Source organism: Pseudogemmobacter sp. TB195, assembly GCF_058313095.1.
On sequence record NZ_JBZEGG010000028.1, the window covers coordinates 1 to 54,349 of the forward strand.

A 54,349-nucleotide genomic window follows, 5' to 3' on the forward strand; every position below is an offset into this window, starting at 1 on the left:
AGGATCAGCCGGCTAGCAATCGTGGTCAGGCCACAAGGTGTTCAGCGCTGTATCCTACCCCGTTGCTGGTCCTGGCCGGGACCGGCAACGGGGTCAATGTAGCAGGTCTGAGACACATAAGGTGTTTGATCCCAGGGTTTGATGGTGAGATCCTTTCTCTGGAGTGGCAGGATACCCTATGGGACAAGTTCGTCACGGCAGCGCCACGACCACGCACGCTGTCCGAGCAGCAATACAGCGATCGCAAGCTTCGCTCGCGCAGCTGAGCCGGCTCGGGGAAGGGACGGCAACGAAGCGAAGAATTCGAACCTAAGCGCAGATCATCGGGATCTTGCATGAACATCAGGCAGGCGCGGACTGTGCTGATCTCTGCCGCAAGCTAAATTCTTTGCATGGAAGACGAAGCAATCCGGACAGACGGTGTCGGAGTCCAGGCGGTTGCTGGCCGAGCACATGCCCGACTTGGCCGCGATGAATGAGCTGTTGTTAAATAATGGTGATGCCCGTCGTGAAGCGTGAGGCTGGCGCGCATCTGACGGTCCATACGGGGACGTCAGAATGGCGGATGTGCCAGATTGCCGGGGCGAACCGGAAGGCTGGTGAGATATCAGTCGCAGCATGCGCCTGAAACGCCGCTGCGCGGCTGGCTGAGGGACCTGGCCAATGAACGGCGCAGCTTCGGCTGCCGGCTTTGCAGCCAGGCAGGGTTAAAGGTTCGCTAACGCAAAGCGCGCCGCAAGGTGCCTGGCATTCGGGCGCGGGTCCTGGTAAAGACCGGTTCGCCTGCGGGCGGCAGGTCCGGGTGTTGAACGTGATGGACGAGGCCACACAGGGCTCCCTTGCCGAAATCGCTTACAGCGCTGATCGAACGCCGCGGCAAGCCTGGCATGATTGTCAGTCAAAACGGGACAGAACTGACGTCGAACGCGATCCTGCAGTGGTGTCCGGACACAGGATCGAATGGCACCATATCGCGACGGGCAGGCCGATGCGGAACTGCTTCGTCGCAACCTTACCCATGCCCGTAACCTGATTGCGGCCTGGAGGACCAGCTACAATACCAAATGCCCTTACCCGACCCTCGGATACCAGACCTCTGCAGCATTCGCCCTGCACCTGACCGCCGCAATCGGCGTGAGTGATCACCGGGTTCCGGACTGAGCCGGATGAAAGTCCCACGGCAGGTCACAATGCCCTCGTTTGGGTTGAGCGGCAGATCCGGCGCCAGGTGTTTCGCCTTCAAGCCCCGTGAAAGGACAGAAATAACCGACGGCAGTCAATGCGGGGGCAATGCAGGTTCTTCCTCGACCGTCACTGCCTGAGCGCCCGCCCCTCGTCGTTTTAGGAGACGGGGGCAGAACTGCGGCTGGTATGTGGATCTCAGACCGCACGAGCTTAGTGCGGGCCTCTGGCCAGGATCTGAAATGCAGTTACGGAGATTTCAGAGGCGCTTGCCCGACCGCAACATCCCGGTCAGGGCCTCGTGCCGACTGCGGCAGTCCAGGAAGTCGCTTCGTCCTGGGTTTCGGACAATAAGAAGAAAGCGCCGCGTGGCAGAGAGCCTGCCTGGTCAGAATGCAGGGGATCGGCCCCGCATCGGGTGGCAAGTTTTCTCGCATCAATACGGCTGGCTGCTCCGGCTGAAGCGTTCCACGTCATCAGCTCTCTCGGAGAGTGCCGCCCGCATTGAAAACTGCCGGTGAGAGAACAGATGCGCAGGGATCCCGAAGAGGCGGCGCGCCCCGTTTCGCGAAGCCTGCCTCCGGGCCGGCGCACCAGATGAAAACCCCCGCCAGTGGCGGGGGTTTTGCTTTATTCGGCCGTCAGGAGCGGCGGTTTCGATCCGGTGATCCGGGGTTTGACCGGCTCCTGGATCTGCAGCTCAATGGCGCCGTCTTTCACCACCACTTTCACCACACCGCCTTTTTGCAGATCACCAAACAGCAGCTCTTCCGCCAGCGGCTTCTTGATATGCTCCTGGATCACGCGGCCCAGCGGGCGGGCGCCCATCTTGTCGTCATAGCCCTTTTCGGCAAGCCATGCGGCAGCCTCGGAGGACAATTCGATATGGACGCCGCGGTCGATCAGCTGCGCTTCCAGCTGGAGGACGAATTTCTCGACCACCTGCAGGATCACCTCTTTCGGCAGCGCACCGAAGGCCACGACCGCATCGAGACGGTTGCGGAATTCGGGGGTGAAGGTGCGCTCCACCGCTGCCGTATCTTCACCGGTCCGCTTTTCGCGGCCAAAGCCGATGGCGGCCTTAGCCATGTCCGAGGCACCGGCATTCGAGGTCATGATCAGGATCACATTGCGGAAATCCACCGCCCGCCCGTTATGATCGGTCAGCTTGCCGTGATCCATCACCTGCAACAGGATGTTGAACACATCCGGATGCGCCTTTTCGATCTCATCAAGCAGCAGCACGCAATGCGGGTGCTGGTCGACACCATCCGTCAGCATGCCACCCTGGTCGAAACCGACATAGCCGGGAGGCGCGCCGATCAGACGGGAGACCGCATGTTTCTCCATATATTCCGACATGTCGAAGCGCAGGAGTTCGACCCCCAGCGTATTCGCCAGCTGCTTTGCCACCTCGGTTTTGCCAACGCCGGTCGGGCCGGTGAAGAGGTAATTGCCGATGGGCTTTTCAGGCTCGCGCAGACCGGCGCGGGCGAGTTTGATCGACGCCGACAGGGCCTCGATCGCCTTGTCCTGGCCGAAGACCAGCCGCTTCAGCGTCTTTTCCATATCGCGCAGCACTTCTGCATCGTCTTTCGAGACGTTTTTCGGCGGGATACGGGCGATCTTGGCCACCACGGCTTCGATCTCTTTCGTCCCGATCTGCTTACGGCGTTTCGATTCCGACACGAGATGCTGCGCCGCCCCGGCCTCGTCGATCACATCGATCGCCGAATCCGGCAGTTTGCGGTCGTTGATATAGCGATGCGCCAGCTCGACCGCGGTTTTGATCGCGTCATTGGTATAGCGCAGGTCGTGATGCTCTTCGAAATGCGGCTTCAGCCCCATCAGGATCTTGATCGTGTCGGGCACCGAGGGCTCGTTCACGTCGATTTTCTGGAAGCGCCGGCTCAGCGCGCGGTCTTTCTCGAAATGCTGACGGAACTCCTTATAGGTGGTGGAGCCCATCGTGCGCAGTTTGCCGCCCTGCAATGCAGGTTTCAGCAGGTTCGAGGCATCCATCGCGCCGCCCGAGGTCGCACCGGCACCGATCACCGTATGGATCTCGTCGATAAACAGGATCCCGTCGGGGTGATCCTCCATCTCTTTGACGACCGCCTTCAGACGTTCCTCGAAATCGCCGCGATAGCGGGTTCCAGCCAGCAACGCGCCCATATCGAGCGAGAAGATGGTCGCACCCGACAGAACCTCGGGCACTTCACCGCGCACGATCTTCCAGGCGAGGCCTTCGGCAATCGCGGTTTTGCCCACCCCCGGATCACCCACCAGCAGCGGGTTGTTCTTGCGGCGGCGGCACAGGACCTGGATCGCGCGCTCGACCTCGGCTTCACGGCCGATCAGCGGATCGACCTCGCCCTTGCGCGCTTTGACGTTCAGATCGACGCAATATTTCGACAGCGCCGACTCTTTCGCCTCACCAGCCTCGGCTTTCGGGGTTTCCTGCGGCTCGTCTGCGCCCTGGATCGGGCGGGCCTCGCCAAAGGCGGGGTTCTTGGCCACGCCATGCGCGATGAAATTCACCGCATCATAGCGGGTCATATCCTGTTCCTGCAGGAAATAGGCCGCGTTCGATTCACGTTCGGCAAAGATCGCGACCAGCACATTGGCGCCGGTCACTTCGGTGCGGCCCGAAGACTGCACATGGATCGCCGCGCGCTGGATCACGCGCTGGAAGGCGGCGGTCGGCACGGCTTCCGACCCTTCGACACTGGTGACCAGCGTCGAAAGATCCTCATCGACGAAATCGGTCAGCGTCTTGCGCAATTCATCCAGATCGACCGAGCAGGCTTTCATCACCCGCGCGGCGTCGGGTTCATCAATCAGGGCCAGCAAAAGATGTTCAAGGGTTGCCAGTTCATGACGGCGGGCATTGGCCAGAGCCAGCGCACCATGAATGGCTTGTTCGAGCGTGGACGAGAATGACGGCACTTGCCTGCTCCTGTTCCTCGGGGGCGGGGGGATTAGCAGTTCCTCTCCGACCGTGGCCTCATATAGTTAAAGATCGGTTTTATTCAGCGTACTTCAAGCGCAATCTGATCCCCCCCGCGAATTCTGTCTTTGGATTGCAGGAATGTGATACTTCCCGCTGCAATCGGATCAGAACCTGTCCTTACGCGCCCGGATTTCGGCGAAAACCACGTCATCGGGGGCATCGGGCAGGCCCACCGCCTGTTTCAGCTGCGGCAGATGCGCGCGCAGAAACGGATTGGTTGCCAGCTCGTCGGAAAGGGTGGAGGGCATCGGCAGGCGGCCTTCGCGGCGCAGCCCGGCCAGAGCTTCGATACGGGAGATAAGTGCGGAATTTTCTGGTTCAAGGGTCAGGGCAAAGCGCAGATTGCTGTCGAGGTAATCATGCCCCGATCCTACCAGCGTCCCGGGCGGCAAAGCGGCAAGTTTCGACAGGCTTTGCCACATCATGGGCGCGGTGCCCTCGAAAATGCGGCCGCAGCCCACAGCCATCAGCGTGTCGGCGGTGAAAACAAATCCCGAAACCGGGAAATGATAGCTGACATGTCCCAGAGTATGGCCGGGGGTTTCGATCACGACCGCTTCTTCGCCGCCCACGCGGATATGGTCGCCTTCGGTCAGGGCGCGGTCGAGCGGCGGCAGGCGATGCACATCCTTTGCCGCGCCCAGCACCTTTGCGCCGGTGGCCGCGACAATGCCGGGCACGCCGTCAATATGGTCCCAGTCGTGATGGGTGAGAAGGATCTGGCCAAGGGTCCAGCCGCGTTCCGCCAGCGCGGCCAGAACGGGGCCGGGTTCCGGCGCGTCGATCAAGGCGGTGTCTCCGCTTGCGGCATCATGCAGCAGGAAGGCGAAGTTGTCCTTGAGGCAGGGGATCGTTACCAGTTCGAGAGCCATAGCTTTTCCTTTTCCTGCCGCTAAGATGGGCGGCCTGTACCGCCGCTGGGGCCAATATCTGCTTCAGTTCACCTTTATCCGCTGCAGTTCACCAGAGGGAGCCAGCAACCGCAATGCACCTCGACGTGCAGGATCTGAGAGATTTCTACTACCGCACCCAGCTTGGCCGGGTGGCGCAGCGTGCGATCCGTGATCAGCTGATCCGGATGTGGCCGGCGGGTGCCGGGCAGATGGCGGGACAGACGGTTGCAGGCTTTGGCTTTGCGGTGCCACTGTTGCGCCCGTGGCTGGAGGAGGCGCGCCGGGTGATCGGGCTGATGCCGGGCCAGCAGGGCGTGATGCCCTGGCCTTCGGGAATGCCCAATGTCTCGGTCCTGTGCGAGGAATCCGCCTGGCCCATATCGACCGGATTTGTCGACCGCCTGGTGCTGATGCATGGGCTGGAGACCTCGGACCAGCCGCCATCGGTGCTGGAAGAGGCGCATCGCGTGCTCGGCCCCGGCGGGCGCGCGGTGTTTGTGGTGCCGAACCGTTCCGGTCTCTGGGCGCGGCGCGACGGGACGCCCTTTGGCTATGGCCGCCCCTATTCCGGTGCGCAGCTCGAGGCGCAGCTGCGGTTACATGGCTTCACCCCCGAACGCAGCGCGACCGTGCTGCATGCGCCGCCAAGCCAGGCGCCCTTCTGGCTCAGGACCGCTGATCTGTGGGAACGGATGGGCCGCCGCCTGCCCTGGCTGTCCGGGGGGATCCTGATCGTCGAGGCGACCAAGCAGGTCTATGCGCCGACGCGGGGCGGGCTGAAAGCAGTGGTGACGCGGCCCCTGAAGGTGCTGGAAGGGGTGCGGGGTGGCCCGCCGCCGGAACCTGCGCTGAACAATATCACCACCGGAAGGATCACAACCGGAAGGATAAAGACCGGCAGGACCCCGGCTGCTTCGACCGCTGCGACGGGGTGACGCCGCCTTGCCGCGACTGAATTTGGCGCTGCAGCCGAGTGCTTTGCCAGCCAAGAGAAACCCCGCCTGAGGCCGCCGTAGGGCGCTGATGTGATTCTGCCCGAACGGGTGGGCGAATGGGCGGGGCCGCGTCAATCAGGCGCAGTGACCCGCTACAAAGAGTTGCAGCCCCGTGCCCTGCGCCCGGCTGGCGCAATATCGGGGTCGAAACCCTCACGAAAGCGCGACTGACAAGGTTGCGGGGTTGGTCATGCTCTGTTAATGACGCCCGCGACAGCGGATACAAAGGTCTCCCTTTGTCCATGGCGCACGCACGATGGCGACGCCGGTGGTCGGGCAGGGTGAGACCGGATAGATGGGAAGGACGACCGTGGCGGAATCAGCTTCGATCTCTCAGGGCATTGCCGCGCGATATGCCACCGCGCTTTTCGATCTGGCGAAAGAAGGGGGCGCGCTGAAAGCCGTTGAGGCCGATGCCGCAGCGCTGACCGACGCCCTTGCCGTGTCGCCCGATCTGGGCGCCATGATCGCCTCGCCGGTTGTGTCTCGCGAAGAGCAGGCCAACGCCATTGCCGCAGTGGCAAAGGCGATGAAACTCGACGCGCTGACCGCGAACACGCTGGGCCTGATGGCCGACAAGCGCCGTCTCTTCGTGCTGCCGCAATTCCTGACGGTGCTGCGCGCTCAGATCGCGAAAGAAAAAGGCGAAGTGACCGCCGAGGTGACCTCGGCCGTGGCTCTGACCACCGAGCAGGTCACGAAGCTGACCGCCACGCTGAAAGCTAAGGTCGGCAAGACCGTCAAACTGAACGCAACCGTCGATGAAAGCCTCATCGGCGGTCTTATCGTCAAGCTGGGCTCGACCATGATCGACACGTCGGTCAAGTCGAAGCTCGCTTCCCTGCAGAATGCTATGAAAGAGGTTGGGTGATGGGAATTCAGGCTGCTGAGATCTCTGCGATCCTGAAAGAGCAGATCAAGAACTTTGGCAAAGACGCCGAAGTGACCGAAATCGGTCGTGTGCTTTCCGTCGGTGACGGTATTGCGCGCGTTCACGGGCTGGACAATATCCAGGCTGGCGAGATGGTCGAATTCCCCGGTGGCATCCGTGGCATGGCGCTGAACCTTGAAGTCGACAACGTTGGTGTCGTTATCTTTGGTTCTGACCAGGACATCAAAGAAGGCGATACCGTAAAGCGCACCAAGTCCATCGTGGACGTGCCGGCTGGTAATGCTCTGCTGGGCCGCGTTGTTGACGGTCTTGGCAACCCGATCGACGGCAAAGGCCCGATCGCAGCAACCGAGCGCCGCGTGGCCGACGTCAAAGCCCCGGGCATCATTCCGCGTAAATCGGTTCACGAGCCGATGGCGACCGGCCTCAAGGCCATCGACGCCATGATCCCGGTTGGCCGTGGCCAGCGCGAGCTGATCATCGGCGACCGCCAGACCGGCAAAACCGCTGTGGCGCTCGACACCATTCTGAACCAGAAGTCCTATAATGAGGCTGCTGGCGACGACGAGTCGAAGAAACTCTACTGCATCTATGTGGCTATCGGGCAAAAGCGCTCGACCGTGGCTCAGCTGGTGAAAAAACTCGAAGAGACCGGCGCGCTGGCTTACACCATCGTTGTGGCCGCGACCGCTTCGGACCCGGCACCGCTGCAATACCTGGCGCCTTACTCGGCGACCGCTATGGCAGAATTCTTCCGCGACAATGGCCGTCATGCCCTCATCATTTATGATGACCTTTCCAAACAGGCTGTGGCTTACCGTCAGATGTCGCTGCTGCTCCGCCGCCCGCCGGGCCGCGAAGCTTACCCGGGCGACGTGTTCTACCTGCATTCCCGCCTGCTTGAGCGTTCGTCGAAGCTGAACGAAGATTTCGGTTCGGGCTCGCTGACCGCGCTGCCGGTGATCGAGACCCAGGGCGGCGACGTGTCGGCCTTTATCCCGACGAACGTGATCTCGATCACCGACGGTCAGATCTTCCTTGAGACCGAACTCTTCTACCAGGGCATCCGCCCGGCTGTGAACACCGGTCTGTCGGTGTCGCGTGTGGGCTCCTCGGCTCAGACCAACTCGATGAAAACCGTGGCTGGCCCGGTGAAACTGTCGCTCGCCCAGTATCGCGAGATGGCGGCTTTCGCTCAGTTCGGTTCCGACCTCGACGCTTCGACCCAGCAGCTCCTGGCCCGCGGTGCGCGCCTGACCGAGCTGATGAAACAGCCGCAATATTCGCCGCTGACCAATGCTGAAATCGTCGCCGTGATCTATGCGGGCACCGCCGGTTTCCTCGACAAGGTCGCCGTGAAAGACGTCGGTCGTTTCGAAGCTGGTCTGCTGGCTTATCTGCGCGGCCCGAAGAAAGAGATCCTCGACTGGCTGACCACCGCCGATCCGAAGATCAAAGGCGCAGACGAGACCAAGCTGAAAGACGCTATCGCGGCATTCGCCAAAGACTTCGCATAAGAGCCCTGAAGGAGAAGGCAGATGCCCAGCCTTAAGGACCTTAAAAACCGGATCAACAGCGTTAAGAATACGCGGAAGATCACCAAGGCGATGCAAATGGTCGCCGCTGCCAAACTGCGCCGTGCGCAGGAGGCAGCGGAAGCCGGTCGCCCCTATGCCGAACGGATGAACGCGGTCATGACCTCGCTCGCCGGCGGCGTGGCCGGATCGGAAGGCGCACCGCGCCTTCTGGCCGGCTCTGGCAAAGACCAGACCCACCTTCTGGTGGTGATGACGGCAGAGCGCGGGCTGTGCGGCGGGTTCAACTCGTCCATCGCCAAACTGGCGCGGACCCATGCCCAGGAGCTGACCGCTCAGGGCAAGACGGTGAAGATCCTCACCGTCGGCAAAAAGGGCCGCGAACAGCTGAAGCGCGACTGGGCGCATGCCTTTGTCGGCCATATCGACCTGTCGGATGTCAAACGCGTGGGCTATGCCAATGCGGCGGATATCGCGCGCCAGGCGACGGCTTACTTCGACAATGGCGAAGCCGATGTGGTCACGGTGTTCTTCTCGCGCTTCCAGTCGGTGATCAGCCAGATCCCGACCGCGCAGCAGATCATCCCGGCGAAATTCGAAAGCGCGGAAGGGGCGGCATCGTCGCTCTATGATTACGAGCCTTCGGAAGAGACCATTCTCGCCGACCTGCTGCCGCGCAACATCGCGACCCAGATCTTCACCGCTCTCCTTGAAAACGGCGCCTCCGAGCAGGGCGCGCGGATGTCCGCAATGGACAACGCGACCCGCAACGCCGGCGACATGATCAACAAGCTGACCATCCAGTTCAACCGGAGCCGTCAGGCAGCGATCACCAAGGAACTCATCGAAATCATCTCGGGCGCTGAGGCGCTCTGACGAACCCGGAGTATTTGAACAATGGCTAAAGCACCGAAAGCTGCCGCCACGGGTAAGGTTACCCAGGTCATCGGCGCAGTTGTGGACGTTCAGTTCGAGGGCGCTCTGCCCGCCATTCTGAACGCGATCGAAACCGAGAATAACGGCAAGCCCCTGGTTCTCGAAGTGGCTCAGCACCTTGGCGAGAACACCGTTCGCGCCGTGGCTATGGACGCGACCGAAGGTCTGGTTCGTGGCGCCCCGGTGAAAGACCTCGGCGCGCCGATCTCGGTGCCCGTTGGCACCGCGACGCTCGGCCGCATCCTGAACGTCATCGGCGAGCCGGTGGACGAAAAAGGCCCGGTCAATACCGAGACCCGCCGCGCGATCCACGCCCCGGCCCCGGATTTTGCACAGCAATCCACCGCGACCGAGATCCTCGTGACCGGCATCAAGGTCATCGACCTGCTGGCGCCTTACACCAAAGGCGGCAAGATCGGCCTCTTCGGCGGTGCCGGCGTGGGCAAGACCGTTCTGATCATGGAACTGATCAACAACATCGCGAAAGTGCACTCGGGTGTGTCCGTGTTCGCAGGCGTTGGCGAACGGACCCGTGAAGGCAACGACCTTTATCACGAGATGATCGAATCGGGCGTTATCGTTCCGGACGATCTGGAAAAGTCGAAAATTGCCCTTGTTTACGGCCAGATGAACGAGCCTCCGGGCGCGCGTATGCGGATCGCTCTGTCGGGTCTGACCATTGCGGAACAGTTCCGCGACGAGACCGGCGCAGACGTTCTGTTCTTCGTCGACAACATCTTCCGCTTCACGCAGGCTGGTTCGGAAGTGTCGGCGCTGCTCGGCCGTATCCCGTCGGCCGTGGGCTACCAGCCGACGCTGGCGACCGATATGGGCGCGATGCAGGAACGCATCACCTCGACCAAGAACGGCTCGATCACCTCGGTTCAGGCCGTTTACGTTCCGGCCGATGACCTTACCGACCCGGCCCCTGCAACCTCGTTCGCCCACCTTGACGCGACCACGGTTCTTGACCGTTCGATCTCGGAAAAAGGCATCTACCCGGCTGTGGATCCGCTGGGTTCCACCTCGCGTCTGCTGGATCCGCTGGTCATCGGCGAAGAGCATTACAATGTCGCAACGAGCGTCCAGCGCGTTCTGCAGAAGTACAAGTCGCTGCAGGACATCATCGCCATCCTCGGCATGGACGAACTCAGCGAAGACGACAAGCTGACGGTGGCCCGCGCCCGTAAGATCGAGCGTTTCCTGTCGCAGCCCTTCGACGTGGCAAAGGTCTTCACCGGCGCTGACGGCAAGCAGGTTCCGCTGGAAGACACCATCGCTTCGTTCAAAGCGGTTGTGGCTGGCGAATATGACCACCTGCCGGAAGCGGCCTTCTACATGGTCGGCGGCATCGAAGAAGTGAAAGCCAAGGCTGCCAAACTCGCTGCGGCAGCGGCGTAAGGGGGCGACATGGCAGGCAATCTGCAATTCGACCTTGTAAGCCCCGAGCGGCGTCTCGCCTCGGTCCCGGCGACCGAAGTGCAGATCCCCGGCGCTGACGGCGATATGACGGCGATGGAGGGGCACAGCCCCACCATCACCACTTTGCGCCCCGGCATCCTGCGCGCGGTGACCTCGGAGGGCGTGAAGTCCTACATCGTCACCGGCGGCTTTGCGGATATCTCGCCCTCGGGCGTGACCGTACTGGCCGAGCGGGCGATCCCGGCGGAAGAAGCCAGCAGCACGATCCTCGACGAGATCCTCGCCGAGGCCCGTTCGCTGGCCGATGCCGCGCTGCCCGAAGACAAGGCCCAGGCCGAGAAGAACGTCTCGGATGTGGCAGCCTTGCGCGATGCGGTGCAAAAGCACTGAGACCCCTGCTGTCCCGGGACAGTGGAAAAAGACAGGAAAAGGCTCCTTCTGCGGAAGGAGCCTTTTCTTTTGCACCGGGGTTTCGCTTATAGTCCGGGCAGCTAATTCTACTTTCGGCAGATCATGAAACGCTTCAGCGCACCTATAGGGGTTCAGCAGGGATCAAAGATCCTGTTCTCGGATTTTGCCGATGGCGGACAGATGTGGGTCGGCGAGGGCGAGCGGGACTCACGTCATCATGTGACATTCACTGAGGCCTATCTCTCGCCCCCCGCCGTGATGATCGGCCTGTCGATGTGGGACATGGACAACCGCACCAATCTGCGCGCGCATATCGCAACCGAAAAGGTGACAGAGACCGGCTTTGAGATCGTCTTCCGCACCTGGGGTGACAGTCGTATCGCCAGGGTCAGGGCGGACTGGACCGCGATCGGCCAACTGGCCGATTCCGAAGTCTGGAATGTCGACTGACGTCACCGGAGGATATCAGCGGCCCGGTAGTTTCGGGCGACAGGTCTGACTTCTTTCGCCAGATCATGGCCGGGTTTTGGGCTCGGGCAAAAGTCGGGCGGCAAGCCAAGCACAGGTCAGGAAGACAAAGGAACCGGCAATCAGATCGACCATATGATGTGCGCCATGGGAAAGGGTCGCCGGGATCATCAGGAGGCTCGCAGCCAGCAGAGGCAGGAAGAAAATCGTCCCACGCGTATACCATGCCACCATCCAGGCCATGACGATATGATAAGAGGGGAAGGCGACCATTCCCATGATATCCTGTGCCCGGATCACCGGAGGACCCTCGCGCACGAGGCCCAGCAGCACCTCACCGTAATGTGGGGTATAGATCAGCCCGATCCGCGCGGCGGCCTGGGCCTCCGGCTGGCTCCAGGCCGAGGGGCCAACACTGGGCCAGAGCCACCAGACCGAGATCGCCACAATCATAGTCAGCATCCCAACCAGCAGGAAGCGCTGCAACTGCGTCTCGCGCGCGAGAAAGCTCAGGAGAATGATCACGAAGATGATTTGCCCGAGCGAGCTGACGTAAAGAAGGCCGAGCGCCTGACCAAGCAATGGCCAGCCAGAGAGGGCATTGACGAAGCCCACCCAGTCATAGCCAAGGGCGGCATCAACCGCCATCAGATCGAGGTCGATCATCGGGCGTGGCAGGGGGAACAAGGCATAGATGAACAGCGTGACAAGGGCGGTAAACCCCATGAATAGTCCGACGCCGATGGCAGCCGTGCCAACCCGCTGCGCTCCGCTGCGGATTCGGGCGCAGGCGCCGACCACTATGATGCCGAAAGAGGCAAGGATGCCGGTGATAAAACCGCTCCATTCGACGATCCGACCCATGGCGAGGATCAGCACAAGGCAGCCTGTTCCAAGCGTGAGCACCAGCGTCAGAAGCAACCATTCGGCCGGGCGCAGCGCCTTCTTGGAGCAGGCCGCCACCTGCCAGGGCAGAGCGTAGATTTCCGGTTTCACAGTCACCAGTCAGTTCTCCGGCCTTGTCTCACGCGCAGCTATCGCGCCAGAATAAGGCCGGAGAGGGGCGGAATTCCCTCGAAGAGGGGGCCACCGCCCGGAAATTTAGCCTCAGCTGCGCGGATAAAGGCCCTCATAGATCGGAACCAGGGTCTCGGTCTCGAACAGGGACGAGACCGACATGCCGCCCCAGATGTTCAGCACGGCCTGGGCAAACATCGGCGCGGTCGGCACGATGCGGATATTCGGGCAGTTCAGCACGGCATCGGTCGGTGCGATGGAATCGGTGATCACCAGCGATTTCATCACCGATTTCGTCACCCGCTCGACCGCCGGGCCCGAGAGGACGCCATGGGTGATATAGGCATGAACCTCGGTCGCCCCGGCATTAATCAGCGTCTCGGCCGCTTTGCACAGGGTGCCGGCGGTGTCGCAGATGTCATCAACGATGATACATTTCTTGCCGCTGACATTGCCGATCACCGTCATCTCGGCGACTTCACCGGCCTTTTCCCGGCGCTTATCGACAATGGCGAGCGGTGCATTGATGCGCTTTGCGATCTCACGCGCGCGGGCCACGCCGCCGACATCGGGCGAGATGATCATCACATCATCCAGCTGGCCTTTGAAATGATGCTCGATATCGAGCGAGAAGATCGGGCTGGCATAGAGATTGTCGACGGGGATGTCGAAAAAGCCCTGGATCTGGGCGGCATGCAGATCAAGCGTCAGCACGCGATCGACGCCGGCGGTCTGGATCAGGTTCGAGACCAGCTTGGCCGAGATCGGCGTGCGCGCTTTGGTGCGACGGTCCTGGCGGGCATAGCCGAAATAGGGGATCACGGCAGTGATCCGCGCCGCCGAAGACCGGCGCAGCGCGTCAACCATGATCAGAAGTTCCATCAGGTTGTCATTCGCCGGGTTCGAGGTCGGCTGGATAACATACATATCCTCGCCGCGCACATTGTCGAACACCTCGACAAAGATCTCCTGGTCATTGAAGCGCTCGACCCTGGCGTCTACCAGGCTGATCGACATGCCGCGATGCATAGACATGCGGCGCGCGATGGATTTCGCGAGCGGAAGGTTGGCATTACCGGAAATAAGTTTCGGCTCGTTGATGGCGGCCATGATCTGGGCTCCGTGTGGGCAGCGGAATCGGATGCGGGCGGGATAGCACCGAGGGAGGGCCGGGCAAAGGGGCGCGGCGTGCAATCCGGGGCTGCATATGGCCATGCCGTCACGAAAATGCCAAATGACGCATGTTCGCAACTGCGAACGGCCCATCTGAGACCGCAATGAGGATCCCATGACCCTGTCTGACCGGCGCGCTGACCCCATCCTGCACAGAATCGCTGGCCATGAAACGGCGGTGCGGCAGTTCGGATCTGGCGCACGCCCCCTCCTGGCGCTGCATTGCAGCCTCGCGCATGGCGGGGCCTGGGCGGTGCTGGCACAGCTTTTGCCTGAGGTAACGGTTACGGCGCCCGACCTGCCGGGGCATGGGCAAAGCGCGCCGCCCGGTGCGGATCTGCACGGGCTCGCAACCGCGATCGCGGCAGAGCTTGCGGCAGAGATCGGGGACGGGGCACCGGTCGATCTGATCGGCCATAGTTTCGGGGGCACAGTAGCGCTGCGTCTCACGCTGGAGCGCCCGGACCTCGTGCGCAGTCTGACCCTCGCCGAGCCGGTGCTCTTTGCCGCGGCAAAGGGGACGCAGGCTTTCTCTGAGAATTTTACGGCGCATGGGCGGGTGACTGATCTCGGCGCGCAGGACATTGACGCGGCGGCGGCATTGTTTCACAGGGCCTGGGGCGGTGGCATCCCCTTTGCCGCGCTGCCCGAGCGCCAGCGCCGCTATATGGCTGATCGCATGTATCTGGTGTTCAATCTGAACCCGGTCCTGATGGAGGATGCGGCGGGGATGCTCGCGCCGGGCCGGCTCGAGGCCTTGCAGATTCCGGTCCTGCTCGCCGAAGGCAGCGAGAGCCCGGCCATCGTGCCGGCAATCCTCGATACGCTGGCGGCGCGTATCCCGGGCGCGCGGCGGGTCCGGGTCGAGGGGGCCGGCCATATGCTGCCGCTGACCCATCCAGAGCCGATCGCGCGCGCAATGCAAGAGCTGCTGGCCGGCGGCTGAGGGCCGGCCTGCGTTTCAGATCAGGGCGAGAAACCGGTCCACATCGTCAGGCGTGGTGGACCAGCCTGTGACGAGCCGCGCGCCCTCGTAACCGGCGCCATCCTCAGAGTAATAGCTCGCCCCGGCAGTGCGGAGCCGGTCGTGCAGACCGCTCTCCCAGGTCGTGAACATCAGATTGGCCTCGACGGGGCCCCGCAGTACGACTCCGGGCTTTGCAGTAAGCCCTGCGGCAAGCCGCGCTGCCATGCGATTGGCATGGGCTGCAAGGTCGAGCCAGAGCCCATTCTCAAGCCAGGCCGACATCTGGGCTGCCAGAAAGCGGTGTTTCGACACCAGATGCCCGCTGCGCTTGCGTCTGAGCTGGAATTCCCAGGCGCGCGACGGGTTGAACAGCACCACTGCCTCGACCCCCATACAGCCGTTCTTGGTGCCGCCGAGCGAAAGGATATCAACGCCCGCACGCCAGCTCAGATCGGCCGGTGAGGCGCCTGTCGCCACCACCGCATTGGCAAAGCGCGCGCCATCGAGATGCACCGGCAACCCGAATTCTCGCGCTACCGCACAAAGCGCCGCGGTCTCGGCAGCGGTATAAACCGTACCGGCCTCGGTGACGTTGGTCAGCGAGACCGCGCCGCGCTGAACGGAATGAACGCCGCCGGTGCCATGGGCCATGATCACCGCACGCAGCGCCTCGGGTGACATGCGGCCATGTGACCCCGGCACCGGCACCAGCTTGGCGCCATGGGTGAAAAACTCGGGCGCGCCGCATTCGTCCCGGGTGATATGGGCCAGCTCCTGCGCGAAAATCGCGCTCCAGGGCGCGGTAAGCACCGCCAGGGACAGTGCATTGGCGGCAGTGCCGGTCGGGACCAGGGCGATTTCGGCCTCGGGCGCGTCAAAAATCTCACGGATCTGCGCGGTCAGACGCAATGTCAGCGGGTCCGTCCCGTAGCCGGGCGCCTGGCCCTCATTGGCGCGCATGAGCGCCGCCATGATCTGCGGCGCCACGCCGGAGCAATTGTCAGAGGCGAAATGCATCACTCTTCCTCACCGAGCAGGTAGTCTTCCCAGTCTTCCTCGGGAACCGTCAGCTCGGACACGGTCTGACCCCGGATCGTCGGGCCGAGCCTATGGGTGCTGTCCGGGTCGCCGGTGAGCAGCGGATGCCAGTCGGGAAGCGGCTCGTTGTAGTAAAGGCGCTTATAGGCGCAGGTTTCGGGCATCCAATACGCGGATTTCGCGAGCGTCTTCGGCGTCAGGAAAACGCATTCCGGCACATGTTTCTTGCGGTTGGGGTAATCCGAGCACAGGCAGGTCGCATTGTCGAACAGGCGGCAGGCGACGCGGGTGAAGACCAGCTCGCCCGTATCCTCGAATTCCAGCTTGTTCAGGCAGCATTTGCCGCAGCCATCACAAAGCGCCTCCCATTCGGCAGGCGTCATCTTTTTGAGCGGGACGGTTTCCCAGAAACGGGTGCGCAGGCTGGACATAGGCGCTATTTGATCCCGCGCATCGCGAATGGAAAGGGGGGCGCAAAAATCTTTGCAGATTTTTGGGCCGGTTTCTGTACAGAAACCGCGGCGTCAGCCTGCAGCGAGCACCGCCCGCGCCTGATCGCAGTCCTCATTCATCTGGGTGATCAGGGCCGGCAAGCCGTCGAATTTCAGCTCTGGCCGCAGGAATTCCACGAGCGCCACCGAAAGGTGGCGGCCATAGAGATCCCCCTTGAAATCCAGCAGATAGGTTTCAAGATTCGGTGCCACGCCGTTGAACATCGGCCGTACACCAAGGCTCGCGGCCCCCATATAGCTGCCTTCCTGTGGGCCCGAGAGCACATCGACCCTGACCGCATAGACCCCGAAACGTGGCAGATGCAGCCCGGTCAGATCCATATTCGCGGTCGGGAAGCCCAGCTCGCGGCCCCGTTTCTCGCCATGGATCACCGCGCCTTCGATCCGGTGCAGGTGCCCCAGCATCGCGGCCGCATCACCCGGTCGCCCCTCACTCAGCGCATCGCGGATCGCGGTCGAGGAAATGCCGATCCCGCCTTGTTTCAGCAATGGCGCGATGGTGGTGGCAAAGCCATATTTTTCGCCCAGCCGCTTCATGTCTTCGGCGCGGCCGGCGCGGCCCTTGCCGAAACAGAAATCCTCGCCGATCACCACATGGCTGATGCCAAGGCCCTCGGCCAGAACCTTGCGCGCGAATTCCTCGGGCGTCAGTGCCGCGAGACCCGCATTGAAGGGCAGCTGGAACAGATGTTCGACCCCGAGCTTTGCCAGCCGGTTCGCCCGCGCCTCGGCATTCATCAGCCGGAACGGGTCCGCATCGCGCTGGAAGAACTGGCGGGGATGCGGCTCGAAGGTCACGATCCCCAGAGGCGCCGGCCCGCGCGCCAGGTCGATCACCGCCTGATGCCCAAGATGCACGCCATCGAAATTGCCAAGGGCGCAGGAGGTTCCACGGCCCGCAGCGTCAAGCCAGTGCCAGTCCTGATGAATCTGCATTCTTCCCCGCAGGCGTTTCGGCCACGGCGCAGATCATCTGGCCTCAGATTGTCCTGCGTCAGGCCCGGTCAGTCGAATTTGCGGCTTGGTGCCAGAACGACAGCCTCACCCTTCAGGACCGTTGTTTTACCGACAGATGCGGTGGTTTCAAGGGTAACCCGCCGTTTCGCGTGATCAATCGCAAGAACCGTCACTTCTGCGGTCACCATATCGCCCGGGCGGACGGGGGCCATGAACTTCAGGCTCTGACCCAGATAGACGGTGCCATGGCCGGGAAGCTGTTCGCCGATCACCGCCGAGATGAGACCCGCCGTCAGCATGCCATGCGCGATACGGCCCTGGAAAATCGTGTCCTGGGCATAAGAATCATCCAGATGCACCGGGTTGCGGTCGGTCGAGACCTCGGCAAACAGTTCGATATCGCGGTCGGTGATCTGTTTCGTCAGGCTGCGGCGCATCCCGATTTCGAGATCCTCGATACAGATCGTGCCGCGCGGCTGATTATGGCTGTGGTCGAACATCATGGCTGATCCTGTGGGGACGAATCCTTTCCGTCAGCCACAGGTTTATCAGATGCTGCGGTGCAGAGCAATCCGTGGCGCAAGTAATTTGCGATTGTGCGCCCGGAATCGGAATTAAATTACCACACCAGCTCTTCGCACTGCCTCAGGCCAAAGCGGGAATCGCAAAAAGCGGCGCCTGCTGCTGCGCCGCGAGCCAGGTGTTCAGCCGCGCCGGGTCGGGATGCTGCGCATCTGTGCCGAATTCTTCGGCATGAATGCCGCCGGTGATGAACAGCGCATCCAGATCCTCGGCCCCGGCGCCCCGGATATCGGTCGGCAGGCCGTCGCCGATGCAGAGAATGCGCATGTCATCGCGCCCGGTCAGCGCGGCCAGCCGACGGCGCGCCAGATCATAGATCGGCGGATGCGGCTTGCCGAAATACAGCGTCTCGCCGCCCATTTCTTCATAGGTCTGGGCCAGTGCACCGGCGCAATAGATCCGCCGGTCCCCCCAGTCGACAATGATATCGGGATTGGCGCAGAGCATTTTCAGCCCGTTGGTTTTCGCAAGCAGCAATTCGGCCCGGTAATTGGCCGGGGTCTCGGTCAGGTCATCACGCAGTCCGGTGCAGACGATGCCCTCGGCCTCGGCCAGCGACACGAGGGTAACCGGTGCCTCGGCCGCTGCGAGACCGGCGAGATCGGCGGCAAAAGTGGTGAAGAAGGACATGTCCTTTTCCGCGCCAATATGGAACACGCGCCGCCCGACCGCCCCGGTCAGGAGCCCGAACTGCGCCGCATCGCCCGAGGTGGCAATCTCGTCCCAGGCATCGCGCGGCACGCCGATCCGGTCGAGCTGCGCGATCACCGCCTCTTTCGGGCGCGGCGAATTTGTCATAAGCAGCACCGTCACCCCACTGGCCCGCGCGGCCTGCAGGGCTGCGACTGCGGCCGGGAAGGCCACTTCGCCATTATGGACACAGCCCCAGAGATCGCAGAACAGCGCGTCGTATGTGCCGCTTATCTCGGCAAGGGACGGGATCAGGGTGGTCCGGGGCGGCAGAGACATGGGGCGCATCCTTTCAGCAGGCAGGTCAAGGCATAGGCGAGCCAGACCGGAATGGCAAAGGCCACAGTAAAGCCCATAGTAAAGCCTATAGTGCTGTCCGGGGCATAGTTGCAGGGCCAGGGGGGCGGCTTGCGCTTGCTCCTGTCGGAACATGCGCTATAGGACCGAAAGACACCGGCAAAGGTCCGGTTACCACTGGTTACCACTGGGCCGGCACCCACAGGGCCGGATCCCACAGGGCTTAAACGGGGGCGTCATGCCGGAAGATACCGTAACTGTCGGCATCATCATGGGGTCTCAGTCCGACTGGGCCACGATGAAAGAGGCCGCGCTGATCCTTGATGAGCTGGGGATCCCCTATGAGGCGAAGATCGTCTCGGCCCATCGCACGCCGGACCGGCTCTGGGATTACGGCAAGTCGGCCGTGTCGCGCGGGCTGAAGGTGATCATCGCAGGAGCAGGCGGGGCTGCGCATCTGCCGGGGATGATGGCGTCCAAGACCCGGGTGCCGGTGATCGGCGTGCCGGTACAGACAAAAGCGCTTTCGGGGGTCGACAGTCTTTATTCGATCCTTCAGATGCCGAAGGGCTTTCCGGTCGCGACCATGGCAATAGGTGCAGCAGGCGCGGCCAATGCCGGGCTGATGGCGGCGGGGATCCTTGCCGTGTCAGATGCGGGCATTGCGGCGCGGCTTGACGCCTGGCGGGCGGAGCTTTCCGCCTCTATCCCCGAGGAGCCGAAAGATGACTGACGCGTTGAAGCCGCTGGAGCCCGGCGCGGTGATCGGCATTCTGGGCGGTGGCCAGTTGGGGCGGATGCTTTCGGTTGCGGCGAGCCGGCTGGGCTATGTCACCCATATCTTTGAGCCGGGCGCGGCACCTGCGGGGCATGTGGCGGCCCGCGTCACCACGGCGACCTATGAGGATCTCGATGCGCTGCGGGCTTTCGCCGAAAGCGTCGATGTCGTCACCTATGAATTCGAGAATGTGCCGACCGCCGCGCTGGATGCGATCGAAGAGGTGCGCCCGATCCGCCCCAATCGCCGGACACTGGCGATCAGCCAGGACCGGATCACCGAAAAGCAGTTTCTGACCGGCCTTGGCCTGAAAACCGCGCCTTTCGCGCAGGTCGACAGCCATGCCGATCTGGTTGCGGCCGTCGCGCGCCTTGGTGTGCCTTCGATCCTCAAGACCACACGCTTCGGCTATGACGGCAAGGGTCAGCTGCGGCTGGCGCCGGAAACCGACCTCGCCGCCGCCTGGGCGAGCATGGCGGGGGCGCCGTCGGTGCTGGAAGGGTTCGTGTCCTTCGAGCGCGAGATTTCGGTGATCGCGGCCAGGGGCGCGGATGGACAGGTCGCGGCCTTTGACCCGGGCGAGAATGTGCACAGCGAAGGCATCCTGCGGACCACGACGGTTCCGGCCCGCATCTCTCCGGCCCTGCGCAGCGATGCGGTGCTGATCGCGGCGCGGATCCTCAATGCGCTGGATTATGTCGGCGTAATGGGGGTGGAGCTGTTTGTCACCCGTGAAGGGCTGCTGGTGAACGAGATCGCGCCAAGGGTGCATAATTCCGGCCACTGGACGCAGCAGGGCTGTGTCGTGGACCAATTCGAACAGCATATCCGCGCGGTGGCCGGGCTCCCCCTCGGGGATGGCACCCGCTACAGCGATGTGGTGATGGAGAACCTGATCGGCGCCGATGTCGAACGCGTGCCGGAGCTTTTGCGCGAAAGCGGCGTGGCGGTGCATCTTTACGGAAAGGGCGCCTGGCGCGCGGGGCGCAAGATGGGCCATGTAAACCGGGTCGTGAAGGCCTGACGGATCCGGCCGGGACTCATGGCGGGCCTACGGCGGGCGCATTCACGTCAGGCGGAAGCGGCTCCGTATCGCGCGCGAACCGGCCCTGGGCGAGGAAGTGCAGGGTCTGGCGGATGACGCCTGGCGCGAACATCATCCAGGTATGGCTGACGGGAAGGGTGATATGATCGCTCATGCCCGCGAGCCTGGTGCTGGCGACGCTGACCTTTCCATCATCTTCGCCCGGGATCAGCGATGAGAACCAGGGGCTGACAGAGCGGCTTCCGGCAATGATGCCGAGCGGGTAATCGGCAGGCGGCAGCCGGTTCGGCCAGCTGTCCGGGGCGGTGCCAAGCGAAAGCCCCGCCGGCCCGTTCACCCAGCGAAACGGTGCGAGCGCGCCGAGCCGGTCGACGATTTCCGATCCGTGATTGGGCGGCGCCAGCATCACGACACGGCCGGGCGGCGGCAGCGTGTTGCGGCTGAGCCAGTCGCGCAGCAGGATCCCCCCCATCGAATGCGTCACCGCATGAAGCGGCCGCCCCATCTCCAGCGCCGCGCCCAACTGGCGGTCCAGAAGCGCGGGCAGCGCGGCAACCGCCATTCTGGTCGAAGGATAGCCGATGTTCACCACCTCATATCCGGCGGCCTTCAGCCGCAGCGCGATGGGCAGCAGCGAGCGCTGCGATCTGGCAAGGCCATGGATCAGGGCAACGGTCTCATGGCGCGCGCGGCCGGGGTCAGGCCGCAAAGCGGGCCGGGGCAGGCTGCCTTGCCTCAGCATTCAGGCGACCCCGTATCGCCCTCGCCCCGCGCCTGGCCGTCGCGCGCCGCTCGGGCAAGCGCAATAAAGCGGCGGCGGAATTCGGCGATCTCGCGTTCGTCCAGCTCTTCCAGATCCATCAGCGCGTTATGGGCGCCCTGGGTTGCCCGGATCAGCTCGTCCAGCTTCAGCTGGATGGCGGCTGTGTCATGGTCCTGGCTGTTCTGGATCAGGAAGACCATCAGGAAGGTGATGATGCTGGTGGCGGTATTGGCGACCAGTTGCCAGGTGTCTGACCAGCCGAAAAACGGCCCGGTGATGCCCCAGGTCAGCACGAAACCGGCGGCCATCAGCAGCGTTGCGGGGCGACCACAGGTCCGGGCGCAGCTTCGGGCGATTGTGGCATAGCTCATGACGATCATTCCCCGGGCAACTGGTGATCGCGTCAATCTGGGGCAGAGGACGGCTCTGGACAAGATGCGTATTCCAGACGAGCCTTGCCCGGTTGGTGGGGGGGCAGGATGAGCCGGGCATTTGTAAATGAAGACGCCGGAGCGGACCGGCCCGATCTGCCGGAACTGCCGCTCTCAAAGCATCCGAATTATGTCACCCTGCGCGGGCTGGCGGATCTGGAGGCGCGGCTGACCGCGCGGCTGCGCGACCTTGCGGCCTTGCGGGCGCGGGCAGATCGGCTCGACAAGCTGCCCGAAGCGGCGGCAGAACGCGATATCCGCTGGCTCGAGGCGCGGCTCGCTTCGGCGATCCCGGTCGATCCCGCCGCCCAAAGCACCGAAGAGATGGCCTTCGGTCTCCAGGCGCTGGTGGCGGATGAAACCGGCACTGAGACGCTTTATGAGATCACCGGTGAAGATGAGGCGGACCCGGGCCAGGGCCGTATCGCACCACATTCCCCGCTTGCCCGCGCGCTGATCGGCGCGCGGCCCGGCGATGAGGTGACCTGGAAACGCCCCGCAGGCGATCTGACCCTTGAAATCCTGGCAATCCGCCGCCCGGCCGCGCCCTGACTTCCTCCTGACTTAAATACTCCCCCGCCGGAGGCGCCTGCCGCGACAGCGGCAAAGAAAAAGGGCGGCTCTGATGAGCCGCCCTTTCCAAAAGTCCCATGAGGGATGGATCAGAAATCCATGCCGCCCATGCCGCCGCCCGGCATTGCCGGAGCAGCACCTTTGTCGGCCGGCTTGTCAGCGATCATGGCTTCCGTGGTGATCAGGAGCGATGCGACCGAAGCAGCATTCTCCAGAGCGGTACGGGTCACTTTCGCCGGGTCGATCACGCCGAACGAGAACATGTCGCCATATTCTTCGGTCTGAGCGTTGAAGCCGAACGAGGTCGAGGAGGATTCGCGGATCTTGCCGGCAACAACCGCACCGTCAACGCCCGAGTTTTCCGAGATCTGACGCAGCGGCGCTTCCAGCGCGCGGCGGATGATCTGGATGCCAACGTCCTGGTCGGAATTGCCGCCCTTGAGGCCTTCAAGAACCTTGCCGGCCTGAACCAGAGCCACGCCACCGCCGACGATCACGCCTTCCTGCACCGCAGCGCGGGTTGCGTTCAGAGCGTCATCAACGCGGTCTTTGCGCTCTTTGACTTCGACTTCGGTCATGCCGCCGACGCGGATGACTGCAACGCCGCCAGCCAGTTTGGCCACGCGCTCTTGCAGCTTTTCTTTGTCGTAATCCGAGGTGGTTTCCTCGATCTGGGTGCGGATCTGGGCCACGCGGGCTTCGATCTCGGCTTTCTCGCCAGCACCGTCAACGATGGTGGTGTTGTCTTTGTTGATCGAGACTTTCTTGGCGCGGCCGAGCATGTCGATGCCGACATTCTCGAGTTTCATGCCCAGATCGTCCGAGATCACCTGGCCACCGGTCAGGATCGCGATGTCCTGCAGCATCGCCTTGCGACGATCGCCGAAGCCCGGAGCTTTGACAGCCGCGATTTTCAGGCCGCCGCGCAGTTTGTTGACGACGAGGGTCGCCAGCGCTTCGCCTTCGACGTCTTCCGCGATAATGATCAGCGGCTTTTGCGACTGGATCACAGCCTCCAGCAGCGGGACCATCGGCTGCAGCGACGAGAGTTTTTTCTCGTGCAGAAGGATGTATGCGTCTTCGAGATCCGCAATCATCTTGTCAGCATTGGTGACGAAGTAGGGCGAGAGGTAGCCGCGGTCGAACTGCATGCCTTCGACAACCTCAACCGAGGTTTCCAGGCCCTTGTTCTCTTCAACGGTGATCACGCCTTCGTTGCCGACTTTCTGCATCGCGTCAGCGATGAAGCGGCCGATGGTGGCCTCGCCGTTGGCCGAGATGGTGCCGACCTGTGCAACTTCGTCCGAGTCTTTGACCGGGCGCGACGCCGCGCGGATTGCTTCGACGACCTTGGTGGTCGCGAGGTCGATGCCGCGCTTCAGGTCCATCGGGTTCAGGCCGGCTGCGACCGAGCGCAGGCCTTCCTTGATGATGGCTTGTGCCAGAACGGTAGCGGTGGTGGTGCCGTCGCCTGCTTCGTCATTGGTGCGCTGAGCGACTTCCTTGACGAGCTGAGCGCCCATGTTTTCGAACTTGTCCGAAAGTTCGATCTCTTTGGCAACCGACACGCCGTCCTTGGTGATGCGCGGAGCACCGAACGACTTTTCGATCACGACGTTACGGCCTTTCGGGCCCAGCGTCACTTTGACCGCGTCAGCGAGAACATTGACGCCGCGCAGCATGCGGTCACGAGCGTCGGTGGTGAATTTAACGTCCTTGGCAGCCATTATGCTGTCTCCTTGGATGTAAGTTTCAGGAAAAAGAAAGCGCGGCTCACGGCAAAAGCCGGAGCCAGCCCGTCATCACGAAATGATGCCGAGGATGTCGCTTTCTTTCATGATGAGCAGTTCTTCACCTTCGACGGTGACTTCGGTGCCCGACCATTTGCCGAACAGCACGCGGTCGCCAGCCTTGACGCTCGGAGCGATCAGCTCGCCCGAATCTTTGCGCGCGCCTTCGCCGGTCGAAACGATTTCGCCCTCAGCGGGCTTTTCTTTCGCGGTATCCGGGATGATCAGCCCGCCCTTGGTTTTTTCCTCGGACTGGACGCGGCGGACCAGCACGCGGTCATGCAGCGGTTTGAATGCCATCTGGTAACACTCCCTTAGGTTCCAGGTTGAATGCGATCAGCACTCACCCGGGGGGAGTGCTAACGGGACAACAGGTAGGTAAAGCCCTCTGGCCTGTCAACCGCTTCTTCCGGCTTTTTATCTGCATTCTCGCCGCCGGTTCCGGCGTCAGTTCCGGCGTCTGATCCGGAGGCGCTGGAAAGCACGCGCGGAGACGTCAGCCGAGACATGCATGGGCGGCCTGCGTCTTGCCTTGGTCTTGCCGCGCTGAAATGTCAGTCTGGCCAGGGAACAGTGCCGCGCCGCGCGGCCTGTGCCCGTTTTGCCGCCCATTTTGCCGGAGCCCGTCATGAAACATCTCGCCGTCGCAGCCTTTGTGCTTTTCGGGCTTGTCTCGCAGGCTGCGGCCTATTGTGCCGGGACCAATCTGGTCGACCAGATGCTGCCCGGCGATCTGAAAGAGATTCGCGCCCGCGCCGATGCCGTCCCCTTTGCACGCGGTAATTTCTGGACGGCTGAAAAAGAGGGGCGCGCGATGACCATCGTGGGCACTTATCATATTGATGATCCACGTCATATGTCGGTCATGGCCGCGCTGACCGGGCGTATCGCCGAGGCAACCGGGCTCCTGGTCGAGGCCGGTCCGGAAGAGGAAGACGCGCTGATGCGGGCGATGGGTAAAAACCCGTCGCTCATGTTCATCACCGAAGGGCCGAGCCTGCTGGAACGCCTGCCGCGCGATACCTGGCGGCGGCTTTCCGAGGCGCTGGAGGCACGCGGCATCCCGGGGGTTTTCGCAGCCAAGTTTCAGCCCTGGTATGCCACAGTCGTGCTGGCGATTCCGTCCTGCATGATCGCCGAACCCGATCTGAAAAACGGGCTCGACGCGCAGCTGATCGAGGCGGCCGGCGCGGCCGATGTGCCGGTCCGGGCGCTGGAACCCTATGACACCCTGTTCACGATGTTCGGCGCCCTGAGCGAGGAACAGTCGATTGCCATGGTCGAGGCCTCGCTGGCGATGGAGGGGCAGTCTGAGGATATGGCGGTGACGATGGCCGACCTTTATTTCGAGGCAGATTCGCGGATGATCTGGGAGCTGAACCGGCTCTTCGCCTATAAGCAGCCCGGCTATACCAAAGACCAGGTCGATGCCGAGATGGCGGTGATGGAGGATGTGATGATGATCCGCCGCAACCACGCCTGGATCCCGGTGATCGAGGCGGCGGCGGCAAAGGGGCCGCTGGTCGTGGCCTTTGGCGCGCTGCACCTCTCGGGCGAGGAAGGTGTCCTGAACCTGCTTGCAGAAAATGGCTGGATGATTTCCGAACTCGACCTGGCGGGGGGCGTATCGCCACCCTGATCGGCCGCTACTGTGCCGGCACAGGCAGCAGATAAGGGCAGGTCGTAAAGATATCCTGCTTATACCGGCATTGCCCGGTCGACGCCGGGCAGTCGCGGCGCTATTTCTTGCTCCGGGCCCACTGGCTGCCGCCGGGAGAAAACCGCGCCGCGGTCAGGCCACAGTCCCGGACCGGGCGGGATGATCAGATCCGAAGGATGTCGCCATGACGCGCAATACCGAAACGCTCCTTTTCATCGACGGCCAGTGGCGCGCGGGAACCGGGGGGCGGGTGATTCCCGTGATCAACCCGGCGACCGGCCGCCAGATCGGCACCGTGGCCCATGCCGCGCGCGAAGATCTCGACGCGGCGCTGGCAGCGGCAGAGCGCGGGTTCCGGATCTGGAAAGACACCGCCGCCTTTGAACGTGGCAAGCTCATGCGCAAGGCGGCAAACCTTCTGCGCGACCGCGCCGATGATATCGCCGTGCTGATGACGCTGGAAAACGGCAAGCCGCTGGCGCAGTCAAAGGTCGAGATCGCCGGCGCCGCCGATGTGATCGACTGGTTCGCGGGCGAGGGCCAGCGCAGCTATGGCCAGGTGATTCCGTCGCGCGCCCCCGATGTGCTGCAATTCACGGTGAAACAGCCGGTTGGCCCTGTCGCGGCGTTTACCCCCTGGAACTTTCCGATCAACCAGATCGTGCGCAAACTCTCGGCCGCGCTTGCGGCGGGCTGTTCGTTCATCGTGAAGGCGCCTGAGGAAACTCCGGCCTCGCCGGCTGAACTGATCCGCGTCTTCCAGGATGCCGGTGTGCCGGCGGGGGTGGTGAACCTCGTTTTCGGCATTCCGGCCGAGATTTCCGAATATCTGATCCCGCATCCGGTGATCCGGAAAATCAGCTTCACCGGCTCGACCCCGATCGGCAAGCAGCTGGCGGCCCTGGCCGGGCTGCATATGAAACGGGCGACGATGGAGCTTGGCGGCCATGCGCCGGTGATCGTCGCGGGCGATGCCGATCTCGACCTCGCCGTGTCGCAGATCGCGATGCATAAGTTCAGGAATGCAGGACAGGTCTGCGTCTCGCCGACCCGCTTCCTCGTGCATGATGACCTCCACGCGGCCTTTACCGAAAAATTCACCGATTATGCGGCAAAGCTGAAGGTGGGTGACGGCATGGATCCGGCCTCCGAAATGGGGCCCTTGTCGAATGAACGCCGCATTCCCGCGCTGGAGGCGCTGATCAATGACGCAGTGGAAAAGGGCGCGCGCCTGACCACCGGCGGGCGCCGGATCGGCAATGAGGGCTGGTTTTTTGAGCCGACCGTGCTGGCCGATGCCCCCCTGTCGGCGCGGATCATGAACGAAGAACCCTTCGGCCCAGTGGCGGTGATCAACCGCTTCTCGACCATCGACGAGGCGATTGCCGAGGCGAACCGGCTGCCCTTCGGGCTGGCCTCCTATGCCTATACCTCGGACACAGCGACCGCGACGCGGCTCGGGAATGAGATCGAGGCGGGGATGCTGACGATCAACCATCTCGGCCTCGCGCTGCCGGAAACCCCCTTTGGCGGCATGAAGGACAGCGGCTACGGCACCGAGGGCGGATCAGAGGCGATTGAGGCCTATCTCGAAACCCGTTTCGTGACCCGCAAAGGCTGACGCGGTCGGGGCCGCAGGTGCCGATTTTGTCCGTCATCATCGTGATCTCTGGAGCCTCTCTCAGTCATATGGCAAAGCTGCCTGCGGCGGCGGATGTCGCAGGAGTGAGAGAGGTAATTACAAGTGAAACGGTTTTTGACGATCCTGGTCGTGGCAGTTTTCGCGGCCGTCGCAATGGTTGGCTATAGGTATGTGTCCTGGGTGAAAAACTGGACCGGCGCGGACACGCCTTTCGACGAGGTCGGGATCGATCTGCACAAATACATGCCGGGTTTCGTTCAGGACTGGGGCTGCGCCCGGCTCTTTGACGAATTCGGAGATAAAACCCTGCCGCCACATGGCTGTCGCGGCAAAGGCGGCTGGCCGTCTTAAGAAAGAGCGGGGGCTCTGCCCCCGCACCCCCGGGATATTTAAGGACAGATGAAGAAAGCGCTTTCATCTGTCCTTAAATATCCCCGCCGGAGGCTTCCGCATCCTGTCAGAGACGCGCGGGTTCGATGTCGTCGCAGGAGCAGCGGCCTCAGGTGACAAAAGTCTTCACCTTGCCTATAAGGCGCGGCGAAACTGAGCTCCTCCCGCAAGGAATCTGACATGACGATCAAGGTTTTTGGCCACAAATCTCCCGATACCGATTCCACCGGTTCGCCGATCATCTGGGCCTGGTATCTCTCGGAGATCAAAGGTGCCCCGGCGAAACCGTATCTGCTGGGCGAGCCGAATACCGAAGCCGCTTTCGTGCTGAAGCACTGGGATCTCGCGAAACCCGAGATCATCGCGGATGTGGCGGCGGGTGATGAGGTTGTGATCGTCGACACCAATAACCCGGCCGAGCTGCCGCCTTCGGTCAATGAGGCCTCGATCATCGGCATCATCGACCACCATATGCTGGTCGGCGGGCTGAAGACCAAAGCGCCGATCGACATCACCATCCGCCCGCTCGCCTGCACCGCCACGCTGATGCATGACCTGATCGGTGACGATCTGGCCCGCGCGCCGAAAGCGATCAGGGGCGCGATGCTGTCCTGCATCCTGTCGGACACGCTGGAATTCCGCTCACCGACCACCACGCCGCATGACAGGGCTGTGGCTGAGAAACTCGCCGCCGATCTTGGCATCTCGATCCCCGAATATGCCAGCCAGTTGTTCGAGGCGAAATCGGATGTCTCCGAATTCTCGGATGAGGTTTTGCTGCGGATGGACAGCAAGGAATACAATATCGGCGGCAAAGAGTTGCGGGTCTCGGTGCTGGAAACCACCGCGCCCAAAGTGCTGCTGGACCGTAAAGCCAGCCTGATGGCCTCGATGCCGGCGGTGGCACAGGCCGATGGCGCCGATCAGGTTCTGTTGTTCATCATCGACATTCTGAAAGAGGAAGCCACGCTTCTGGTGCCGAATGATCTGGTGAAGACGATTGCCGAAGCCTCGTTCGGTGCGAAAGTCGAGGGCGACACGGTCGTACTGCCCGGGATCATGAGCCGCAAGAAGCAGATCCTTCCGTCCCTGAAGGTCTGAGACCGCGGGAGCATCGCGGTAAAGAAGGGCGGCCCTTTGGGTCGCCCTTTTCGCATTCACGCGGCGGCGGCCAGGGCGAGGCCATCGACCACCGCGGTAAAGGCCTCGGATCGGTGGATACGGGCCTCGGGCAGGATCTCTGTCGCGAGGTCGCTCACCAGCCGCATCAGGCTTGAGCCGCCGACAAGGATCACCGCGCCGATCTGATCCGCCCCGAGCCCGGACAGGCGCAGCGTCTCGCGGATCGCCTGGTCCAGCGCCATACGGTAATCGCGCAGCGCCAGATCCAGCGAGCCAAAGGAGATCGGTGCCGAAAGGCCCGGCTCGACAAACTCCATCGCGATGCGGGTCTTTGCCTCGCCATTATTGGCCGCGATCTTGCCGCGCTCGACCGCGAAGGCCAGCTCGTGGCCGAGCTCATCGCCCAGCACGGTGGCAAGTCGCTCCAGCCGTTTGCGATCCACCGCAAGGCGCAGCATCGAGGCGACTTCGCGTCTGGTTTCCGGCGTGTAGAGGAAGGGGATCCGCGCCCATGTGGCAAGGTCGGAATAGATCGCATTCGGCACCGGCAAAAGCCCCGGCCCCATTTCGCGCTTCAGCTCGCCCCCCTGGCCAAGGCGCGGCATGACATGGGCGAGCGAGACGGAGTGGTCGAAATCGGTGCCGCCCAGCCGGATACCATGGCTGGCGAGGATATCGACCTTGCCGCCTGCCGCGCGGAAGACGGTGAAATCCGAGGTGCCGCCGCCGATATCAATGATCAGACCGGTCTGATCGCCGATCTCTTGCTGGCAGGCCCAGGCGGCGGCTTCGGGTTCGGCCAGGAAGTCAACATCGGTGAAGCCGGCGGCGAGGTAACAGGCGCGCAGATCGGCAAGGGCCTGGGCGTCGCGACCAGGGTCATTGCTGTGGAAATGCACCGGGCGACCAGACAGAACACGGTCGGGGCAGGCGCCGAGGCTTTGCGTCACCCGGGCGCGCAGTTCGACCAGAAAAGCGGTGATGATGGCCGCGAGGCTTTGCCTTTTGCCGCCGATCATCCTGGTCTCATGCAGCAAGGGGGTTCCGAGCACCGATTTCAGCGCCCGCATATAGCGGCCCTCATCCCCCGCAATCAGCGCCTCGCCTGCCGCACGACCGATTCGCATCGCGCCGCCTCCGGGCGGGAAGAAGACGGCGGTGGGAAGGGTGTCGCTGCCCTCTTCGATGGCAATGCGCTGCACCTGGCCATCGGGTCCGGTTACAGCAACCGCTGTATTTGAGGTGCCGAAATCAACCGCGAGAACCTCTGCCTGCATCATCGCCGCCCGTCATGAAAGGGATTGGGGCGCGCGACCTAGCCTAAACCCCGGACCGCCGCAAGCGTGGGGAAAGCAAACGGCTGGGTGGCTCAGGCGATGATATCCGGGATCAGCCGGTCTTCGATCGTGGCGATCTGGTCCTTCAGCGACAGCTTTTGCTTTTTCAGCCGACGGATCGTCAGGATATCCGGACGCCCGTTCTGTTCCAGCGCATAGATCGCCTCGTCGAGATCACGATGTTCCCGGCGCAGAACCCCGAGTTTCACGCGCAGCATCTCATCAAAGCTCATTTCAGAGGGGGCATTCATGGCTGGACGCGGGTCTTTGCTGAAGGTTCTGATCAAATCATAGAGCCGATTGATGATTCGGAGAAGCACCGCCCTGCGGAATGCAGAAATTTTCCCGTATTGGCGGTGATTTGCCGGCCTTGCAGCCGGACAGGCTGCGCCCCATATTCCACAATACCGGGGCAGGTCGCCGATGATGGGACCCGCCGCCGCGAATTGTCGCTTTGTAAAAGGACAGTCCGGGAATGACGAAACTCAGCTTCGGGGCACACCCGTTCCTTCTTGGGTTTGAACAGCTTGAACGGCTGGTCGAACGCACTGCCAAAAGCGGTGAAGGATATCCCCCCTATAATATCGAGGCCGTGACCGAGAACGCCTACCGTATCACGCTGGCGGTGGCCGGATTTCGGGAGGAAGACCTCGCGATCACGGTCGAGGACCGGCAGCTGGTGATCCGCGGCCGGGTCTCGGATGGCGAGAACGGGCAGGAACGTGTTTTCCTGCATCGCGGCATCGCATCGCGCGCCTTCCAGCGCAGTTTCGTGCTGGCGGATGGGGTGGAAGTGGCGGGGGCGCATATGGAGCATGGGCTCTTGCATGTCGATCTCAGGCGCCAGGTGCCGGAGACCGTCGTGCAGACGATCAGGATCGGGCAGAGAAAGGGGTAAGAAGATGAATACGCCGTTTGAAGGATTCCCCGAGGGCAAGAGCCGCATCGTCTATGTCAGGCCGGTGGCGGTGGAAGATCTGCCCGAGGAAGTGCGCGAACAGGTCGGCGATGCCGGCGTGATCTATTCCGTCCATGCGGTGGACGGCCAGCGCCTTGCACTGGTGGCGGATCGCGCTTTGGCGTTCAACCTGGCCCGCGCGCATGATTTCGCGCCGATGTCGGTGCATTGAGGCGTTGATTGCCTCACTGACCGGGCAGGCGCTGTCGCACCAAAGGGAGCGTAGTGTCAGCCCTGAAAGATCATCCCGACCGGGCGTGCAGGCTGAAATGCCGATTGGGGGAGCAGGACCGGATATCGGTCGCGCAATGGAACTGGCCGGAAAAGGGGCGCCCTTTCCGGCCGTTTCTGTTTCTGGGGGCGGTACCTCAGGCCTCGATCATCTCGCGCAGCGCGCGGCGGGTCGAGGTATAGGGCGCGGATGGGCACACAGATCGCGATGCCGCCATTCCTGATGATTTCCTGAGCGACATAGCCGATGCGCCTGATATTGATGTCGCGATGCTCTTTCGAGAAGCGGAGCCCGGACGAGAGATGCTTGCGCACCGCATCGCCGTCCAGCGGCGTCAGCGGGCGACCACCCATCTCCATCAGCTTGACCATCAGCGCATTGGAGATGGCCGATTTGCCCGCGCCGGAACGGTGGGCGAAGAACAGCGTGAAGCCCTGTTTCGAGCGTGACGGCCAGCTGCGGCGCAGTTCCTTGACCACTTCGGGGAAGGAGAACCAGTCAGGGATCTCCAGCCCTTCTCGCAACCGGCGGGCAGCTCGGTGCCGGAGATATCGAGGACACTCACACCTTCCTGGTCGCGCAGCACGATGTCCTGGCCCGGCCCGACCCCTTCGGCTAACTTTTCGGACACATCCGGCGTGATCGGCATCGGGAAAAGCGTGCCATCGGCGGTGCACATCGTCTTGACCACGCCGTCGTAATCGGCCTGGCACATATGGCCTTTCAGCGGGTAGAATCCGCCATTCATCAGAAGCTCGAGGTCACAGGTCTGGCGCGGGCTCAGATCTCAGAAGATCAGCGCCGTCGCCGCATGCTTCAGCTTTTGCGCAGAATCGTGAGAGACGCAAAGCTCGGGGATCGGGGCAAGGTTGGGGGCGACATCGGGGCCCGTCTTTCCCTGACGATCTGCGGGCGCGGACAGCCTGTCGCGCCGTTTTACCCCTGCGCCTGGGATGGGACGATGCTCGCCATATTGGCTTCGCGGATTTTGGCGGCCTCGTCATCATAGACGAAAGGCAGGAACGCATAGCGCCGCCCGCGTGTGACCGGCGAGACCCGGTGCAAAAGCGAACAGGAAAACACCACCGCGCCCCCGGGCGGCGCTTTCAGCCCGTCCGGACCATATTCGGGAAAGCTGACCTCGCCGCCGTCGAAATCGGAATTGAGATTGATCGAGATCGCAAACCGCCGATGCGCAGTGCCGGAGGTGGTATTGTCGCGATGCGGGCTGAAATGCCCGCCCTCGGCTGCATCATAGCAAGAGACGATATAGCGCTCCATCCGGGTGGCGATGAACTGATGCGCCTTGCGGATCTCGGGAAGAACGCGGCGGCGGATCGCCGTCTGAATGCGCCCGATCATCGCCTGATCGGTAATGTCGCAATCGCGGCGGCTTTTGAATTTCAGGTCATTGATGCCAACGGTTCTGTCGCCGACCTGGCGCATGGTGCCCGAAAGCTCGCCGCCCCTTGCCTCATAGGTGGCGATCAGGCTCTCGCAGAGGTCGGGCTCAAACACCCGCGGCAGGCACAGGACGGGGGCCTGGAGCCGCATTCCGGCAAAACGGTCGGGGGCGGGCTGGCTTTCCAGGATGCCAAGGATGCGCGCGATATCAGATCCGTCCTGTTCAAAAGGCACGGTCGCAATCATCCGCATCGTGGGATCCATCAGCGCCCAGAGCGGGCGCAGCCCGGTGCCGGGCGGGACCGTCTCACGCGGGGCAGCACCGTAAAGCCTGGCGGCGGTCAGATCGGTGTCCCACAGAAAGCGGCAGCCGGGCAGGCGGTTTTGCAAACGCCCGTCCTGGTCACGCGGATCGGCGCTGATCCCGAAAAACGCCGCGAATTTGTCATCAAAGAGGTCCGTGCGCGCCAGCGCGGCTTTGAGGCGGGAGGCGCAATGCGGGCTCGAAGTGCTGCCGAAGAAGCATAAAAGCAGATAACGGCCGGCGACGGTATCAATGGCATAGCGCGGTGACGCGGCGGAGGGCAGGGTGAACCAGGGCGCGGGTTCCCCGGCAGTGATCTGAATATAGGAAAGCAAAAGCGGCCTTTGGTCAGGAAACGGAGCGTGCACAATCTGCGGGTGAACCCCGGCAGTCTGGCCCGAAGCCCTGGGGTGACCAAATCACAAAAAATTGAAATGGCCTGGCCTGAGCCCCGCCTGTCACATCGGGGACGCGACAGGCGGGGCTCAGGACGGGCGGGGCACAGGGCGCGTGTGGTCAGGGCTGTTCGGCCAGCCAGCGCTCGGCATCAAGCGCCGCCATACAGCCCATGCCGGCCGAAGTCACAGCCTGACGGTAGACATGGTCGGTCAGATCTCCGGCCGCGAAAACGCCGGGGATCGAGGTGCGGGTGGTGCCCGGCTCAACCTTCACATAGCCGCCGTGATGCAGTTCCAGCTGATCGGCCACCAGCTCGGACGAGGGCGCATGGCCGATTGCGACAAAAAAGCCCGCGACCGGCAGATCATGGGTTGCGCCGGTTTTCAGGTTCGAGACCCGCACGGCCTCGACGCCCAGCGGGCTTTCGCCCCCCAGCACCTCGGTCACTTCACTGTCCCAGATCACCTCGACCTTCGGATGTCTGAACAGCCGGTCTTGCAGGATCTTTTCGGCGCGCAAACTGTCGCGGCGATGGATCAGTGTGACTTTCGAGGCGAAATTCGTCAGGAAGAGCGCTTCTTCGACAGCTGTATTGCCGCCGCCGATCACCGCGACCTCTTTGCCGCGATAGAAAAAGCCATCACAGGTCGCACAGGCCGAGACGCCAAAGCCCTTGAACTTCTCCTCAGACGGCAGGCCCAGCCATTTCGCCTGCGCACCCGTCGCGAGGATCACGGCATCGGCGGTATAGGTGGTGCCGCTGTCCGCAACAGCGGTGAAGGGGCGGTTCTTCAGATCAAGCGAGGTGATGTAATCGGCGATGATCTCGGCGCCCATCTCGCGTGCATGTTCTTCCATCTCGATCATCAGATTGGGCCCCTGGACGGTTTTCAGCCCGGGCCAGTTCTCGACTTCGGTGGTGATGGTCAGCTGTCCGCCGGGTTGCAGGCCCTGGATCAGCAAAGGCTGCAACATGGCGCGCGCGGCATAGACCGCTGCCGTATAGCCGGCCGGGCCGGAGCCGATGATCAGAACTTTGGTATGCCGCGTCTCAGCCATGTCGGTCCTTCCCCGCCACCCGGTCGGGGCGGCCTGATGTCGCTTTCGGCGCGCGCCGTTCCGGACGCGCCTGTTCAGGAAGGATATAGACAAGGCGGGACCGGGCCGGAAGCCCCCCGGAAAACGCGGCTGCGAAATGCCGGTATGCAGGGCGCGCCTCGCAATCCTGAGCGTGTTGGTGGCGTTATCATTGAAACATTGTTGCGCAAAAACGGGCAAAAGCCTATTGAGGCGACTGAACTAAGGAGTAACCCATGGCGAGCCACAAGCTTGACGAAACCGACCGGCAGATCCTGGCGGAGCTGCAGTCAGATGGTCGGATGACCAATGTCGAGCTGGCGAGCCGGGTGGGCATCTCTGCGCCGCCCTGTCTGCGGCGTGTGCGCACCCTTGAAGAACAGGGCTATATCAGCGGCTATCACGCCGATATCGACGCAAGGGCGCTTGGATTCGAGGTCGCGGTCTTTGCCATGGTGCGGCTGTCCTCGCAGGCCGAAAGCGATCTCTCTGCCTTTGAGGAACGCTGCCGCGCCTGGCCGCTGGTGCGCGAGTGCCATATGCTGAACGGCGAGATTGATTTCATCCTGAAATGCGTCTCGCCCGATCTCTCGACCTTCCAGACTTTCCTGACGACGGAACTGCTGACGGCGCCGAATGTGGCCAATGTCAAAACCAGCCTGGTGATCCGCAATGCCAAGGATGAGCCCGGCGTGCCCTTTGGGGTTCTTGAGGCGCGTCTGGCGCGCAATGCCTGATACGCCCCCGGACGGACGCAGCGGGGTGGTATAATTTTCGCTGTCTCTGAGGGAACCGGATGACGGGTATTCGGGTTGGATCAGTATCGCCAGGGGCGATACGGTCTGGTCATGAGTGCGCCATTACGGATGTGATATCAGCGAGTATGCCTGCAGGGGCCGGTCATCTGAACCGGCCCTGGCAGGAAGTGTTTCGAAGCAGGAAACAGGCGCGGCGTTTTTGCTGCGCGACGTTTAGCGTCAGGGTGACGTGATCCCTGGGATCTCTTTGTAGTAAGAGTGGACCGGGTGCCGGGTTAAACGGGCGTCAGGGTTAACAGGCCCGCTGAAATGAAAAACGGCCCCGCATTCTGTGCCAGAGGAGCACCGGGGCCGTTCTTACTCACCACGTCTCCCGTATCGTGAGCGGCGACGGGGAGAGATCTGGAACAGCAAAGCGGTCTGGACCGTTTCGCGCTCCGGATCATAGTCAGGGACTTTGACCTGACGCCATTCGTGCGTCGGTTGCGCCCCATTGTCAAACATTTGCCGTTGTTGCCGGGCTGAGATCGAAGAAATCCGCCTGAATCCCTGGCATTGTTTCGAATTCGCGGCTGTTGAGCCGCTACAACTACCGCAAATCAGGCTTTCAGGTGGCATTCTGACCGGAGGGGGACCGAATCCCTGTCGTTCCGATTCGTGCTTAACGTGCGGTCAGCGTGCCGCGATGCCACCCGCAGGCCCATTGCGGCGGAAAAGGGGGGTAGTCGGGCGATGCGAGCCGCCGGTGATCACCTCAACCGGCTGCCTGGTCGCGACGGCTGACTTTGCGGCGCGCATCCAGGGAAAGGCCGGAAGCGGTTGCCCCGAGGCCGCGATCACGCTTTGCAGCCAGCGGCGTTGCGTCTTGGCTTTTGTGGTTTCGGACTTCGGCGGGAACATCTTGCCTGCCATGCTGCGTCTCCTCGATACTGCGCTCGGTTTAGCGATGGCCGGGTCTGATGCCCTGGGTTTCATCGCGTCTTGCCGGCAGAATCGCCGAACAATGCGGCGTTGTTTTGGCCGATGGATCTGAAATTGTGGTCATTTCCAGGCGGGACGAAATGCGCCAAAATCAGACGCATTGTTTCCGGGCCGCCATCGCCTGCCCGGTCAAAGTCGGATAGAGGCGATCAGCCGGCCATAATCGGCCTCGCCGGCATGGGTCGTGCGGCGGTAGGAAAAGAAGCGATCCGGGTCGCCATAGGTGCAGTGGCCGACCCATTCGGCATGGCCGATCCCGGCGCCGCGCAGCCGGTGCAACCCATAGGCCGGCAGGTCGAACTGGTAGCGCCCGTTCTGACCATTGGCGAAGAAACGGCCATTCTCCGGATCCTCGGCGAGGAAAGTCTGCAGGAAGTCTTCCGTGACCTCATAGGCCGCCTGGCTGATGGTCGGGCCGATTGCGGCGCGGATCCGCGCGCGGCTGGCCCCGATTGCCTCCATCGCGTCAACGGTTGCCTCCAGCACGCCGGACATGGCGCCGCGCCAGCCGGCATGGGCCGCGCCGATCACGCCGCCCTCGGGGTCGGAAAACAGCACCGGCTGGCAATCGGCGGTCAGCACCGACAGCGCGACGCCCGGCAGGCGCGTTACCATCGCATCGGCTTTCGGGCGCTCGGCCGGGTCGCCGGGGGGCGCGGTCACGGTCACCACATCGGGCGAATGGACCTGATGCACCGAGAGCAGCCCATCGGCGCCCACCCCCATCGCCTCGGCCACGCGGGCGCGGTTGATCGCCACGATCTCGGCCTGGTCGGTGGAGCCAAAGCCGCAATTCAGCCCGGCGAAAATCCCCGAAGAGGCGCCGCCCTTGCGGGTAAAGAAGCCGTGGCGCTGCGGGATCGCCCCGGAGGTGATGATTTCAAGCATCGTCTCTGCCTCCCCTGGCAGTGCTTTCGACCGTGATACTCCCGACCGGAAATCCCGCAGGAGGCGGCGTTCCGGCCGGATGGATGGCGAGGGCTTTGAACAAGGTCCCCATTTCTGCGGGATCGGTCAAGCGGCGTGCGGCGGCAAGCGGGTCGTTTCGTGCAGCAGCCGGATGGGCGGCAAGTTGCTGAGCCCGGGGCCCTATGCCAAGCGCGGTCAAAAGCGCACCCTGGGTCGTATAAGAGGCTGCAGCGGGCAAAGCCGCCCGGGCGAGCGCCCCGAAATCGACATGGGCGGTCAGATCGGCCTCGCCGGGTGTGGCAAAGGGGTCGACCCAGGCATGGGCGTGCATGGCCTGGAATGTGTCGCCCAGGCTCTGCCAGTCCCCGTAATCGACGATCAGCGCCATCCCGCCATGGCGACGGATACGGCCCGAGATTTCCGCCATGATCGGAGCGGCGGCGGGACAGATCTCGACGATGCGGCCTTCGGGGATATCCTGGCGGTGATCAAGCGCGGCCAGCGGGCCGGGAGGCGCCTGGCCGGGGGTCAGCGCTTCACCCGAAAGGCCGATCATGGTTTCCGCCCAGCCACCGCTCTGACGGGTGAACTGGCGGATCGGTAATGCGTCGAAAAACTCATTGGCCAGCAGGAACAGCGGCGCCTGAGGCAGATCCTGCACCAGAGGCAGCCAGCGCGGCTGATGCCCGGCAAGGGTCTTCGCCTGTATGCCGCGAAGTGTCGCGGAGGCCTCGATCAGCACCAGATCGGCGGCGGCGTGGAACCCCGGCACGCGGGCGGTGGCGCGCAGGACATCGGCCATCAGCGTGCCACGCCCCGGCCCGCATTCGGCCAGGGTGAAGCGCGCAGGCGCGCCCTGATCCTGCCAGGATTGCGCGAGGCACAGGCCCAGCAATTCCCCAAACATCTGGCTGATTTCGGGGGCGGTGGTGAAATCTCCGGCCTGGCCGAAAGGGTCACGGGTGGCGTAATAGCCAAAGCGCGGATGCAGGAGGCAGTCGGCCATATATTCGGCAAGGCTGACCGGCCCGCTGGCGCGGATGCGGGCGGCGATCAGCTCTGCCAGCGGGGTCGTCACGGCGTGACCGTCTGCACTCCGGGCCGGCGGAAGACGAACCACAGGCCGATCAGGATCATCGGCAGCGACAGGGCCTGGCCCATGGTCAGCCCCCAGCCGTTGATATGGAAGGCAAGGCCCAGCAGGTTATCCGGCCCGACGAATTGCGCATCGGGCTGGCGGACGAATTCGACGAGGAACCGCGCGAGCCCATAGCCGGCGATGAACACGCCCATGATCCGGCCCGGAAAGCGCAGCCAGCCGCGTTTCCAGACCAGCCAGAAGATCAGTGCGCCCAGCAGCAGTCCCTCAAGCGCCGCCTCGTAAAGCTGGCTTGGGTGGCGGGCGCAAAGCGTGACCAGGCCGGGGCAGGTCTGTGCCGCCTCACCGGGGAAGATCACGCCCCAGGGCAGATCGGTCTGCCGGCCCCAGAGCTCGGCATTGATGAAATTCGCAAGCCGCCCGAACAAAAGGCCCGGCGTCACAGCATAGGCGAAAAGGTCCCCGACCGAGAGGGGTGCCAGGCCCTCGCGCCGGGCAAAGATCAGCCCTGCCACCGCCACGCCAAGGAAACCGCCATGGAAAGACATGCCGCCATCCCAGAGCCTGAGCGCCGCCATCGGATCGGCCATGAAATTCTCAGGCGAGAGGTAGCGCCCGGGCTGGTAGAACAGCACATAGCCCAGCCGCCCGCCGATGATCACACCAAGGATCACCCAGGTCAGCAGGCGTTCTACCTGTTCCGACGTCATGGGTGCTGCACCCGGTGCCCAGAGCCGCGCGGTTCTGACCGCCCGCGTCACCAGAAACCAGCCCAGCAGCAGCCCGGCAATATAGGCGACCGCATACCAGCGCAGGGCGAAACTCATGCCGAACAGCTCGACCGAAAAAATGTCAGGGGAGAGATTCGGGAAAGGGATCATCCTGCGCTCCTGCTGGCGGCCGGGGCGCAACTGCCTGGCCCGAGATGCTTGTCATGTGACGCTTTTGCGTGAGACGCTTGTCTTGCGGGCAGGGGATGAAGTCAACTGCAAGGGCCGCGCCGCATCGATGGCCTCAACACTTGTGAACGGGCGTGCGGGCGCGCATATAGGGTCAAAGCGACCCGGATCCCCCCGGGGCTGACGACAAGGGATGGCCGAGATGCAGAGCCGCAACAAATTCCTCGACGATATGAGCCAGCTCATGACCAATGCCATGGGCGTGGCCCAGGGCGCGCGGACCGAAGCCGAAACCGCGATGAAAAGCATGGTCGACCGCTGGATGGCCGGGCGCGACTTCGTCACCCGCGAGGAATTCGACGCCGTGCGGCTGATGGCGCAAAAGGCGCGCGAAGAGAATGAGGCGCTCTCGGCCCGGATCGCGGCGCTTGAGGCGGCAGCGGGTGGCGTAAAGGCGAAGTAGCCCCGGTTTCCCCCTGAGGCTGTCCCCCCGTCAGGTGTGGGAAATGAAAATGGCACCGGATCGCTCCGGTGCCTTTGTTATTTCGGGCAGGCCGCGTCAGGGGCGGATCTGATCCATCAGCGCGCGCCAGTCCAGATAGGCTTTTTCCTGATCGGGCAGCGGTGTCAGATCGCCACCAGCCTCAATGAGCGTCGCAATCGTGCGCGCTTTCAGCTCTGGCTCTTCGCTGCAGGCGAGGGTGCTGTTGTCCAGGAGATCAAAGGCTGGCGTCTCATATTTCGCGATGATCCCGTCGGTATCAAGCTTCAGCTCGCCATAGGCCAAAAGGTCAAAGCCATCGGTCAGCAGTGAATGTTCCTCATCCGAAAGGCTCTCCTCCGGGCAGTTCTGGCTGAGGACGAGGGTGTTTTGCATATCCGAAAGCAGCCGGTCAGCCGCGACCGGATCCTGCGCGATCCCCGACATATCGGGCAGCGTGATATAGACTTTGCCATCGGCGAGCGCCGCCGTTGCGCCAAGGCCGAGCGTGACAGCGGCGGCCAGGAAGATGCGTTTCATCTGAGTAACCTCACAGAGTTGCCAGCCGACTATTGCGCCGCGCGGGGGGATGCGAACAGGGCGGGTTTCCTGACCCGCCGGCTTTCCCCGCCGGTCTGTCTTCACAACTCTGCGATCTCTGCACAGATCCGGTGCGGGAATCGCTGTTCTCGCAAGGCCGGGGCGTCTCTATCTGTGAGAGGAAACAATTTCGTGAGAAGGGAGAGCGATCTCATGACGACCCCGATCCATCCCGCGACCCGCGTGGGCCATGTCCATCTCAAGGTCTCGGATCTTGACCGTGCGATTGGCTTTTACTCCGGCGTGCTGGGCTTTGAAGTCACCCAAAGTTACGGCGCCCAGGCGGCATTTTTGTCGGCGGGCGGCTATCACCACCATATCGGGCTGAACACCTGGGAATCGCTTGGCGGCACGCGCCCGGCCCCGGGGACGGTGGGGCTGTACCATTCGGCCTTTCTCTATCCCGACCGCAAGGCGCTGGCCAATGCGCTTAAACGCCTGGCCGAGGCGGGGTATCCGCTGACCGGCGCCTCGGATCATGGGGTGAGCGAGGCGCTTTACCTTGATGACCCCGATGGCAATGGCGTGGAGCTTTACTGGGACCGCCCCGAGGCCGACTGGCCGCGCGACGAGAAGGGCGGGCTGAAGATGACCACCCGCCGCCTTGATCTCGAGAAACTGCTGGTGGAAGCTGACTGAACCCTAGCGCCGGATCAGCCGGGTCGCGGCCGAGGCGGCCCAGCCGGCAAAGGCGGCAATCGCCAGCGACAACAGGCCGTAAAACAAGGGCTGCTCGCGCGAGAGGTTGAAGACCATGCGCTCCAGCCCTTCTTTGCGCACCCGGATCCAGCGCTCGTGGTTTGCGATGACCTTGCCGTCGCGCAAGAGGAACATCCGCACCCGGTAGACGCCTTCGGTCAGGTTCGAGGGCAAAGTGAGATCGGCGCGAAACAGCGTCTGTTCTGACAGCTGGACACGGTTTTCCAGCATCCGGTAGCGCCCCTCATTGGTGCGCACCCGGATCATCGAGCGGATGAACTCGCCCTCGGCCAGCAGGATCGGGAAAAGCGGCATCGTATCCGGGTCGCCGCCCCGGGCGACCCAGGCCTCGGTCGCGGCATCGGCGGCTTCAAGATGCACCAGCTGGTCGATGGAGATCGCATGTTTGCGGTTCTCCTCGGCGCTCAGGATCTCGTCGAGCTTGCCGGTTGTGGCCACGGCGTAGAAGCTGGGCGCGCTGGAAATATTGACGGAATCGCGATTGATCCAGATGCCGGCGGTGCGTTCCTTGCGCCTGACGGTGACCGGGCCGGAGGGGCCCTCGGCGGTCACGATCACATCGAGCCGCCCCTGTGGCGCCGGCGCGTCGCGCCGGACGGCGCCATAGACGAGGATCTCGTCGCCATCGAAATTCGCGGTGATCGAGACGCGGTTCTGGCTCAGGCCCGAGACGATTGTCTCGACCGGGGTGTCTGGGACGCCATCCTGTGCGGCGTCCTGCGCCATAGCGGGGCCCGCAAGGATCAGCGCGGCGATCAGGGCAAGCCGCCTCATGGCAGCACCCCGGGCATCACCGAATAAAGCTCGACCGGGCGGAGCAGCAGATCAACCGCAATCCTGAGCGCCACCGCAACGACGAGCAGCGACAAAAGGACGCGCAGTTGTTCGGCCTTGAGATAGACGCCGACACGGCTGCCGATCTGCGCCCCGATCACGCCACCAAGGATCAGCACCAGTGCCAGCATCATATCGACGGTCTGCGAGGTGACCGAATGCATGATGGTGGTAAAGGCCGAGACGAAGATGATCTGGAAAAGCGAGGTGCCGATCACGACCTTGGTGGGCATCCCCAACAGGTAAATCATCGCGGGCACCAGGATGAAGCCGCCGCCCACCCCCATGATCGCGGCCAGAAAGCCGGTGAAGGCGCCGATCGCCATCGGCGGGATCACCGAGATATAAAGCCCCGAGGCGCGGAATTTCATCTTGAAGGGCAGGCCATGCGCCCAGGAATGGGTATGGGCGCGGCGGATCTGTACCTTGCCGCCCCGCGTCCGCAAAAGCGCGCGCAGGCTTTCCTGCAACATCGTCGCGCCGATAAAGCCCAGGAAAACGACATAAGAGATCTGCACGAACAGATCGACCTGGCCCAGTGACTGCATCAGCGCAAAGACCCAGATCCCGATGGCAGAGCCAATGAAACCGCCCGCAAGCAGCACGGTTCCCATCCGGAAATCGACTGCCTTGCGCTTCATCTGCGCCAGCACCCCCGAGACCGAAGAGGCCACGACCTGGTTCGCGCCGGTCGCCACCGCGACAGCGGGCGGCACGCCGATGAAGAACAACAGGGGGGTGATCAGAAAGCCGCCGCCAACCCCGAACATTCCCGAAAGAAAGCCCACGATTCCGCCGATCCCGAACAACAGGAAAATATTGACCGAGACCTCGGCGATAGGGAGGTAGAGCTGCATCGGGGAAGGGGCCAGGCCAGTAACAAGCGGGGATGTGTCGGCTCAGGTTTGCCCGCCTGCGCCCGGAAGTCAAACCGGCTTTCGCCTCACGCGAGATCGCGCAGGTAACGGCGCAGGATTCGTTCCAGTTTTGCCGCACCAACGGGGGCGCCATGGGTTAGGTATGATCGCGGCTGATCGCCTCGTCTGAAAGACCTGCAGCCATATTGCTGATGGTTGAGATTGCCGTGACCGCAAGGCAGAGAAGCCGCGTGAGGATCACTTCGGGCAGGGTGGGCATGCCGACCGCATCGCCTTCGAGGAGTTCAGGCATACGAATCTCGGCAGGGGTTTCGAAAGAGCGGCCGGAATACCAGCAACAGATCCCTTCCCCAGGCGGGATCGATTCGGCATCGGTCGCCTGGGTGAGCGCCTGGCGCAGCCGGGGGGAATGGGCGTTTGTCATGGAGACGAAACGGGCATCTGTAGGCTCGCTGATCAGCGTATTGCGGTCATTATAGTTGATGTGATCGGAAAGGAGCATCAGATCCCCGGGCGGAATGTCTGAGCGCAGCGCCAGGGCCTGGAAGACGGCAAAGAGCAGGCAGGCCCAGAGCGCGGCAACCGGACGCCATTTAGCTAAGATCATCGCGGCGGTCAGCATCTTGCCATCGGGCCCGATGTCGAAAGTCCAGGCGCGATCGGACCAAAGCCCACCAGGGCAGGCCAGCAGCAAGGGCGTTGAAAGCGGCACCGTCGAAGTGAGAAGCCGGAGGACCGAGGCGTGATCCATCAGGCGGCCTTTACTTTGGACGCCTGGCTGGGCAGGCGGGCGAAGACACGTTCAGGCCCCATGCCGACCATCATATCAGGGATCCGGTGAAGAGGCTCACGAGGCCCTGGATCACGATCCGCGTCCCGATGTGAATGGCGGTCATGAAGCCAGGCTCGGATCCGCACTGGAAGATGAAACCAAAGAGAAACGCCGCCAGCACCAGGCCAGGCGAATGGTTGCGCCCCATCAGCGCCACGGCGATGATGAACCCGGCACCGGAGGCGGAATTGTCTAGAAGGCGGACGGCATCTCCCATCACGTTGCTGACCGACATAAGGCCTGCAAGCGCGCTCGTGATCAGGAGCGCGGTCATCGTGGTCTTTACCGGGCCGGTCCCGGCGTAACGCGCGGCGCCTTCGGATTTGTCCAAAGCGCAGCAGCGGAACCCGGTGCGGCTGTGCCAGAGGAGAGGCCAGATCACCAGGGCCACCGCAAGCGCGAGGAACAGCGTGATATTGGCTGGCACGGTGCGGGGAAAGAGAAGATCGAGTCCCCGGGCATCTGGATGAATCGCGGCAGCGCCAGCGCGGCAAGGAAACGGGCACAGGATGGGTCCTGGGAGTCGATGGCGCGCGTACATCGACCAGCATGAACATCAGAAGGCTTGCCGCGATAGAGTTGAACATGATCGTGGTGATCGCGATATGGCTGCCGCGCCAGGCGTGGAGCCAGGCCGGGGTCGCGGTCCAGGCGGCGCCAAAGGCCGCCGCTGCGAGCGAGGCGCCGGGCAGTGCCAGCGCACCCTGGACCATGGTGGTCAGCGCAAACCAGGGGCTCTCACCAGTCGGGATGATCACCAGCGTAGTCAGAATGCCGCAAGTGTCAGCGAAATCAGCGGCACGACGACCAGATCGGCCCATTTCGGCAAGGGCTGCATCAGGGGGCCTCTGCCGTTTGTTCGGGCGGGGTCCGGTCTGGGATTCTGGCGGGGCAATGCCGGCCATCAGTCAGCCGATATCGCTCTCGGATGTGGCTGCCGGGTCGTGCAGCGCCATGATGCGACCATCGTATGAGTTGGCGATACGGTCGGAAAGGCTTATAATTTCATCAAGTTCGACCGGGCCCAGCAGAATCGCCTGACCGTCTGATCGGCGCGCCGGGCGGGGCCGGTTTCTGCGGTGCCGAGCGTGCCGACAAGGCGGCCGCGCCACCCTTTGAGGATGCGAAAGAGGTGGCTGGGCTCTGCCAGGGGTGAGGACGCCGGTGGGTTCATCGAGGATCAGGATATCGGCGTTGCGTCAGAGGGCTTTCAGGATCTCAACCCGCTGCTGATGGCCGGGCGAGAGGCCTTCGACCAGTGCGTTGGCCTAGACCTCGTGCCCGTATTCGTGTGCGAGTGCGGTGAGGCTGTCGCGGGCGGGCCGGAGCGAGCGGCCAGGCAGCGGGCCATCTTTGGCGCCTGGGATGACATTTTCCAGGACGGTGAAATTCATCACCAGCTTGAAATGCTGGAAGACCATGGCAATGCCGGCGCGGATCGCGCTCAGACCGTCGGGGAGGGGTGGCGGGCGGCCATGGATCAGACTCTCGCCCTGATCGGCACGGTGAAAGCCTAAAGGATCGACATCAGCGACGATTTGCCGGCGCAGTTTACTCCGATGATGCCTCGGGCGTGCCTTTCGGGACGGAAAAGCTGATCCGGCATTGGCGCGGCCCGGGCCAAAGCTTTTCGAGATGCACCGCAATCCCATGGCCGGGGGATATGTGGCGGAGGCCGGGGGGTTAAGACCCCCCGGACCCCCCGCGTGGCGCCCGATTGCGTCGCCCGGCATCCCCCCGGCCTATTCAGAACGGCGCCGTGGCGCAGGTATTGCCCGAGCGGGAGTCGTGGACTTTCAGCTCGCCCGCGATGATTGCCGCCGCTGCGGCATCGACGCTTGCCTTCATTTCAGGCGTGATCAGCGCGGCGGTATTGTTGTCCGGCGCATTACCTACACCATCTTCCTTCAGCTCCAGAAGCTGCGGCGTCAGGTCCTGCGCCTCGCTCTGTCTGAACCAATCACAGACTGCCAGTTTGACGCGCTTGAGGATCGAGGTCAGTACCTGGCTGGGATGGAGGTGGTCCTGGTTCGAAGCGACGCTGACCGAAAGAATGCCCTCATCCGCTGCGGCCTGTAAAACGCCGAGCGAGGTCTGGCTGGCGGCGGCGAAGATAACATCAGTGCCTTAGGCTTTCAGGGTGCGAGCCTGTTCCGGGTCTTTGACCGGGTCATTCCAGGCGTCCGGAGGATCGCCGGTCATCGGGGAGGCGAATTTGATATCCGGGTTCACCGCCTTCGCCCCTTGCGCAAAGCCGCAGCCGAAGGCCCGGATCCGCGGGACATTCATGCCGCCCGACAAAGCCCAGCCTGCCGGTTTTCGAGGCCCGGGCCGCGAGCATTCCGGTCAGATAAGAGCCCTCTTCCTTGTGGAGGCTGATCGAGAGCACATTCGGCTGCGCTGCCGGATCGACCCGGCCGTCGGTGGTGACGATTTTCGTATCGGAGGAAATCGGGTGCGATGCGGGCAATCGGATCTGCATGCCAAATCCGGTTGCCACCACCGGATTGGTGCCATTCTCGGCCATGCGGCGCAGCGATTGTTCGCGCTGGGTCTCTTCGCGCATCTCGCGTTCCTGGCAGGTGCCTCCGGTCTCGGCCTTCAGGCGCACGGCGCCATTGCAGGCGGCCTCGGTGAGGCTTTTGTCGACGCCGCCGCCGTGGTCGAAGATCAGTGCGTGGTCTGCCAGGGAGGCGCTGGCGGCGATTCCGGTGAAAAGTGCGGGGACAGCGGTTGCCTGGGCAGGACGGGTTGCAAGGATCATGATTTTTTCCCTGCTGGAACAACGCTTTCTGCCAGGAGCTTTCCCCGGTCCGGCCGGAGCCCCGCCTGATCGCCGCCATCCCGGCTACGGAGCCTGGCCCTGGGTCGAGGTGTTTTCTGGGCCTGGCGCTTACCCGGCCCTTGCATGGTGGCGCGCGTCAGCCCTCGCGGGCGAGAACCAGCGCATCGACGTGATTTCCCCCGGGGGCCTGGTAATAGTTCCGGCGGCGGCCTGCCTCGTGGAAGCCGGCGCGGGTGTAAAGGGCGATGGCCGGGGCATTGTCGGCTGCGACCTCGAGAAACAGCGAGGTTGCGTTGCGGGTGCTGGCCTCGGCCAGAAACCCCGCGACGAGGCATTCGCCCAGCCCCTGACGGCGGTGCCGGGGATGGACGGCCAGCGTCAGAAGTTCGGCCTCGCCTGCAATGGCAGAGCCGATCAGAAAGCCCGCGGGCTCCTGATCCCGCGCTTCGGTCAGAAGGAAGACATGGGGCCGGGAGAGAAGCGCCGCGATCTCCGCCGCGCTCCAGGGCCGGGGCATGGTGAAAGAGGCGGCATGGATCCGCGCGAGGCTTTCGGCCAGGGCGGCTGGCATGTCTGGGGCGACAGGTTCAGCCATCCGCATCAAGCGGGGCGCGATCCGTGGTCTCCGGGCCGTTGGCATCAAGTATCACCGGCGGCGGATCAGAGGGCGGCGCGGCATCGGGGGGGCGGACGTAAAGCGGGGCCGGGCGCGCGGTCTGGGCCAGGCCACAGGCGAATTTCCACACTGCAACCTGTGCCAGCCGGCCGGGAATATTCTCCAGCTCGCAGCACAGGGCGCGGCCCGCGAAAGGCGCTGCGATCTCGTCAGCGCGGTGGCCGGTGACCTGCATCCGCCCCGGCATCGCAAGGTCGGCGGGCGGGCAGGCGGGGTCGATCAGCCGGGGCGCGGCCTGGGCTGCGCCATAGCGGAAAGGCTGGACATAGGCCTCGCCGCGCGGGGCGGGGAGGCTCACAAGCTCGGCCGGATGGGAATGGGGATGGGCGGGGTCGCGCATCATCTCGAAACTGGTGACACCGGTCTGCGGCAGGCCAAGCCCAAGCGCCAGCCCGCGCGCGGCGGCGACCGCAATGCGTATTCCGGTGAAATTTCCCGGGCCAACCCCCACCGCCAGCGCCGCCAGATGCGCCCAGGGCAGGCCGGCCTCGGCCAGAAGCTCTTCGAGCATTGGCATCAGCCGCTCGGCCTGGCCCTTTTGCATCGGTTCAAAGCGGGTGAAGAGCCCCTGTGGCGTAACCAGAGCGGCCGCGCAATGCGCGGCCGATGTGTCGAAAGCCAACAGAGGAAAACGCGCCTCAGCCATCAGGGAAATGCCGGACGCGGATCAGGCCGCGACCGGGCGGACCTCGGTGACTTCGGGAATGTAATGGCGCAGCAGGTTTTCGATCCCCATTTTCAGCGTGAGGGTCGAGGAAGGGCAGCCGGCGCAGGCGCCCTGCATATGCAGATAGACAATGCCGCGATCAAAGCCGTGGAACGTGATGTCGCCGCCGTCCTGGGCCACTGCCGGGCGCACGCGCGTGTCCAGCAATTCTTTGATCTGGCTCACGATACCTTCATCGGCGCTGTCGAAATTGGCTGCATGACCATCGCCCGGACCTTCGCCGTCGATCACGGCCTGGCCGGACTGGAAATGCTCCATGATCGCGCCAAGGATCTGCGGCTTGATATGGGGCCATTCGATCTGCTCGGCCTTGGTGACGGTCACGAAATCAGACCCGAGGAAAACCCCGGTCACGCCACCCGCCGCAAAAATGCGCCGCGCCAGCGGCGATTTGGCCGCCGCTTCGGCATTGGGGAAATCCGCGGTGCCAAGTTCCAGCACGGTCAGGCCGGGCAGGAATTTCAGCGTCGCCGGATTCGGAGTGGATTCGGTCTGGATGAACATGGTGCTTCTCCGACTGTATCAGCCGGATATGGGGCAGGCGGGATCACAAGTCAACCGCGCGCCCGCGTGTAAAACCCCTGCGGAGCGCGGAATGCGGCAATGGGGGCGTGCCCGGGGCCAGATCGCCCGCTTGGCAGCATTGTTTCAGGCGCGGTCCGAGCCGAAATAGGCATACATCTCGTCCAGCGCATTCAGCGGCGCCAGCTGCACCGGGGCCGGTTTCCGGCTGGGGGCGGTATAATAGCTCTGGGCCGGATCCTGCGGCACGAGGACGGCTTTCAGAAGATCGACGGGGCGTTGCACAGACATGTCGTGCATCCTTTGGTAATTGTCGCCTCCCGCCGGAAATATAGATCAATGCTGCGATGCAGAAAACCCGCCGCTTCCGCAGGGCGGGGTTGCATCTGCGGCATGTCTTCCCTTACGGTAGCCGCCAGATACGGCTCAGATAAATCCGGTCTGGCCGAGCACAACCCAGACGAGATAAAGCGCGGTCGCAATCAGCGTCGCCCCGACCGCAAGCGAGCCGAGATCCTTGGCATCGCGGGCAAATTCAGACCAGTCCGGCGAAAGATGGTCGACCAGCACCTCAAGCGCGGTGTTCAGCGCCTCGACGGCAGTCAGCACCAGCAGGAAAATCGCGAAGCCGAGCAGTTTGGCGAGGCCCACCCCCCAGAGCGCGAGGCCGGCAAGCACGATCAGCCCGATGGTCAGCTCCTGGCGAAAGGCGCTTTCGTGCAAAAGCCGGCGGAACCCGGCGGCGGAATAGGTCGCCGCCGCCAGAAGATGGGCTAAGCCCGATTTGCGCGGCGGCTTCTGGTGCGGCGGCTTTATGGCGCCGCCCTGCGGTATCTGCTGGCTGGTCATACGCAGTCGCCTTTCGATGTGAATTAACGCCCCGGGGCTTTCGCCGGATGCTGGCTTTTATGCCCGCGATTGTCCACCCGCTGCGACGGGTGTCGTGGCGCAGATGCAAATGAGTTTCATTGTAACATAATGATTTTACTTTACTTTTTATCATGACCTACCTATCTGGCCCGCATCGGGGAGTAGCGACTGCCAGGTGATGGCAGGGGCGTATCAACACTCTCGCCCGCGGGGAGATCCCGGGCATGGTGCGTCCGGCCCGGGTCACCTGGGTCATGCAAGACCGTGCTCTGGGCCTCAGGCCCGTTCACAATCCCGGCGTCTCGCTGCCGGATCCAAAGGACAGGAGACCCGCATGTCCCCCTTCACCATCGGCATTCTTGCCGTTTCGATGTCTGTTGATGCTTTTATTGCCTCGCTCGGGCGCGGCGCGGGAGAACAGCGGCCGGGGCTGATGCGCGCCGTAAAGACGGGCGCGATTTTCGGCGCGGTCGAGATGGTCACGCCGCTGATCGGCTGGGGGCTGGGGATGGCGGCGAGCGCCTGGGTTCAGGCGGTGGATCACTGGATCGCCTTCGCGCTTCTGGGGGCGGTGGGGGCGCATATGCTGTTCCAGGCGCTGTCGCGCGGGACAGATGAGGCACCACCCGCCCCTGGGCTGCGCGCGACCGTGCTGACGGCCATTGGCACCTCGATTGACGCGATGGCGGTGGGTGTGTCGCTGGCGCTGCTGGAGGCGAATATCTTTGTCATTGCCGCCGCCATCGGCTTCACCACGATGGTGATGAGCGCCTCGGGGATCCTCGCCGGTCGCTGGCTCGGCCGCAGCTTTGGCCGGCTGATAGAGACGCTTGGCGGCCTTGCCCTGATCGCGATGGGCGGGCTGATCCTTTTCGAGCACCTGACAGGCTGAGCCCCGCCCTGCGCGCTGAGTTGTGACGCTTGCCAAAATGAAAAACAGGCCCCGGGGGCCCGTTTTGCGCCTGGGAGCTGAGCCTTGCGGCTCAGCGGTAGCATTGCACCGGTACAACGGCGGCGGCAAAGGCCTCGGGCAGTTCGCCTGAAAGATCACCGCGTATGCCTTCGCCCTGGGGCCGCGAGATGCGTTCCCTGGCGAGGAAGGTCAGGAGCGGCCCCGAAGGCACCGCGAAATTCATATTCTGCGGCAGGGTGCCGGTTTCCTCGAGCATGGCGATGTCATCAACGCGGCTCACCACCACACCGATCACTGCGCCCTTTTTGTTCAGAAGCGGGCCGCCCGAATTCCCGGGTTGCACCGGTGCCGTGATCATCACCCGGTTTGACGACCCGTCTGCGCCGCGCAGCGCCGAGACATTGCCCGAAGTGACAGTCAGCCCCTGATCGAGACTGGTCGAATAGGGGTAGCCGAGCGTGGTGACCGTCTCGCCCAGTTTCGGAACCTCCAGCGCCGAGAGCTTCAGCCAGGCGCCGGTGTCGATCGCGCCGCCCAGCACCGCCACATCCAGCGTGGTATCTGCGGCCAGAACTTCCAGCGCGCTGCCGTCGGCCATGCCGATGGCAGAACAGCCCTCGATCACATGGGCGGCGGTGACCAGTGTGGTCGGCGCGATATAGAATCCGGTGCCGGAGCTTTTTAGCGTGCCATTGACTTTGGGGCGCGGGGTTTCGGCCACGGCTGCGACCTTTGGCGCACCAACCGGCGCGGCGGGCTGTCCTTCGGGGGCGCGGATCGGGGCCGGGCCGCCGGGCGCAGTGCCAAGTTCCGCCGGGCCGGCGGCAATGGCGGTTCCGGGATCGGGTGCATCGGGCAGACCCGGGGCCGGGGTTCCAAGCCCGCCGGGGGCGGGCCCTGCATCTGCCGTTGCGGTTCCGGGCGTTGCGGTTCCGGGTGCGGGGGTGCCAAGGATCCCATTGGCCGGCGCATCGCTTGCGGGCGGCAGATCTTCGACCAGATCGCCCGGAATGTCTTTCGGCGGGGTTGGGTGCGATGCTTCGGGCGGCAATGTGGGGATTGACTCCGGTGCGGTTGGCGAGGTCACGGCGGATTTTCCGGGGCGCTCCACCTGATCCTCGGCGCGCGGCGCGGCCGCAGCGGCTGCGGTGGGCGGCGCAGCCCCTGCGGTGCCATTGATCACCTGGTCGATCACGCCGCCCGGGGTCCAGATCAGAGAAGCCGCGCTGGCATTGCCCGTCACCGTGGTCCCGGCCAGCAGATTGACACGGAAATACCCCTCTTCCGTGGTCACGAAGTTCATTGTGCTCCACAGCCCGTCATGCAGGTCAGAGCGGATATAGGCGGTCATCTTATTGTCGAGATCGACCCAGCTGATCATCGTCTGGTCATTGGAGAACTGGTAGGGCTTGGTATCTGCCCGGGCCTTGCCGAGAAACCAGTCATGATCGGATTGCGCATCGGCCAGTTTGCCTTCGCGGATGATCAGCGAGATGCTTTTGTCCTTTGAGAGATATTCCATCTCTTTGGCATCTTTGACTTCTTCGATCAGGCCGAACGGGAAGAGGTAAGAGGTATTGGCGATAGGCGAATAATTCAGCTGCCAGTCATTCCTGACCCGTTCATCTTCGAGAAACATCACGAGGTCTTTGATATCGCTGAACTTGGGCACCGTCTCGCGCCCCGCAGTCCGGGTCGCGTATTTCACAAAGGCCTGCTGGGATTGATCGGTCCAGATCCCGTCCACCACGCCGAAGAAATCGCCGGTCCAGGCCAGAGATGCCTGAAGGGTCGCGGTGTCCTCGCGGCTCAGCTTCGTGGCATCGAAGGGGTGTTCCAGCCAGGACTGTGCGCGCGCCATCCCCGACAGGTGAACCAACATCAGGATCGGCAGAAGGGCTGCGATCAGCAGAAACCGGAGTGACATCGGGGACAAGCGCATCGCAAAGCACTCCGGCAGCGGGATGAGGGGGTATTTTCGCGCCATGCTGCCCTGAAACCGGCGCAAAGCAAAGGCGTTTCAGCGCATTTTGCGGTCATGATCTCCTGATGTGATCACGCAGAGCGGGGCGTTTCCAGGGGCAATCCTGCGCCTCAGGCCCATCCGGATCGCGAATCGCTCAGGTGATCTTCTCAAGCGTTTCTTTCGACATATCGCCGGGCACGATGGTGATCGGGGTTGGCAGGCTGCCCGAATTGCGGCTCATTGCAGTGACCAGCGGGCCCGGGCCGGATTTGTCGGTTCCCGCGCCCAGCACCAGGACGCCGGTTTCCGGATCTTCGCGCATCTGGGCAAGGATCTCGGTCACCGCATCGCCTTCGCGGATCACCAGTTCGGGGGTTACGCCCTGTTTGTCGCGCATCCATTTGGCAAAGACCTCGAAATGCGCCTCGATCCGTTCGCGCGCTTCGGCCCGCATCAGATCGGCGACGCCCATCCAGTGCTGGAACTCCTCGGGCGGGATGATCGAAAGGATCGTCACGCCGCCACCGGTATGGGCGGCCCGGAGCGCCGCATAACGCATGGCATTAAGGCATTCGCGGCTGTCATCCAGCACAACCAGGAATTTCCGCATCCGATATTCTCCTGCTTGGATAGGGCAATTCTGGAACGGCGGCGGGGGAAATGGCAAGCGTCTCTGTCGTGATTGTCGGGTAAAGCCGTGATAAAGCCGGAGTGCGCCTCAGCCCTCGCGCATCAGGAAATGGCCGGTGCCCTGGGCAAAAAGCCGTTGCGGGTCCTCCTGCCAGGCTTCGACATGGACCGAGGCATAGCGGCGGCCTGAGCGGTTGATGCGGGCGCGGGCAAAGGCATCGCGCGGCTGGCCCGGGCGCAGGTAATCCACCGTGATATCGATGGTTTTCGGCAAAGCGGGCAGGGTGTCTGCTGTAAGGGAAGCCGGCAGGATACGGCCCTGGTGCAGCGCGTTCCAGACGAGGCCGGTGATTGCGGTCACCTCAAGAAAGGCCGCCGTGACCCCGCCGTGCAGCGCCGGGATCAGCGGATTGCCGATCAGATCATCGCGGTAGGGCAGCACAGCGGTCAGTTCCGCCCCGGCAGTGTCGAACCGGATGCCGAGAAAGCCCAGATAGGGGATCCGGGCCACGACTGTCTCAAGGAGCGGCGCATATTCACTGGTCATCGCGGATCATCCGGCAGGGTGCGGGCCACGTCATCGCCCCTTTCGAAGGTAAAGGCACCCGTGGCCATGGCGACCGGGCGTGTGCTGTCCTCATCGCAGGCGGTGACGCGCACGAAGGCGACCGAACGGGTGACATGGTGGCATTCGGCACGGGCGCGGATCGTCTGGCCCGGCGTTGCGGGGCGCATATAGTCGATCCGCAGATCCAGCGTCGCGGTCGAGCGCGGCCCGGCCGGATGCGCCATTACGGCCGCCCCCGAAGCCGTATCCATCAGCGCCGAAACCGCGCCGCCATGGATCACCCCGGTTGCCGGATCGCCGATCAGCTGTTTGTCCCAGGGCATGGAAATCACCGCTATTCCGCCGCCGATCTCCTCCAGCCGGAGCCTCAGCGCCTTTGCATGAGGCAGCGCCTCGATAAAACGGTGCGCGATGGCGAGTGTGTCGGAAGCAGTGGGGGGGGCGGTCTCTTGCATGGGCCGTATCAAACCGCTCTGGCCGGGGCGTTGCAAGGGCCGGGGGAGCGTTCGGCCCCGCGATGACGCAGCGTCAGTGATTTTCGCGGTGCCGTCGTGTCCCTTCCCCCGGAAGGCTTGCCATTTCGGCCCGGCGCGCCCTACGATCTGCCGGGCGGAGGGCCTTATGCCGGATCAGATTCGGATCAGTTTCAAAGAGATGTGCGCGAAATTCGATGTCACGCCGCGCACGCTCCGCTATTACGAATATATCGAATTACTGGCCCCTGAACGCGAGGGCCGCGCGCGGTTTTACACAGCGCGCGAGGTGGCGCGGATGAAGCTGATCCTGCGCGGTCGGCGGTTCGGCTTTTCGCTGGAA

58 protein-coding genes and 5 pseudogenes (1 of these 63 cut by a window edge) are annotated in these 54,349 nt (G+C 63.3%); 25 read left to right on the top strand and 38 right to left on the bottom strand.

Annotated elements, in window-relative coordinates:
• Positions 1–178: 178 nt before the first annotated feature.
• The 3 genes and pseudogenes from AC4FS3_RS23130 to AC4FS3_RS23140 all read left to right on the top strand — a co-directional run.
• Positions 179–307: pseudogene (locus AC4FS3_RS23130) on the top strand (IS481 family transposase); the annotation flags it as partial.
• A 12-nt stretch (positions 308–319) separates the two neighbouring features.
• A pseudogene (locus tag AC4FS3_RS23135) lies at positions 320–998 on the top strand (integrase catalytic domain-containing protein); the annotation flags it as partial.
• Complete coding sequence (locus tag AC4FS3_RS23140) at positions 961–1,161, top strand: integrase core domain-containing protein (RefSeq protein WP_491022542.1); 201 nt, start codon at positions 961–963, stop codon at positions 1,159–1,161. The pseudogene AC4FS3_RS23135 and the gene AC4FS3_RS23140, both read left to right, overlap by 38 nt.
• Positions 1,162–1,812: 651 nt before the next feature.
• On the opposite strand, the gene clpA is transcribed toward AC4FS3_RS23140, so the two are convergent.
• Positions 1,813–4,131: an ATP-dependent Clp protease ATP-binding subunit ClpA gene (gene clpA, locus AC4FS3_RS23145; RefSeq protein ID WP_198835977.1), complete on the bottom strand. Its 2,319-nt coding sequence runs from the start codon at positions 4,129–4,131 to the stop codon at positions 1,813–1,815.
• Positions 4,132–4,299: 168 nt separating this feature from the next.
• The gene (gene gloB, locus AC4FS3_RS23150) at positions 4,300–5,067 is read right to left on the bottom strand and encodes a hydroxyacylglutathione hydrolase (RefSeq protein WP_491022473.1); all 768 of its coding nucleotides are present in this window, start codon (positions 5,065–5,067) and stop codon (positions 4,300–4,302) included.
• A 113-nt stretch (positions 5,068–5,180) separates the two neighbouring features.
• Between gloB and AC4FS3_RS23155 the strand changes: the two genes are divergently transcribed.
• From AC4FS3_RS23155 to AC4FS3_RS23185, 7 genes are all read left to right on the top strand, one after another.
• Complete coding sequence (locus AC4FS3_RS23155) at positions 5,181–6,023, top strand: methyltransferase domain-containing protein (RefSeq protein WP_491022474.1); 843 nt, start codon at positions 5,181–5,183, stop codon at positions 6,021–6,023.
• Between the two features lie 370 nt (positions 6,024–6,393).
• Positions 6,394–6,954, top strand: coding sequence for a F0F1 ATP synthase subunit delta (locus AC4FS3_RS23160; RefSeq protein WP_198836116.1), 561 nt, complete (start codon positions 6,394–6,396; stop codon positions 6,952–6,954).
• A complete protein-coding gene (gene atpA / locus AC4FS3_RS23165; RefSeq protein ID WP_283176964.1) occupies positions 6,954–8,492 on the top strand; it encodes a F0F1 ATP synthase subunit alpha in 1,539 nt (512 codons plus the stop codon). Before AC4FS3_RS23160 ends, atpA begins: the two co-directional genes overlap by 1 nt.
• Positions 8,493–8,513: 21 nt before the next feature.
• A complete protein-coding gene (locus AC4FS3_RS23170) occupies positions 8,514–9,386 on the top strand; it encodes a F0F1 ATP synthase subunit gamma (RefSeq protein WP_283176965.1) in 873 nt (290 codons plus the stop codon).
• A 21-nt stretch (positions 9,387–9,407) separates the two neighbouring features.
• Positions 9,408–10,847, top strand: coding sequence for a F0F1 ATP synthase subunit beta (gene atpD, locus AC4FS3_RS23175; protein ID WP_283176966.1), 1,440 nt, complete (start codon positions 9,408–9,410; stop codon positions 10,845–10,847).
• A gap of 9 nt (positions 10,848–10,856) precedes the next feature.
• A complete protein-coding gene (locus AC4FS3_RS23180; RefSeq protein WP_249496467.1) occupies positions 10,857–11,258 on the top strand; it encodes a F0F1 ATP synthase subunit epsilon in 402 nt (133 codons plus the stop codon).
• Positions 11,259–11,381: 123 nt separating this feature from the next.
• Entirely contained in the window at positions 11,382–11,729 is a 348-nt protein-coding gene (locus AC4FS3_RS23185) for an H-type lectin domain-containing protein (protein WP_491022475.1), read from the top strand.
• A 63-nt stretch (positions 11,730–11,792) separates the two neighbouring features.
• Here the strand turns inward: AC4FS3_RS23185 and AC4FS3_RS23190 are convergent, their stop codons facing one another.
• Together AC4FS3_RS23190 and AC4FS3_RS23195 are read right to left on the bottom strand one after the other, a co-directional pair.
• Positions 11,793–12,749 carry a phosphatase PAP2 family protein gene (locus tag AC4FS3_RS23190; RefSeq protein WP_491022476.1) on the bottom strand — a complete coding sequence of 319 codons (957 nt, stop codon included), beginning with the start codon at positions 12,747–12,749 and terminating at the stop codon, positions 11,793–11,795.
• A gap of 105 nt (positions 12,750–12,854) precedes the next feature.
• Positions 12,855–13,874 carry a ribose-phosphate pyrophosphokinase gene (locus AC4FS3_RS23195; protein WP_092895332.1) on the bottom strand — a complete coding sequence of 340 codons (1,020 nt, stop codon included), beginning with the start codon at positions 13,872–13,874 and terminating at the stop codon, positions 12,855–12,857.
• A 178-nt stretch (positions 13,875–14,052) separates the two neighbouring features.
• On the opposite strand from AC4FS3_RS23195, the gene AC4FS3_RS23200 reads away from it, so the two are divergent.
• The gene (locus tag AC4FS3_RS23200) at positions 14,053–14,883 is read left to right on the top strand and encodes an alpha/beta fold hydrolase (RefSeq protein WP_491022477.1); all 831 of its coding nucleotides are present in this window, start codon (positions 14,053–14,055) and stop codon (positions 14,881–14,883) included.
• 15 nt (positions 14,884–14,898) lie between these two features.
• Here AC4FS3_RS23200 and AC4FS3_RS23205 read toward each other — a convergent pair whose 3' ends face one another.
• The 5 genes from AC4FS3_RS23205 to AC4FS3_RS23225 form a co-directional block, all read right to left on the bottom strand.
• Positions 14,899–15,921, bottom strand: a complete 1,023-nt coding sequence (locus AC4FS3_RS23205; RefSeq protein ID WP_491022478.1) for a threonine aldolase family protein — start codon at positions 15,919–15,921, stop codon at positions 14,899–14,901.
• The gene (locus AC4FS3_RS23210; protein ID WP_491022479.1) at positions 15,921–16,373 is read right to left on the bottom strand and encodes a YcgN family cysteine cluster protein; all 453 of its coding nucleotides are present in this window, start codon (positions 16,371–16,373) and stop codon (positions 15,921–15,923) included. The genes AC4FS3_RS23205 and AC4FS3_RS23210 overlap by 1 nt, the downstream gene beginning before the upstream one ends.
• Before the next feature lie 93 nt (positions 16,374–16,466).
• The gene (locus AC4FS3_RS23215; protein WP_491022480.1) at positions 16,467–17,390 is read right to left on the bottom strand and encodes a bifunctional riboflavin kinase/FAD synthetase; all 924 of its coding nucleotides are present in this window, start codon (positions 17,388–17,390) and stop codon (positions 16,467–16,469) included.
• 68 nt (positions 17,391–17,458) lie between these two features.
• Positions 17,459–17,911, bottom strand: a complete 453-nt coding sequence (locus tag AC4FS3_RS23220; protein ID WP_370584760.1) for a MaoC family dehydratase — start codon at positions 17,909–17,911, stop codon at positions 17,459–17,461.
• Positions 17,912–18,056: 145 nt separating this feature from the next.
• A complete protein-coding gene (locus AC4FS3_RS23225; RefSeq protein ID WP_491022481.1) occupies positions 18,057–18,962 on the bottom strand; it encodes a TIGR01459 family HAD-type hydrolase in 906 nt (301 codons plus the stop codon).
• A gap of 256 nt (positions 18,963–19,218) precedes the next feature.
• Here AC4FS3_RS23225 and purE point away from each other — a divergent pair, with 256 nt between their 5' ends.
• Entirely contained in the window at positions 19,219–19,713 is a 495-nt protein-coding gene (gene purE, locus AC4FS3_RS23230) for a 5-(carboxyamino)imidazole ribonucleotide mutase (RefSeq protein ID WP_491022482.1), read from the top strand.
• Positions 19,706–20,782, top strand: coding sequence for a 5-(carboxyamino)imidazole ribonucleotide synthase (locus AC4FS3_RS23235; protein ID WP_491022483.1), 1,077 nt, complete (start codon positions 19,706–19,708; stop codon positions 20,780–20,782). Before purE ends, AC4FS3_RS23235 begins: the two co-directional genes overlap by 8 nt.
• A 16-nt stretch (positions 20,783–20,798) precedes the next feature.
• On the opposite strand, the gene AC4FS3_RS23240 is transcribed toward AC4FS3_RS23235, so the two are convergent.
• Both AC4FS3_RS23240 and AC4FS3_RS23245 read right to left on the bottom strand, forming a co-directional pair.
• A complete protein-coding gene (locus AC4FS3_RS23240) occupies positions 20,799–21,545 on the bottom strand; it encodes an esterase/lipase family protein (RefSeq protein ID WP_491022484.1) in 747 nt (248 codons plus the stop codon).
• Positions 21,539–21,937 carry a low affinity iron permease family protein gene (locus AC4FS3_RS23245; RefSeq protein WP_491022485.1) on the bottom strand — a complete coding sequence of 133 codons (399 nt, stop codon included), beginning with the start codon at positions 21,935–21,937 and terminating at the stop codon, positions 21,539–21,541. The genes AC4FS3_RS23240 and AC4FS3_RS23245 overlap by 7 nt, the downstream gene beginning before the upstream one ends.
• A 108-nt stretch (positions 21,938–22,045) precedes the next feature.
• Between AC4FS3_RS23245 and AC4FS3_RS23250 the strand changes: the two genes are divergently transcribed.
• Positions 22,046–22,549 (top strand): GreA/GreB family elongation factor, encoded by a 504-nt coding sequence (locus AC4FS3_RS23250; RefSeq protein WP_283176976.1) that lies wholly within the window; start codon positions 22,046–22,048, stop codon positions 22,547–22,549.
• Between the two features lie 110 nt (positions 22,550–22,659).
• Here the strand turns inward: AC4FS3_RS23250 and groL are convergent, their stop codons facing one another.
• Both groL and AC4FS3_RS23260 read right to left on the bottom strand, forming a co-directional pair.
• Positions 22,660–24,297: a chaperonin GroEL gene (gene groL / locus AC4FS3_RS23255; protein WP_198835957.1), complete on the bottom strand. Its 1,638-nt coding sequence runs from the start codon at positions 24,295–24,297 to the stop codon at positions 22,660–22,662.
• Positions 24,298–24,372: 75 nt separating this feature from the next.
• The gene (locus AC4FS3_RS23260; protein WP_198835956.1) at positions 24,373–24,660 is read right to left on the bottom strand and encodes a co-chaperone GroES; all 288 of its coding nucleotides are present in this window, start codon (positions 24,658–24,660) and stop codon (positions 24,373–24,375) included.
• Positions 24,661–24,988: 328 nt separating this feature from the next.
• On the opposite strand from AC4FS3_RS23260, the gene AC4FS3_RS23265 reads away from it, so the two are divergent.
• From AC4FS3_RS23265 to AC4FS3_RS23280, 4 genes are all read left to right on the top strand, one after another.
• Entirely contained in the window at positions 24,989–25,999 is a 1,011-nt protein-coding gene (locus AC4FS3_RS23265) for a TraB/GumN family protein (RefSeq protein ID WP_491022486.1), read from the top strand.
• A 205-nt stretch (positions 26,000–26,204) separates the two neighbouring features.
• Positions 26,205–27,641, top strand: coding sequence for an NAD-dependent succinate-semialdehyde dehydrogenase (locus AC4FS3_RS23270; protein WP_491022487.1), 1,437 nt, complete (start codon positions 26,205–26,207; stop codon positions 27,639–27,641).
• 123 nt (positions 27,642–27,764) lie between these two features.
• Entirely contained in the window at positions 27,765–28,013 is a 249-nt protein-coding gene (locus AC4FS3_RS23275) for a hypothetical protein (protein ID WP_092895364.1), read from the top strand.
• Between the two features lie 219 nt (positions 28,014–28,232).
• The gene (locus tag AC4FS3_RS23280; protein ID WP_491022488.1) at positions 28,233–29,153 is read left to right on the top strand and encodes a manganese-dependent inorganic pyrophosphatase; all 921 of its coding nucleotides are present in this window, start codon (positions 28,233–28,235) and stop codon (positions 29,151–29,153) included.
• 56 nt (positions 29,154–29,209) lie between these two features.
• Here AC4FS3_RS23280 and AC4FS3_RS23285 read toward each other — a convergent pair whose 3' ends face one another.
• Together AC4FS3_RS23285 and AC4FS3_RS23290 are read right to left on the bottom strand one after the other, a co-directional pair.
• Positions 29,210–30,451 carry an Hsp70 family protein gene (locus AC4FS3_RS23285; RefSeq protein WP_491022540.1) on the bottom strand — a complete coding sequence of 414 codons (1,242 nt, stop codon included), beginning with the start codon at positions 30,449–30,451 and terminating at the stop codon, positions 29,210–29,212.
• A gap of 92 nt (positions 30,452–30,543) precedes the next feature.
• Positions 30,544–30,762: a YdcH family protein gene (locus AC4FS3_RS23290; RefSeq protein WP_092901202.1), complete on the bottom strand. Its 219-nt coding sequence runs from the start codon at positions 30,760–30,762 to the stop codon at positions 30,544–30,546.
• Positions 30,763–30,986: 224 nt separating this feature from the next.
• On the opposite strand from AC4FS3_RS23290, the gene AC4FS3_RS23295 reads away from it, so the two are divergent.
• Positions 30,987–31,409: an Hsp20 family protein gene (locus AC4FS3_RS23295; RefSeq protein WP_092895369.1), complete on the top strand. Its 423-nt coding sequence runs from the start codon at positions 30,987–30,989 to the stop codon at positions 31,407–31,409.
• Between the two features lie 4 nt (positions 31,410–31,413).
• Positions 31,414–31,641 (top strand): DUF1150 family protein, encoded by a 228-nt coding sequence (locus AC4FS3_RS23300; RefSeq protein WP_092895371.1) that lies wholly within the window; start codon positions 31,414–31,416, stop codon positions 31,639–31,641.
• 199 nt (positions 31,642–31,840) lie between these two features.
• Here the strand turns inward: AC4FS3_RS23300 and AC4FS3_RS23305 are convergent.
• From AC4FS3_RS23305 to trxB, 3 genes and pseudogenes are all read right to left on the bottom strand, one after another.
• Positions 31,841–32,623 (bottom strand): annotated as a pseudogene (locus AC4FS3_RS23305) (adenylyl-sulfate kinase); the annotation flags it as partial.
• A gap of 14 nt (positions 32,624–32,637) precedes the next feature.
• Positions 32,638–33,744, bottom strand: coding sequence for a 2OG-Fe(II) oxygenase (locus tag AC4FS3_RS23310; RefSeq protein WP_491022489.1), 1,107 nt, complete (start codon positions 33,742–33,744; stop codon positions 32,638–32,640).
• Positions 33,745–33,925: 181 nt separating this feature from the next.
• The gene (trxB, locus tag AC4FS3_RS23315; RefSeq protein WP_249496484.1) at positions 33,926–34,867 is read right to left on the bottom strand and encodes a thioredoxin-disulfide reductase; all 942 of its coding nucleotides are present in this window, start codon (positions 34,865–34,867) and stop codon (positions 33,926–33,928) included.
• Positions 34,868–35,121: 254 nt separating this feature from the next.
• Between trxB and AC4FS3_RS23320 the strand changes: the two genes are divergently transcribed.
• Complete coding sequence (locus AC4FS3_RS23320; RefSeq protein ID WP_092895375.1) at positions 35,122–35,622, top strand: Lrp/AsnC family transcriptional regulator; 501 nt, start codon at positions 35,122–35,124, stop codon at positions 35,620–35,622.
• Between the two features lie 693 nt (positions 35,623–36,315).
• On the opposite strand, the gene AC4FS3_RS23325 is transcribed toward AC4FS3_RS23320, so the two are convergent.
• The 4 genes from AC4FS3_RS23325 to lgt form a co-directional block, all read right to left on the bottom strand.
• On the bottom strand, positions 36,316–36,555 hold the full coding sequence (locus AC4FS3_RS23325) for a hypothetical protein (RefSeq protein ID WP_491022490.1): 240 nt from the start codon (positions 36,553–36,555) through the stop codon (positions 36,316–36,318).
• A gap of 198 nt (positions 36,556–36,753) precedes the next feature.
• Positions 36,754–37,512 carry a peptidoglycan editing factor PgeF gene (gene pgeF / locus AC4FS3_RS23330; RefSeq protein ID WP_491022491.1) on the bottom strand — a complete coding sequence of 253 codons (759 nt, stop codon included), beginning with the start codon at positions 37,510–37,512 and terminating at the stop codon, positions 36,754–36,756.
• The gene (locus AC4FS3_RS23335) at positions 37,505–38,611 is read right to left on the bottom strand and encodes a class I SAM-dependent methyltransferase (RefSeq protein WP_491022492.1); all 1,107 of its coding nucleotides are present in this window, start codon (positions 38,609–38,611) and stop codon (positions 37,505–37,507) included. Before AC4FS3_RS23335 ends, pgeF begins: the two co-directional genes overlap by 8 nt.
• On the bottom strand, positions 38,608–39,513 hold the full coding sequence (lgt, locus tag AC4FS3_RS23340) for a prolipoprotein diacylglyceryl transferase (protein ID WP_491022493.1): 906 nt from the start codon (positions 39,511–39,513) through the stop codon (positions 38,608–38,610). The genes AC4FS3_RS23335 and lgt overlap by 4 nt, the downstream gene beginning before the upstream one ends.
• A 220-nt stretch (positions 39,514–39,733) precedes the next feature.
• On the opposite strand from lgt, the gene AC4FS3_RS23345 reads away from it, so the two are divergent.
• Positions 39,734–39,994: an accessory factor UbiK family protein gene (locus AC4FS3_RS23345; RefSeq protein ID WP_491022494.1), complete on the top strand. Its 261-nt coding sequence runs from the start codon at positions 39,734–39,736 to the stop codon at positions 39,992–39,994.
• A 96-nt stretch (positions 39,995–40,090) separates the two neighbouring features.
• On the opposite strand, the gene AC4FS3_RS23350 is transcribed toward AC4FS3_RS23345, so the two are convergent.
• A complete protein-coding gene (locus AC4FS3_RS23350; protein ID WP_491022495.1) occupies positions 40,091–40,552 on the bottom strand; it encodes a hypothetical protein in 462 nt (153 codons plus the stop codon).
• A gap of 213 nt (positions 40,553–40,765) precedes the next feature.
• On the opposite strand from AC4FS3_RS23350, the gene AC4FS3_RS23355 reads away from it, so the two are divergent.
• Complete coding sequence (locus AC4FS3_RS23355; protein WP_491022496.1) at positions 40,766–41,251, top strand: VOC family protein; 486 nt, start codon at positions 40,766–40,768, stop codon at positions 41,249–41,251.
• A gap of 3 nt (positions 41,252–41,254) precedes the next feature.
• Here the strand turns inward: AC4FS3_RS23355 and AC4FS3_RS23360 are convergent, their stop codons facing one another.
• The 11 genes and pseudogenes from AC4FS3_RS23360 to AC4FS3_RS23410 form a co-directional block, all read right to left on the bottom strand.
• Positions 41,255–42,106 carry a TIGR02186 family protein gene (locus tag AC4FS3_RS23360; RefSeq protein ID WP_491022497.1) on the bottom strand — a complete coding sequence of 284 codons (852 nt, stop codon included), beginning with the start codon at positions 42,104–42,106 and terminating at the stop codon, positions 41,255–41,257.
• Positions 42,103–43,023 (bottom strand): sulfite exporter TauE/SafE family protein, encoded by a 921-nt coding sequence (locus tag AC4FS3_RS23365; protein ID WP_092895389.1) that lies wholly within the window; start codon positions 43,021–43,023, stop codon positions 42,103–42,105. Before AC4FS3_RS23365 ends, AC4FS3_RS23360 begins: the two co-directional genes overlap by 4 nt.
• A 157-nt stretch (positions 43,024–43,180) precedes the next feature.
• The gene (locus AC4FS3_RS23370; RefSeq protein WP_491022498.1) at positions 43,181–43,795 is read right to left on the bottom strand and encodes a phosphorylase family protein; all 615 of its coding nucleotides are present in this window, start codon (positions 43,793–43,795) and stop codon (positions 43,181–43,183) included.
• Positions 43,796–43,865: 70 nt separating this feature from the next.
• Positions 43,866–44,303: an ABC transporter permease subunit gene (locus AC4FS3_RS23375; protein ID WP_491022499.1), complete on the bottom strand. Its 438-nt coding sequence runs from the start codon at positions 44,301–44,303 to the stop codon at positions 43,866–43,868.
• A gap of 672 nt (positions 44,304–44,975) precedes the next feature.
• Positions 44,976–45,528 (bottom strand): annotated as a pseudogene (locus AC4FS3_RS23380) (ATP-binding cassette domain-containing protein); the annotation flags it as partial.
• A gap of 94 nt (positions 45,529–45,622) precedes the next feature.
• Positions 45,623–46,640, bottom strand: a pseudogene (locus AC4FS3_RS23385) (BMP family lipoprotein).
• Positions 46,641–46,797: 157 nt separating this feature from the next.
• Positions 46,798–47,232: a ribosomal protein S18-alanine N-acetyltransferase gene (gene rimI / locus AC4FS3_RS23390; RefSeq protein ID WP_491022500.1), complete on the bottom strand. Its 435-nt coding sequence runs from the start codon at positions 47,230–47,232 to the stop codon at positions 46,798–46,800.
• A gap of 16 nt (positions 47,233–47,248) precedes the next feature.
• Entirely contained in the window at positions 47,249–47,983 is a 735-nt protein-coding gene (gene tsaB / locus AC4FS3_RS23395; RefSeq protein ID WP_491022501.1) for a tRNA (adenosine(37)-N6)-threonylcarbamoyltransferase complex dimerization subunit type 1 TsaB, read from the bottom strand.
• Positions 47,984–48,004: 21 nt separating this feature from the next.
• A complete protein-coding gene (locus AC4FS3_RS23400) occupies positions 48,005–48,568 on the bottom strand; it encodes a NifU family protein (protein WP_491022502.1) in 564 nt (187 codons plus the stop codon).
• Positions 48,569–48,712: 144 nt separating this feature from the next.
• Entirely contained in the window at positions 48,713–48,877 is a 165-nt protein-coding gene (locus tag AC4FS3_RS23405; RefSeq protein WP_491022503.1) for a hypothetical protein, read from the bottom strand.
• Between the two features lie 135 nt (positions 48,878–49,012).
• Complete coding sequence (locus AC4FS3_RS23410) at positions 49,013–49,435, bottom strand: diacylglycerol kinase (protein WP_491022504.1); 423 nt, start codon at positions 49,433–49,435, stop codon at positions 49,013–49,015.
• Positions 49,436–49,790: 355 nt separating this feature from the next.
• On the opposite strand from AC4FS3_RS23410, the gene AC4FS3_RS23415 reads away from it, so the two are divergent.
• Positions 49,791–50,348, top strand: coding sequence for a manganese efflux pump MntP (locus AC4FS3_RS23415; protein WP_491022505.1), 558 nt, complete (start codon positions 49,791–49,793; stop codon positions 50,346–50,348).
• A 91-nt stretch (positions 50,349–50,439) separates the two neighbouring features.
• Here AC4FS3_RS23415 and AC4FS3_RS23420 read toward each other — a convergent pair whose 3' ends face one another.
• The 4 genes from AC4FS3_RS23420 to AC4FS3_RS23435 form a co-directional block, all read right to left on the bottom strand.
• Positions 50,440–52,311: a S1C family serine protease gene (locus tag AC4FS3_RS23420; protein ID WP_491022506.1), complete on the bottom strand. Its 1,872-nt coding sequence runs from the start codon at positions 52,309–52,311 to the stop codon at positions 50,440–50,442.
• Between the two features lie 178 nt (positions 52,312–52,489).
• Entirely contained in the window at positions 52,490–52,945 is a 456-nt protein-coding gene (locus tag AC4FS3_RS23425) for a universal stress protein (protein WP_092895413.1), read from the bottom strand.
• Positions 52,946–53,053: 108 nt separating this feature from the next.
• A complete protein-coding gene (locus AC4FS3_RS23430; protein WP_491022507.1) occupies positions 53,054–53,512 on the bottom strand; it encodes a PaaI family thioesterase in 459 nt (152 codons plus the stop codon).
• A complete protein-coding gene (locus AC4FS3_RS23435) occupies positions 53,509–53,988 on the bottom strand; it encodes a PaaI family thioesterase (RefSeq protein WP_491022508.1) in 480 nt (159 codons plus the stop codon). The genes AC4FS3_RS23430 and AC4FS3_RS23435 overlap by 4 nt, the downstream gene beginning before the upstream one ends.
• 166 nt (positions 53,989–54,154) lie before the next feature.
• Between AC4FS3_RS23435 and AC4FS3_RS23440 the strand changes: the two genes are divergently transcribed.
• On the top strand, positions 54,155–54,349 hold the 5' end (the start) of the coding sequence (locus AC4FS3_RS23440; protein WP_491022509.1) for a MerR family transcriptional regulator. It continues 204 nt past the right edge of the window; the window shows 195 of its 399 coding nt (coding positions 1–195); its start codon is at positions 54,155–54,157; its stop codon lies off the right edge, out of view.

Bases quoted from the DNA above. Each gene is read 5' to 3' on its own strand.
- AC4FS3_RS23140 (WP_491022542.1), top strand. From the start codon at position 961: ATGGCACCATATCGCGACGGGCAGGCCGATGCGGAACTGCTTCGTCGC.
- gloB (WP_491022473.1), bottom strand. From the start codon at position 5,067: ATGGCTCTCGAACTGGTAACGATCCCCTGCCTCAAGGACAACTTCGCC.
- AC4FS3_RS23155 (WP_491022474.1), top strand. From the start codon at position 5,181: ATGCACCTCGACGTGCAGGATCTGAGAGATTTCTACTACCGCACCCAG.
- atpA (WP_283176964.1), top strand. From the start codon at position 6,954: ATGGGAATTCAGGCTGCTGAGATCTCTGCGATCCTGAAAGAGCAGATC.
- AC4FS3_RS23170 (WP_283176965.1), top strand. From the start codon at position 8,514: ATGCCCAGCCTTAAGGACCTTAAAAACCGGATCAACAGCGTTAAGAAT.
- atpD (WP_283176966.1), top strand. From the start codon at position 9,408: ATGGCTAAAGCACCGAAAGCTGCCGCCACGGGTAAGGTTACCCAGGTC.
- AC4FS3_RS23180 (WP_249496467.1), top strand. From the start codon at position 10,857: ATGGCAGGCAATCTGCAATTCGACCTTGTAAGCCCCGAGCGGCGTCTC.
- AC4FS3_RS23185 (WP_491022475.1), top strand. From the start codon at position 11,382: ATGAAACGCTTCAGCGCACCTATAGGGGTTCAGCAGGGATCAAAGATC.
- AC4FS3_RS23195 (WP_092895332.1), bottom strand. From the start codon at position 13,874: ATGGCCGCCATCAACGAGCCGAAACTTATTTCCGGTAATGCCAACCTT.
- AC4FS3_RS23200 (WP_491022477.1), top strand. From the start codon at position 14,053: ATGACCCTGTCTGACCGGCGCGCTGACCCCATCCTGCACAGAATCGCT.
- AC4FS3_RS23205 (WP_491022478.1), bottom strand. From the start codon at position 15,921: ATGCATTTCGCCTCTGACAATTGCTCCGGCGTGGCGCCGCAGATCATG.
- AC4FS3_RS23210 (WP_491022479.1), bottom strand. From the start codon at position 16,373: ATGTCCAGCCTGCGCACCCGTTTCTGGGAAACCGTCCCGCTCAAAAAG.
- AC4FS3_RS23215 (WP_491022480.1), bottom strand. From the start codon at position 17,390: ATGCAGATTCATCAGGACTGGCACTGGCTTGACGCTGCGGGCCGTGGA.
- AC4FS3_RS23220 (WP_370584760.1), bottom strand. From the start codon at position 17,911: ATGTTCGACCACAGCCATAATCAGCCGCGCGGCACGATCTGTATCGAG.
- AC4FS3_RS23225 (WP_491022481.1), bottom strand. From the start codon at position 18,962: ATGTCTCTGCCGCCCCGGACCACCCTGATCCCGTCCCTTGCCGAGATA.
- purE (WP_491022482.1), top strand. From the start codon at position 19,219: ATGCCGGAAGATACCGTAACTGTCGGCATCATCATGGGGTCTCAGTCC.
- AC4FS3_RS23235 (WP_491022483.1), top strand. From the start codon at position 19,706: ATGACTGACGCGTTGAAGCCGCTGGAGCCCGGCGCGGTGATCGGCATT.
- AC4FS3_RS23240 (WP_491022484.1), bottom strand. From the start codon at position 21,545: ATGCTGAGGCAAGGCAGCCTGCCCCGGCCCGCTTTGCGGCCTGACCCC.
- AC4FS3_RS23245 (WP_491022485.1), bottom strand. From the start codon at position 21,937: ATGAGCTATGCCACAATCGCCCGAAGCTGCGCCCGGACCTGTGGTCGC.
- AC4FS3_RS23250 (WP_283176976.1), top strand. From the start codon at position 22,046: ATGAGCCGGGCATTTGTAAATGAAGACGCCGGAGCGGACCGGCCCGAT.
- groL (WP_198835957.1), bottom strand. From the start codon at position 24,297: ATGGCTGCCAAGGACGTTAAATTCACCACCGACGCTCGTGACCGCATG.
- AC4FS3_RS23260 (WP_198835956.1), bottom strand. From the start codon at position 24,660: ATGGCATTCAAACCGCTGCATGACCGCGTGCTGGTCCGCCGCGTCCAG.
- AC4FS3_RS23265 (WP_491022486.1), top strand. From the start codon at position 24,989: ATGAAACATCTCGCCGTCGCAGCCTTTGTGCTTTTCGGGCTTGTCTCG.
- AC4FS3_RS23270 (WP_491022487.1), top strand. From the start codon at position 26,205: ATGACGCGCAATACCGAAACGCTCCTTTTCATCGACGGCCAGTGGCGC.
- AC4FS3_RS23280 (WP_491022488.1), top strand. From the start codon at position 28,233: ATGACGATCAAGGTTTTTGGCCACAAATCTCCCGATACCGATTCCACC.
- AC4FS3_RS23285 (WP_491022540.1), bottom strand. From the start codon at position 30,451: ATGCAGGCAGAGGTTCTCGCGGTTGATTTCGGCACCTCAAATACAGCG.
- AC4FS3_RS23290 (WP_092901202.1), bottom strand. From the start codon at position 30,762: ATGAATGCCCCCTCTGAAATGAGCTTTGATGAGATGCTGCGCGTGAAA.
- AC4FS3_RS23295 (WP_092895369.1), top strand. From the start codon at position 30,987: ATGACGAAACTCAGCTTCGGGGCACACCCGTTCCTTCTTGGGTTTGAA.
- AC4FS3_RS23300 (WP_092895371.1), top strand. From the start codon at position 31,414: ATGAATACGCCGTTTGAAGGATTCCCCGAGGGCAAGAGCCGCATCGTC.
- trxB (WP_249496484.1), bottom strand. From the start codon at position 34,867: ATGGCTGAGACGCGGCATACCAAAGTTCTGATCATCGGCTCCGGCCCG.
- AC4FS3_RS23320 (WP_092895375.1), top strand. From the start codon at position 35,122: ATGGCGAGCCACAAGCTTGACGAAACCGACCGGCAGATCCTGGCGGAG.
- AC4FS3_RS23325 (WP_491022490.1), bottom strand. From the start codon at position 36,555: ATGGCAGGCAAGATGTTCCCGCCGAAGTCCGAAACCACAAAAGCCAAG.
- pgeF (WP_491022491.1), bottom strand. From the start codon at position 37,512: ATGCTTGAAATCATCACCTCCGGGGCGATCCCGCAGCGCCACGGCTTC.
- lgt (WP_491022493.1), bottom strand. From the start codon at position 39,513: ATGATCCCTTTCCCGAATCTCTCCCCTGACATTTTTTCGGTCGAGCTG.
- AC4FS3_RS23345 (WP_491022494.1), top strand. From the start codon at position 39,734: ATGCAGAGCCGCAACAAATTCCTCGACGATATGAGCCAGCTCATGACC.
- AC4FS3_RS23350 (WP_491022495.1), bottom strand. From the start codon at position 40,552: ATGAAACGCATCTTCCTGGCCGCCGCTGTCACGCTCGGCCTTGGCGCA.
- AC4FS3_RS23355 (WP_491022496.1), top strand. From the start codon at position 40,766: ATGACGACCCCGATCCATCCCGCGACCCGCGTGGGCCATGTCCATCTC.
- AC4FS3_RS23360 (WP_491022497.1), bottom strand. From the start codon at position 42,106: ATGAGGCGGCTTGCCCTGATCGCCGCGCTGATCCTTGCGGGCCCCGCT.
- AC4FS3_RS23365 (WP_092895389.1), bottom strand. From the start codon at position 43,023: ATGCAGCTCTACCTCCCTATCGCCGAGGTCTCGGTCAATATTTTCCTG.
- AC4FS3_RS23370 (WP_491022498.1), bottom strand. From the start codon at position 43,795: ATGGATCACGCCTCGGTCCTCCGGCTTCTCACTTCGACGGTGCCGCTT.
- rimI (WP_491022500.1), bottom strand. From the start codon at position 47,232: ATGCCAGCCGCCCTGGCCGAAAGCCTCGCGCGGATCCATGCCGCCTCT.
- tsaB (WP_491022501.1), bottom strand. From the start codon at position 47,983: ATGGCTGAGGCGCGTTTTCCTCTGTTGGCTTTCGACACATCGGCCGCG.
- AC4FS3_RS23400 (WP_491022502.1), bottom strand. From the start codon at position 48,568: ATGTTCATCCAGACCGAATCCACTCCGAATCCGGCGACGCTGAAATTC.
- AC4FS3_RS23405 (WP_491022503.1), bottom strand. From the start codon at position 48,877: ATGTCTGTGCAACGCCCCGTCGATCTTCTGAAAGCCGTCCTCGTGCCG.
- AC4FS3_RS23410 (WP_491022504.1), bottom strand. From the start codon at position 49,435: ATGACCAGCCAGCAGATACCGCAGGGCGGCGCCATAAAGCCGCCGCAC.
- AC4FS3_RS23415 (WP_491022505.1), top strand. From the start codon at position 49,791: ATGTCCCCCTTCACCATCGGCATTCTTGCCGTTTCGATGTCTGTTGAT.
- AC4FS3_RS23420 (WP_491022506.1), bottom strand. From the start codon at position 52,311: ATGCGCTTGTCCCCGATGTCACTCCGGTTTCTGCTGATCGCAGCCCTT.
- AC4FS3_RS23425 (WP_092895413.1), bottom strand. From the start codon at position 52,945: ATGCGGAAATTCCTGGTTGTGCTGGATGACAGCCGCGAATGCCTTAAT.
- AC4FS3_RS23430 (WP_491022507.1), bottom strand. From the start codon at position 53,512: ATGACCAGTGAATATGCGCCGCTCCTTGAGACAGTCGTGGCCCGGATC.
- AC4FS3_RS23435 (WP_491022508.1), bottom strand. From the start codon at position 53,988: ATGCAAGAGACCGCCCCCCCCACTGCTTCCGACACACTCGCCATCGCG.